This is a genomic window from uncultured Parolsenella sp., from assembly GCF_934660935.1.
GTDB lineage: Bacteria > Actinomycetota > Coriobacteriia > Coriobacteriales > Atopobiaceae > Parolsenella.
The window spans coordinates 57,672-101,773 of sequence record NZ_CAKUIH010000007.1 but is presented as its reverse complement, the minus strand read 5'-3'; the positions used below and the strand labels follow the sequence as shown (position 1 = coordinate 101,773).

The following is a 44,102-nucleotide window of genomic DNA, read 5'->3' as shown; positions in this document are numbered from 1 at the left end:
TGCACCAAAACTGGGTCATGTAGTAGGCGTGCTTGGTCATCGTTTGATTACCAGTCAGATCGACACTGCACCAAAACTGGGTCATGTAGTAGGCGTGCTTGGTCATCGTTTGATTACCAGTCAGATCGACACTGCACCAAAACAAGCGTGGATGCGAGGCCGTCGCGCTGCTAGTTTGATTACCAGTCAGATCGACACTGCACCAAAACGGGTGGTGCGCACGCTGGGCCGCGCGGAGGTTTGATTACCAGTCAGATCGACACTGCACCAAAACTTGAAAGCTCGTTGGTACCGTATAGTTCCTGTTTGATTACCAGTCAGATCGACACTGCACCAAAACTGAGAGCGCCGTCGGATGGGAGCGTATCCGGTTTGATTACCAGTCAGATCGACACTGCACCAAAACTAACGATGTCGCTGGATTCGTCCAGCTGCTGTTTGATTACCAGTCAGATCGACACTGCACCAAAACTCTCTCCCCGTCATCGTTCTCGAAGTAGCCGTTTGATTACCAGTCAGATCGACACTGCACCAAAACTCGATGGTCGGGTACTTGGTCGAGATGATGGTTTGATTACCAGTCAGATCGACACTGCACCAAAACTGTCCGTAGCCCGATAGTGCAGTCAAGCAAGTTTGATTACCAGTCAGATCGACACTGCACCAAAACGCGCCCGTCGTTATCCATGGCACCATCAGTGTTTGATTACCAGTCAGATCGACACTGCACCAAAACCTTTTCTTATGGGAGCATCGAAATCACGAGGTTTGATTACCAGTCAGATCGACACTGCACCAAAACCAGAGTACGCTTGGATTCCCCAGCGCGGGTGTTTGATTACCAGTCAGATCGACACTGCACCAAAACCATTGGCGCAAATTCCCCACTGCAAAGGACGTTCGAATCTGACTGGAACGGTTCTCTAGCTCTCGATAAAATCCAGGTCAATCGCTCTTTTTTGTTCGTACTCATACTGATTCGCGTCTTGCTTGTTCTCAAGAAGCAAAACCCTTGTTTCTAAAAACGATACCTGCTCCAGGAAGGTTTCGAAATCGTTTTTTGATAAAAACGTCTTTAGATTCACGAACGCGATAACCCTCTTGTCCCCTGAGTCAAGAGCCAGAGAGAGAAAATTCAATAGGTTATCAAGGAACGACTTACTCCCCTGATAGCTTACTCCGAACCCCATGAATTTGAGATATCTCTTAAAGTCCCACTCTAGGCTAAATCCTAAATCGGTATTCATGCCCAGCCCAAGTGACATAAGCCTTGTAGCGAGGGACCCCTGAAGCTCCTCCACGGTTCGTCGAAGGTCCTCGTCTTCGAGATATTCGCGCTCAATTCGCTTAACTATCGAACCCATATAGGCACGATCATCCCAAGGCAAACTAAGCGGATTGTCCACCATTAGCAGAGTGTCCTTCGGCCTTAGCTCGTCTTCTCCATCCCAGATGGAATAGGGTTCGGTCGCATAGCGCCCCTCTCCAGACAGCATCGATTGCGCAATCCTGGTAAAGAGGGTTTGATTTTCCACCTCGACCGTCGAGCATCTGCCAGGCATAAGCTCAATGGGATTCTCGAGACCGGAGAAGACAAGCCTCATAGGACCAGCAACTCTTCCATCGTGTCTACCTCGTCATAAGCTTCACGCTTTCCCGTTATGTCTTCCATCGTCGAGAACTGCGCCTCCGTAACCTTCAGCACCTGAACAAGACCCGCCGGCGGTCTATTCTTGCGAAGGCGGACAAGAGCATGCCCCGCCGCCCCGTCGTTGACCACGAGCTTCGCGTAGACGGACTCCTGAAGGGGCAGATAGCCATCCTTGAGCAAGAACTTCCTAAATAGGCGATAGTCTTTGCGCTGCCTTGCCGTCTCGACAGGCAGGTCAAAGAAGCAGATGAGTCTCATGAAACGCAACCTCCCGAGCTCACTCATACGACATCGAAAGGTTCAATGGCATCGACCGACAGCCGCTTCGAAAGCGCATCGAGGCAGTCTTTGACGTACAGAGAGATCACCGAAGCAACTCGATATGAACCACCCCTGTATGGAATCGCCTGGTTGAGCATGTCAACAAGCAGCAACTTGTCGTCCTTCGTAAACTCACCTTCTATGTTGTCAAACACGATTCGGTCGACAATCGGTCTGAACGGCTCCATAAAATCGCAACTCAGATTGAACTGGTTGAAGTCGTTATGGTGGCAAATCCCCTCCTGGGTGAGATACCCCCTCGAGACAATCTCTCTATTCACAGAAGACAACAGCAGCGCATACCCGTAGTTCAAGGCAGCATTAATGGGGCCATCGTCGTCACGAGAGAAATCAGGACCAAAAAGGGAGCGGAAATACACATGCGCGGCATGCGCCTCACGATGCGTACTGTCCCCCGAGCGAACCTCGGCCGCAACCTTTTCAAGCAGCACAGCATCTTCTTCGCGAGCCCTCACGCCGAGCACGCGAGATTGATGCAGAATCTTGTCCCTTACGATTCGCTGCCAGACCTGCTTCTTTGCAACGGGACCCCATTCGAGCTGTTCGTCAATTCTGCCACTCGTATTATGGGCACCATACAGAGGGAGATACTGTCCCACGGGGTCATGACGCTCGTCGGACACGACAAGCGAAATCTTCGACTTGGCAAGCTCAGACATCAGATAAGCACTGATATACGCCTGGTTAGTATGCAGCACCAAGGTATGAAATTCCGATAGGTGGACCTTGGCCGTATCGTCCTCCTTGCGAACGACCATATAGCCACCCTTATATGACAGTTTGCAGGGGCTTTCGATGACAACGCTCCTAAAGCCCGACACGAGTCTTCCTCTCAAACATGCCGGTTACGGACTGGTCGATGATGACAAAGTCGTCAGGTACGCTGCTCCTCGCCGGCCTCAACCTTCCGGCTGTCTTCGCTCCTCCAATCGAGCTCAGGTTGATAGGCAATGATTTCTTATTACCGCGACACAGTAGCAGCAACTTTTCAATGAGGTCACACTGATCATTGAATGGAAGCTCAGCAAAAGAACTCTCGCGATCATCAAGGGAGAGGTTATCCTTCAACATCCCGCAATCAGAAGCAGCAAGCCTGGCTGCTATTAATTTGTAAACGATCTCGGTAAGCTCCGACTCCTGGCTTGACCGCCCCAAAACAGCGCAAATCAATTCCATTTCATCCAGCGAAAAAGCCAGCTGCGATGCGCACTTCATTTCTTCCTCACCTGTCACCCAAAGACGGCTACCGCCAATTTCAACCATTTGGTTCTTTAACAGGCGAGATTTCTTTATCTCGACGAGCGACAATCCCCTCCCCTCGGCGTCTTTGCGGGCATATTCTTCCAACGTTATGTTTCCCTTTGCCATCGCCGCTTCAATATAAACCGGCAACTGGACGAGCTTTAAGACACTCTTTTCACGCTTATCTTTTGCTTTATAAATAAAGAAATACGCTGCCGTCTTGCTGTCGTAACCACCATAGCTCAGAGGATCAAGACCCCGCTTCAGCTCTAGCTTCGGGTTTTTACGCTTCGCGATTGGATTGGCATTCCAAAACGCACCAGAATCTGCGTAAGGCATACGCGAGATGTAGCATTGACGGTAGTTGAGAACACGACGAATGCCTTCGACTTCGGCATTGGCATCCCACGTATCCTTGAAGACCTCTCCCGTTTCCCTATCGAACCCCGAGGTCAAGAAGCTGTTGATGACAAAGCCGGCCGAACCTGGCATCTGGTGGGTGCGATTGAAGATCTTTGCCTGAGAGCTCACGTAGTTCTTGACCACGCGCGCGTAGCCAATGGGATTGTCGTAAATGCCGGGGTGCCTCATCTGGATGAAGAGGCCAATGCGGCAGGCCAGGTATGCGTCATGGGCGTGGTGATAATCGTTCGCCTCGCGGCACTTCACAAACCCAACGGCTTCCCGGAGATCGTGAGACATGCTCGCCTTCACGGGAACAATCTTTGTCCCCTCGTCGGCATAGCGCGCCTCAAGGAGCGACTGGACAAGCTTGACCATCTGCGAGGTCTCGACCAGCTGACGCGCGATGAAGCTCTTCATCAGGCTGCTGTCTTCCTTAATTTCAGAGCGCTTCAGGTTGCTGAACTTCTTACGCCCAATTAGCCGCGCATCGTATAGGCTTTGCCAGTACGAGCCCCTTTTGCGTCTAATGCCCTCGTCAAGCAGCAGCTCGTCCGTCTTCCTCTGGTTCTCCTCGCGATACACGAGCGCCTTATTCTCAAGGCTATCATCCTTGATATAGGCACGAGGAATGATGTGATCCACCTCATAAAGACCAGCGTTCGAAAGCTGCTCGATTTTGATGCGGTGACCAGAGTACAGACACCTGCCGCGCTGCATGAAGTAAAGCGTGAGGCGCTCGTCAAGATCGGCGGGAGAGATCCCCTTGAACTCCTCCCAGACCTGCGGATCATCCTTCTTAATGGCGTCCAGAGCCGCCTTTAGCTGCTCATAGCGACGCCTCGTCCTCTTGCCCTTGTTCCTCTCGTCCTCATCACGCGTTACCTCGATGAAGATGTTCGCGGGAGCGTGGCCGGCAATGTCTACGATCTCGTCCACGATACGAATCGCCTGGTACAGGCTCCTACGAATCGCAGGAGACCCCGGTAGGTCATTGACGCCGAGACTGCTCCCCTCCTCGGCATAGTAGGCCCTGTTCGCGGCGTCGACCGCCTTTTGGAACCCAAGGTCCTCGTCACGAAGGGCCTCCATCATCACCATCGTCTCACCGTTGCGACGAGTCGAGTTGGGATTGCCCTCACGAAGGACGTCCATGATGGAAACCTTGCGCCCGTTCTGCGCGTCAACCTTAAGGCCACAGAGGAACTTCTTCGAGAGTCTTCCCCATCCCATGAAGCGCTTCTTGCTGCAGATTGCCTTGATCTGGGCGGTATCAAGAAGGCCACTCCCAGCGGCACCAAACTCGGCCTCCAGCTTCTCCTTGAGAATCCCACGGTCCTCAAAGAGCGTGCCCCACAGGATGATGGTCTCAACGTCCTCGAAGAGCTTGGTGCCGGGCACGATATCGTCAACGTGCAGAATATCCTTCGTGAAGAAGAACCACGAACTAAGCTTGGATTCCAGGGCCGAGGCACCTTGTCCGCCCTTAACATGCGCGTTGGGGGCATACCCATTCCGAACAAGCCAATCGGCAATCGCATCGTACTTGACCGTCTTATGTTTGTGGAAGAGGTCACGCACGATACCTTCGCGCTGTTCCCTGGTGAGCCTGGGCCAATTGTCGCCGTCATCGCTCCAGCGCACACCGTTAAGCTCATTGAGAACGCAGAACTCCTCGTAAAGCAGCGAGCACTTGGGCAGGGTTTTCTCACCCGCAAGATAGGTACAATCACCCGTCATACGGAGAATGAAGTTCTCGGCGCTCTTGTTTTTATCGATGACCTGGTCCCAGTTCCACGGAGTAATGACCGCATCCTCCATGCCGGGCTTACGCTCGGACCACTGGAAGCGATTCTTGCCATGAGCGTCCTGACGAGCGTTCTTGCCCGTCAGAGGTCCAACGTAATACGGAATGCGGAAGGAGACCAGGCTCTCGATCTTCGCGGCATCACGCCTGAGGAACGGATAGAAACGTCCCTGATTCTCGATGATTGCCTTGAGCTCCTCGAGGTGAAGCTGGTAGTAGATTGAGCCGTTGTCGCTCGTCTTGAGCCTGCGAAGGAATTGCTGCCTCTCGAAGCGAGCAATCATGTCCGCATAGTGCTCGTCTGAAGTCGCGCTCGTCCCCTTGAATAGCTTTTCGACTTCCTTTTTGAAATCGTCATAGCCAAGCTTGTGCAGGTTGTAGGCGGTGTATCCCTGGGCCTTGTCATAGCTGTAGTCCTCAGAGGGGTCCTCAGCGTCAAGCTCGTGGTAGGTGGGGCCACGGAAAAACGCCCTGTACGCCTCCTTGGAGCAGTATTCGCGCACAAGACCCTTGAGGATCTCCAGATCAGCGTCATACTGCTCGTACTTCTTGATCATGTTGGCAGAGATGCTCTCGCCGGGAGCATAGGAGAGCAGCCCCTGGAGCACAAAGGCAGAATAGACGCCACAAAGCGCGTCAAGCAGCTCGACGCTATCGTCCGGGCATGCTTCCTTAAGAGCGTCGAGGTCCTCCTCGGCACCAAGAGAGACCTTCGTCTTCTCGCAGGCGAAGTCTCCAAAGATGTCTTTGAACTCGGCGGCAAGGCCAAGCATCGCGTTGGCGAAAGCCTTGGAAGCCCTCTTAGGGTCAAGGTTCTCTGCTCCGGAGACGACAATGAGAGGCGCGATCTCCTGGGCAAGAGAGGAGCGGTTCAGCTTCTCCTCGTTACGCAGGATGTTGTCAAGCTGCTCACTCTTATCCGTAGGCTTGTCATAGTCATGAGACAGACACCACTCCGAAAAAGCAGCGAAGAACGCCTTGGATGCCTTTTTGGGGTTTGCATCCTCTGACCTCAGGTTCTTCTCGTCTTCGCGAAGGAAGTTGCCGCGATGCTTGACGATGTTGTGCATAGCAAGGTAGACGAGGCGGAGGTCAGCCTTCTCGTCCGTCTCCATTAGCCATTTGCGAAGGTGGTAGATAGTGGGAAAACGCCTGTAGTAGTCATCGATCGTAAAGTCATCGCCATTGAAGATCGGGTCGCCCTCGACGAGGCGGGACATGTTCAGGCGCGTAAAGAACTCGGGGTCAACCCGACTCATTTCTTCACTGAAAAGATCCTGGAGGAGGTTGAGGCGCCACCGACGGCGAACGTAACGACGACGCTGTCCACGATGGGCTCGCGCCTCGGACGCAGGCTGCGCGCTGTCGAAGAGTCTGCTACCCCATGTGGGTTGCTTCTTGAAATGAAGCAACTTGCCGTTCTCATCGACCACGGACCAGCCAACGGAGCCGGTGCCCATATCAAGGCCGATGCTGTAGCTCCCGCGATAGTTTCTGAGATTCATGGCAACTCGTCCCCTCGGTCGTGATACAGTCTGGGTGTCCTCCGATTACCAGTCGGATCGACACTGCGAGTCAAAATACGGCTTTGCCAAAAATGTCCTCCTTACGAGGACGCCCCGTAGGGGGCAATTTGACTTCGCCTGGAGCCTCCCATGGGAGGCTCCTTTGTTTTTCAGGATAACCCCTTTGCCCTCCCCCTCCATTCTGGCTGCTCGTTCTTCCCGTGAGCGGTTGCTCGAATCGTTGAATACGCGCTCTGTGCGTGAAAAGCGGCTCAGCTCTCGTATATAGATTCAATACTAGCGGCGCTTTCGGACATTAAGTTACTGCACAACGCCCCACGATACTTCTTAAACATAGAAGCAGGCGAGCGCACATGCGCCTACGCAAGAGCAGCAAGTACAAGCCGTCGGAGAAGGAGCATCGACTTCCCCCTCCTCAAGAGAGGTTTTTCAAATTGCAGCCATCTCAGGCGTAGCCCATCCCGCAATGACATCGCTCACGATTCCCCCGCAGCCCGCGAGCCCACCCCGTCGCGCAGCTTCGCTAGTCCACCTGCCACGAGCAGCGCAATGCACGCACAACCAACGGCGGCCTGCTCGGGGTAGAAGTCGGCGAAGTCACGCAGGCGCATGCCGGTCGTCGTGGGCAGCCGCGCGATAAGGGCGGGCACACCCACGTGAAGCGCCAGGGCCCAGGCGACGCGCACGGCACGCTCTAAGCCGCGCGGTCGAGCCATCTTTCGTCGCCAGCAGCCGCCAAGCTCGAGCTCGGCAGACTGAGCACGTCGACGGTATCGAGGATGACAAGCGCAGCCTGACACCAACATTCGGCACGCAATCCTCATCGGTCGCGTACGAACCCCCCATCGTTGACCGCCACGGCATCTTCGTATGCCTGTCGGTCAGCTGCCGTCTCAATCACACACGCAACTCAGCGTATAAATCCCCAAGGGTCACAAGCCGCAAGCCGCTGCCCTCGCTCGCCCGCTTCCTCATCCCGTCACTGAACTCTCTCTTTGAGAAGAGCACGTAGTGCTTTCGGTCGTAGCCACGAAGAAGCTCGGCACGACTCATGAGCGTTCGAAGCGCCCCGGACTCGTCGAACGAGTTCCGCCACTTGCACTCCCCAACGAGCAGCTCGCGCTCGATCGAATTGACCGCGACCACGTCAATGTCAGCCTCCTCGCGCGCATGAGGATCGGTCCCCCACCAGCGACCAAACTCCAGTGCGGCAAAGGGAAGCCGCCCAGCGATGCTCTCACGGCGCACCCACTGCAGGCATACGTTCTCGAACTGCTTGCCAACATACGTGAGAAACGCCTCGCCAGACGTACCGTAGCTCGCCACAGCGCGGCCCGCGCCTTCCTCGATCGAGCCAACGTACCTGCTCACGAAGCGATACCAGTAGGAGAAGAACGGGTCCCCGAACGTCCAGACCGCCCGCTTGGCCGCGGCTCCGCCTCCCAGCGGTTCGAGCTTCTCGATGATGCCGAGGCTCGCCAGCGACCTGAGATACTTCCCCACGGAGTTGGGGTTCATCCCCACCTTGTCGGCAATGCGCGAGGGCGACGTTGCCCCGGAGCCAATCGCATCCAGCACGGAATTGTAGCCCGCCGGCTCATGGAGCTCCTGCCGTAGCAGCATGAGGGGCTCCTCGTAGAGCAGGCCGGCCCGATCAAAGAATAGTTCGGAGACGTTCTCGGCGTATGTCTGCCCCGTATCTATCTGTGACAGATAATACGGCGTCCCGCCGAACGTCGCATAGTAGGCGACGAGCTCCTCGTCAGAGACCCCAGGGAGCATTCGGGCCGCATCGAGATAGTCAAAGGGAAGAAGCCTCAGCTGCATGGTCCTGCGGCCATAGAGTGGGCTCTTGCTCCCAAGGACCTCGCCCTCCATGAACCCCTCGTTGCTCCCGCACAGGATGAGCATGGCATTCGCCTGCGCAAAGCCATGGTCAATCGCGGACTGGAGGACGGAGGGCAGCGACGGGTCAGACTCCGCGGCATAGGGGAACTCGTCGAACACGAACACGAGAGGCCGCGGGCCTTCCCAAGAGCGCACTTTCTCAACGATGAAGGACAGGGCATCGTTCCATGTGGCGAAGGCAGGCAGTGATGCGGGCAACGAGAACGCCTCATAGGCGGCCGCGCTGAACAGCTCAAGGTTCTGCCTTGTAGTCTTTTGCTGTGCAGTGAAGTAGAGCGTCGGCTTGTCTCTGACGAACTCGTCGATGAGGGTTGTCTTGCCCACTCGACGCCGGCCGTAGATAACCGCCATCTGGAATCCGCCCTTGGCGTACGCACGCTCAAGCGAGTGGAGCTCGCTCTCTCTTCCGACGAACATAAGTGACACCGTCCATTCAAACACGTACTCTAGAGTACCGTACTCAACAGTACCGTACTCTAGAGTACGTGTAAAGAAAGCGCTTGAACGTGATGCCAGCCAAGAATCGCCGCCTGGTTTCTGCGCATTCTCGCGCCCCTGGGGCCGAGAACTGCGTCAGGACCAGACGGCGATTGTATGCGGGACGCCCCTACCCCTGGTTCTTGAACAGGTTGCGGTTCAGATTCCCGACGGCAAACATCACCGCATAATAGACGTCCAAGCCAAACTGAGTCATCGCACCAGAAATCCTCGCACAGGAGCAGCGAGCGAGAGCCTCCCTCGCGACGAATTGCAGCGTCATTCCCACGGTCCTTAACGGAAGCCTATGGAATTAGGTTAATGCCGGATGTACCCTATTTTAATGCGCAACAAAATAGTGGTGTTACGCTCGGATTTCTTGGGCATTAGGTATTTGAAGTCGGGTTTTCAGATGTCGACGCCGTCGAGCGGGCTCGCGAATGGTCTCCCAAAACCGCGAGGCCCAACAGACGCGGTCGCCTGCCGGGCCTCGATATTGTCGGCGCGCTGCCAACAGCAGCTATCCGATGGCCGCGCTTTGTTTGAGCTCCTCGGAGAGTGCCTCGCTCGAGCGCGCGCCGGAGACGATGTCCTGGATCCAGGCGTAGTAGCGGTTCGTCGCGGGGTCGTCCGTATCGTCGAACGCCACGCAGGCGCCGGCGCTTCGCAGGATGGCGAGCGCGGCAGTCAGGGCCGTCCTCTTGTTGCCGTCCTGGAACAGGTGGTCTTTGGCCAAGTGCTGCGCGAGGTAGGTCGCCTGGTCGAAGAGGTCTGCGAACCTCCCCGCCGGAGACTGGCCAAAATACGTGCAGAACGTCGCCGCGAGCACAGATTGCAGCTTCTCGCGCGCCGCCGGCACACCCCCGTCTGTCGGGCTTGGCGAATAGAGCGCGAACTCCTCCCCCAGCCCCTGCTGAAAGGCGCAGATCGTCGCGGACAGATCCTCGATGGCCTCCTCCTCGTCAAGCACGAGGGCAGGCACAGCCGGGTACATCTCGTCCATGGTCTTCATCAGGAGGTCTCCAGCATCTTGAGGGCACGGGGCATGTTCCGGGCAACGGCATCGAGCGTCGCGGAGAAGGGCTCGGGCCTGCTCGCATCCGCGCTCGCGTCCGCCGAGGCCTCGATCGCGTCAGATGCGATCTCGGCTTCACGGCCTGGCGCATAGACCCTGGCCCACGCGCCACCCGGGCGGCGCACGAGGCTGACGAGATCGAACGCGGACAGCGGGCCATACTTCTCCGCGACGGAGTCAATCAGGCGGGCAGCGTCCGACTTGACCTCCACATGCTTGATCGGCTCGGTAATCGCCGCGTTGCCCCACTCGCCAAACGCATGGATGACGGCGGGCACCACCGGGCCGCACTGCCAGGCCTCGATGCGGTCCTCGAAAAGTGGCTCACCCGTCATGGCGACGGCCTCGGCTTGCACGAGGTAGACCAGCCTGTTGAGCTTGTGGATGGTGGCGGGATAGCACCTCCCCCATCTCTCGATCAGGTAGTTCGCGACTTCGACGCCCCTCATCCTGCCTCCTCGCTCTCAATCGAAACGTGCCGGCTTACGTGTTTGCATCATTCTAGGGTGGCCAAGGCGAACAAGAGCCCAGCTTGTCAGCTGAAATGGGCAGCGCGACCGGCCGGCATTCACCACCTCTTGCCAAACGAGGCCCGGCAAGCGCGTCGCCTGCCGGGCCTCGATCTCGCTGGTTATCACGCAACTCGCGTGAGCCACGGGCCAGACTCGCTCGCCCGCTCACCTCACGCTCGCCGTTCCCCCGCCGCTACTTCAGCGTGGCGTACATCACGGCCTTGATGGAGTGCATGCGGTTCTCGGCCTCGTCGAAGACCACGGACTTCTCGGACTCGAAGACCTCGTCCGTGACCTCCATCTCGGCGATGCCAAACTGCTCGTTGACCTCGACGGCCGTGGTGGTGTTGAGGTCGTGAAAGCTGGGCAGGCAGTGCATGAAGATGGCGTTCGGCGCGGCCTTGGCCATGGCCTCGGCGTTGACCTGGTAGGGCGAGAGAAGCTTGATGCGCTCGCCCCAGATGTCCGCCGGCTCGCCCATGGAAACCCAGATGTCCGTGTAGACGACGGTGGCGCCGGCGAGGCCCTCGTCGAGGTCCTCGGTCAGGGTGATGGTGCAGCCGTTCTCCGCAGCGATCTTGCGACACTCCTCCACGAGCTCCGCGTCCGGCATCTGGGCGGTGGGGCCGCAGGCGCAGAAGTCGAGGCCGAGCTTGGCGCAGACGACCATCAGAGAGTTGCCCACGTTGTTGCCAGCGTCGCCCATGAAGGTGAGCTTGTTGCCGGCGAGCTTGCCGGTGTGCTCGCGGACGGTGAGCATGTCGGCAATCATCTGCGTGGGGTGGAACTCCGTGGTGAGGCCGTTCCAGACGGGGACACCGGCGTTGTTGGCGAGGTCCTCGACGATGCTCTGGGCGAAGCCGCGGTACTCGATGCCGTCATACATGCGGCCGAGCACGCGGGCGGTGTCCTCGATGGACTCCTTCTTGCCCATCTGCGAACTCTTGGGATCGAGGTAGGTGACGCCCATGCCGAGGTCCATCGCGCCGACCTCGAAGCTGCAGCGCGTGCGCGTGGAGGTCTTCTCGAACAGCAGCACGACGTTCTTGCCGTGGAGCCAGTCATGGGCCTCGCCGGCCTTCTTCATGGCCTTGAGCTCGGCCGCGAGGTCGATGAGGTAGAGGATCTCGTCCGGGGTGTAGTCGAGGAGCTTGAGGAAATTGCGACCAGAAAGGTCGACGCCCTTCGCCGCGTAGGTCTCGTCCGCCTTGGTGTGGTTCATGATGATCCTCTCGTCTGGCCGCGGTATGTTATGCGTAAATGCGGCTGTTATATTCATTATCTTGCATAAATAGTGCCATTTAGAACATTTCGTGATTATAACGAGCTAGTCAGGTGCCTTCAAGCGTCGTCCTGGCCACGATACCGAAAGTTGACAAAGCAACCCGTGCAAGCGCGCTGGTTGACAAAGGGACAGTCCCCTTGTCAACCCCGCGAAAACCTGAAAAAGGGACTGTCCCTTTTTCAGGTTTAGAGGGCGTCGCGGACGAAGGGCATGCTCATGCAGCGGGGGCCGCCGCGGCCGCGGGAGAGCTCGCTCGACGGCAGGACCACGAGCTCCAGACCCGCCTTGGCGAGCGCCTCGTTCGTGGCGGTGTTGCGCTGGTAGACGCAGACGCGGCCCGGCGCGATGGCGAGGGTATTCGACCCGTCGTTCCACTGCTCGCGCGCGGCAGCGACAGAGTCTCCCCCACCACAGCGGATGAGCTGGACGGCGGGCACGTGCAGGATGCGCGCGAGCACGCGATCGAGCGAGTCCGAGACCTCCTCGACGGCAAGCTCCCCCTCGTGGGCGCCGCGCGTGATGCGGAAGACCTGCATCGTGCCGAGGATGCCGGGATAGACCGTAAAGCGGTCATAGTCCACCTGCGTGAGAACCGTGTCGAGGTGCATGAACGCGCGGTTCTCCGGGATGCGCAGGGCGTAGACCTCCTCGACGGGGCAGGCCTCGTCCCAGATCATGCGGCATGCGAGCGTATCGATCGCCGCCGCCTCCGTGCGCTGGGAGATACCCACGCAGACCGTGTGCTCGCCCAGGACGAGGATGTCGCCGCCCTCGACGTGGTAGGCGAGGTCGCGGTCATACCACAGTGGCACGTCGCGGTACGCGGGGTGACAGGCGAACAGGAAGCGCCCGTAGATGGTCTCGCGACGACGCGTCACCTTGTACATGCGATTGAGGCACACACCGGGGCCCACCACGCTGAACGGGTCCCTCGTGAAGTAGAGGTTGGGCATCGGGTCGACGATGAGCTCCGTCTCCGCCTCCGCCGCGTCGCCGAGGATGCCTGCGAGCGTGGAGCCGGTGCCGCCACGCGAGGAGGAGCCGGGAACGAGGCCCGTACCCGGGACATAGCGGACGTCGAGCGGAAGGCAGAGCTCGCGCTTCGTAATGCCCGCCATCGTCTTGAGGACGAGCTCGTACGGATCCGCGATCGAGTCGAGCAGGCCACGGATGGCGGCGAGGGCGACGTTGTCATGCACGCCGCACTCCGCCAGGAACTGGTTGGTGAACTCCTGACGCGCCCCCGGCACGGCGGCGATGGCCTCCGCGACGAGGCGCTCGAGGTAGACGACCTCGACGCCCTCGTTACGGAGGAGGTTGGCGAAGTTGTCGTGTTCCTCCTGGGCGAGCTCGAGGAACGGCGTGTCGTCGAAGAGCAGCCTGTCGAGGTCGACCGGGATGAGGTTCAGGAGCTCGTCGCCAGGGCGGTGGAGGCACACGCGACGGAGCTGGCCGATCTCGCTCAGGACGGAAAGCGGCGAGGTGGACGCGCTGACGTTAGGGCTCGTAACGGCAGCCGTGCTCGCTAGCGTGACGGCCGCGCCCGCCACAGCGCTCGCCGCCGTGGGAGTGCCCGCCGCCGCGGCACCCGCACCCGTCATGACAGCGTTGTCCGCGGCCATGCTAGACCCTCTCCTTCTCAGCGGCAATCTCGGCGTCTAGCTCGCGATACTCCTCGGGAACATGGCCGTACTTGACCATAAAGGACTTGCAGATGGCCTCCGCCTGCTGGCGACGGGCAATCACGATGCCCATGCTGCCGCGGGCCTCGTAGGCATCCGCAATGCGCAGGAGCGCGTAGGTGACGTACTCCGCCAGGGAATCCGCGATACCGGAGAGTTCCATCATCGTAACGAGGGAGTCCGGGTCGAGCGAGAGCGCCGTCGCGCCATCGAGGTCGAGCAGGTTGCCCACGGCGTCTTCGAGATCGTGGATGGCATCAGGGTCCGCATCGAGCATGGCGGCACGCAGGCGCTTCGAGAGCACCTCTCCAAAACGCCTGGTCAACTCAACAATGTAGTCGCGCTGCAGCATACGAGCTTCCTCCTCTGAACAGTCATTCTTCAGATTCTATTCGTTTGGGCGGCAAAAATATGCGCGGATGGGCAACTACCACCTAGGCAACGCAAGCGCAGGACGCGAGGCGCCCGGCGGTCGAACGGGGGTGTCCGGCGGTCGAACGAGAACGCCCGGCAGACGCACGAGGGCGCCCAAGGGCACCAATGCGGGAGCGAGCGATGAGGGCACACCGCCGCGAGCGCGGGGCCGACCGATGCGGCGCCACTGCCGCGAGCGCCCGCGCCGCAAATAAACGGCCGCGCGCCGGCCCGAAGGCAAGCGCGCGGCAGAGAGCGGTTCTATGGCATGGCCCGCACGAAGCGCCTACACCCCGGGAGGCGGGGTGAGGCCAAGATGCTCGAACGCGGCGAGCGTGGCCTGGCGGCCCTGCGGGGTACGCACGATGAGACCACGTTGGAGCAGGTAGGGCTCGTAGACGTCCTCGATCGTCGAGGGGTCCTCGCCCACGGAACTCGCGATGGTGGAAAGGCCCACCGGCCTGCCGCGGAAGGTGCCCGCGAGCGCCTGGAGGATCTTCGTGTCCATCCAGTCGAGGCCAAGCTCGTCAATCTCGAAGAAGCTCATGGCCTCCGCCGCGACCTCTGCCGTAATGGCACCGGCGGCACGCACCTGGGCGTAATCCCTCACGCGCTTGAGCAGGCGGTTCGCCAGGCGCGGCGTGCCACGACTGCGGCTCGCGACCTCGAGCGCGGAGTCGTGGTCGATACTGACGCCGAGGATGCCGGCAGAGCGCTCCACGATCTGGGCGAGCTCCTCCACCGAGTAGTAGTCGAGCCTGAAGGAGATGCCGAAGCGGTCGCGCAGAGGACCCGTGAGCAGCCCTGTGCGCGTAGTGGCACCCACGAGGGTGAAACGCGGCACGTCGAGCCTGATCGACCGCGCGGCCGGGCCCTTGCCGATCACGATGTCAAGGAAGAAGTCCTCCATCGCGGGATACAGGACCTCCTCCACGTTGTGGTTGAGGCGGTGAATCTCGTCGATGAACAGGACGTCGCCCGCCTCGAGGTTGGTGAGGATGGCCGCGAGGTCACCCGTGCGCTCGATGGCAGGGCCGCTCGTGGTGTGGATCTTAGAGCCCATCTCGTTGGCGACGACCGAGGCGAGCGTCGTCTTGCCGAGACCCGGAGGGCCGGAGAAGATCACGTGGTCGAGCGGCTCATGACGGCTCTTCGCCGCCTCGATGAGGACGCGGAGATTCTGGCGCACGCGCTGCTGGCCGCAGTACTCGTCGAGCGTCTGCGGACGGAGCGTGCGATCAATCTCTAGGTCATCCGCCGTGAGGGATGACGTGACGGGCCTGGGGGCACCAGGCGCGGGCATGGACTCCGCGAACAGGTCACGCGAGGTATCCGCCTCCCACATTAGGCCCTCCTCCCCAGACGCTTGAGCGCGTACTGAATCGCGGCCTTGGTGGACGTGGCGCCGGCCTCCTCATGACCCTCGAGGGCAAGCGTCGCCTCCTCGCCAGTGAAGCCCATGGCGAGCAGCGCCGCCGTGACGTCCGCGTCAACGCCGGAGCCCGCGGCAGGAGCCGCCGCGACGACGCCACCACGAGCAGGGAGCGATGCCGCACTCGCCAGCGAGACGAGCGTGGGATCCTTGGAGAAGACGCTCTCGAGCTCGAGCAGAAGACGGCTCGCGAGTTTCTTGCCCACGCCCGGGACCGTCGCCATCATGCCCGCGTCCTCCGCCACGACGACGCCCGCGAGCTGCGAGGGCGTGAACGTGGAGAGGACCGAGAGCGCAAGCTTGGGACCCACGCCGGAGATGGCGCAGAGGCGATCGAACAGCGAGCGCTCCTCGCGGGAGGAGAAGCCGAAGAGCGTCATCGAATCCTCGCGCACGAGCATACGCGTGAGCAAGGTCACGCCGGGCGTGCCGGTCTCGGGCAGGCTCGACGCGGTGACGGCCGAGACGCCGAGCTCATAGCCCACGCCGTGGACATCGAGCACGACGGAGCTCGCCGTAAACTCAACCAAGGTACCGGTTAGCTGGACGATCATGCGCCCACCCTTCTATCGTGTTCCGAAGACGCCGTGAGGCCGGCGCGCGTGGCGGCGAGCCTGCGCGCGGCCTCCCCGCCCTGCGCGGCAGATGCCGCGAACGTGCGGGAGAGGTTGGCGTGGCACACCGCGGCGGCCAGGGCGTCCGCGCAATGGTCTGGCTTTGGATCATGGTCGAGCGCGAGGACGTTGCGCACCATGTACGTGACCTGGCGCTTATCCGCGGCACCCGTACCCACGACGGACTGCTTGATCTGCATGGGCGTGTACGACGCGACCTCGACGCCAGCCTGCGAGCACGCCACGAGGGCCGCGCCGCGTGCGTGAGCCGTGAGGATGGCGGAGCGCGTGTTCTGCCCGAAAAAGATGTCCTCGATGGCGACGGACGAGGGCTGGTAGCGCTCGATGACTGCCGCCAGCTGCGAGCATATTGCGCCAAGGCGCTCATGTAGCGGCTCCGACGCCTCCGAGTGGATGCAGCCGTAGGCGCGGGCACGCGCGACGGAACCGCGTGTCTCGATGACGCCCCAGCCGGTGTTTGCCAGGCCCGGGTCAATGCCGAGTACGATCATGCGCGCCTCCCCTCGCCGCTATTAGCGTCTCCCGATATCGAACATGGGTTCTATAGTAGCACGACGGAGCCGCGGCGCGAGGGGCGTGAACAAGAAGCCTCCGCGGCCATCTCGTGACGCGGAGGCTTCGGCAAAGACGCGCTGCCAGGAAGACGCGCTGCCAGGGCGATAGGCGCGCGCCACACAGATTAAAGCGCGCGGCCAAGCACACGAAAGTGCGCGAACCCCTAGTTGTCAGAGAAGAAGCCGTCGGGCCAGATGCCGCCACCCTGGCCGCCTTTGTCGCCGCCCAGCCCCTCGCGCATGCGCTTGCCGTCAGAAAGCTCCTGCAGGTAGCCCAGCGCCTCGTTCACGCGCGAGCGCATGGACGCCTTGGGTACCTCCGGGTCGTCGGCCATGAAAGCGATCGCAGACGCCGAGGCCGGGGTGTTCGGAGTCGCAAGCGAAGGTGAGGCTGCGGGCGCGAGCGGAGTTGTGGGCGCGTCCATCTTGGCTGCGGCATCGTAGACGCCCAGGTCATGCGCCACCCCAACAACCGCCCGGGTGAGCTCCCCCTCGTCGGGCATGTGGAGCGGCTCGGGACGCATGTGGTCACGCCAGACGTCCATCAGCGGCACCTGAGCCTCGGATAACGAGCGAGAGGAGAGCAACGGATACAGCGGCCCGTGACGACGCGCGAGCTCGCAGGCGCGCACGCGCTCGAGCAGACGTGCCGCGCCCTCCTCGCCCAGGCGGCCCTGGGCAAGCTCGGTAAGGCCGTAGCTGTGCTCGAAGTGCGCGAGCAGGCTGGCGTCAAGCTCGGACAGGCACTGCTCGTCAGTCTCCGCGATACCCTCGAGCCCCAGGTCGGCGGGGACGCAGAGGCGCTGTGCCGCGCGGGGGCAGATCACGGGAGAGACCGTGTTGCGGTAGCGCGCGAGACGCATGACGTCAGAACGGTAGATGTCTCCCAACGGCGCGAAGGCGGCCGCGCGGGCGGCAGGGGCGGGGTCATACGAGGAGGAGCCCACGGCAAGCTCGGTCTTATCGGCGCTTGAGAGCGTGAGGAGCTCGCCCGCACGGGCCCAGGCCCCCAGGCGCGCCTCGACGAGGCCACGCGCGAGGTCCTCGGTCTCGTTGCCGCCAAGGGCCACCGCGGCGCGCTCGACGTCGCGCGCCGCGAGCTCGTCCACATCGCGAATCTTGAGCGCGCGCACGACGCCGCGCGCGTCCTCGAGCTCCTCGCCCGCGCCGCACACGAGCGCGTGGACACGCATCGGGCCCACGGCGTCGACTGCGATGGCACACGTCACGCTCGAGGAGATGCTGCCGTCGCACACAACGGCGACACCAGAAAGGCCCTGCTTGTCACAGCGGTCGCGCGTCGCGAGCACACAGGCGTCCCACAGGATCCGCTCGCGGTCGAACGCGGGCGGCGCCACCGGATTCGCCAGCGGGCCCTCGCCCTTGACGTCGATGTCACATACGAAGACGTCCTCGGCAAAGCAGCGAGAGGCGGCCGCGAGCTCGCCCCACGGCGCCATGACGAAGGAGCCTCCCACGAAGGCCAGGTCGCCAAAGGCGCCGACGGCATTCGCGGCGACAATCCAGGCATCCGCGCCCTTGGCCTCCTCGACAAAACAGCCGTCCGAGACGGACGGGGCAAAGCAGGTCGCCTGCTCGTCAACGTCGTACCCCTCGAACGGCACGAAGCAGATGACGTCCGCGGAGAGACCTCCCGAGGCGAAGAGCTCGAGCTCGTCAAAGGTATAGGCCACGCCCACGTTGACGCCCGCGATCGAGACAACTGCCGGAGAGCCCGCGAGCGTGGATGCGGCCATACCGAGCTTTGGCTGGCCCGCGTTCGAGACGGCGCCCGCGATGGAGAGGGGAAGCACCGCGCCGTTGCGGATAAGCGCGGCCTCCGGCATGGACTCGCCAAGGCCACCCGCCACGAAGGGCACGATGGCGGGCGTCCTCAGGCGTTCCGAGAGAGCGCCCATGGCGGAGGAGAAATCGAGGATATAGCCAGGGCACTGCGCCAGCGACAGCGGGTCACAACCCATCATGACGGTCGAGGGGAAGACGATGAGATCCGCCCCATAGGCGTGGGCGACCGTGTCATAGGAGCACATCTTGTCCACGATGGCGTCGAAATCGCCGGGGGTGGTGTTCATCTGGGCAATGGCGACCTTCATTTGCATTCCTTCTCTCTGGGCGAGGCGTGCCACTTATCCTACCCGCTCGCAGAGCAACTCGATGCCCCGTTCCGTATCTCGGCAATGCGTGCAGGCGCGCTCGCGCAAGATCGCGCCCGCGGCGAGGATGTCTCCGGAGCAGCCAGACAGGTGCAGAACCGCAGCCCAGAGGGTCATGAAGGGATATCCGAGCACAAGCCCCAGCCCCAAGAGGGCGGCCGTGACCAAAACCGTAGGTGCGAGGAGGACCACGACGAAACGGGGCTTGGAGAGCACGAGGCCAGGGCATCCCGCATAGAGCATGCCCGCCTGATAGCCAAAGCTCACCCGCGTGCCGGGGCCGCCGAGGACGCGCATGAACAGCGCGTGCACAAGCTCGTGCACGGGGAGCGCCACGGCGGAGAGGGCAGCCATGGCAAGAGGCCACATCGCCGCGCCCCAATCGCCCGGGAGTGCCCGCATCTCCTCGATGACGCCGGTACCCGCCACGACGGAGAGCGCCACGGCGAGCGCAGCCCCGCCGATGAGGAGCCACGCGCTTGCGCGCACGAGGCGTTGGCACAGGGCGTCGTCGCCAAAGAAGTCGATATCGCCGAGGGTACGTGTGGGTGACCCCTCGGCGGCCGCGGCGGATTCGCGGGCCGCGGCGAGTTCGCAGGTCGCGGCGGGCTCGTCAAACACACCAGACCCACAGGACGCGACGGGCTCGTCAGCCGCGACAGGCATGCCGGGCGCAGCAGGCTTGCTTCCCTCCGCGGGACCGTCAAGGCGCAGCTCATAGACGTTCGTCCAGCCGGTGATGGGAAGGCCCTCGTAGGGGAACCACTGAGGCGCATGGAGCGTGAAGCCAAGCTCGCGGTAGAGGCGGTTCGAGAGGCTCTCCGGGCTGGTGTTGATGCGCAGGGCCTTGCAGCCTCGCGCGATGGCCTCGCGCGCGTACTCCGCGAGAAGCGCCGTCGCGACACCGCGGCCGCGAACGGCGGGGTCGGTCGCCAGCAGGTGGCAGGTCAAGAACTCACCCGAACCGAGCGGCTCCCAGTCAGGCTCGGCCCCTGGAAGGCCAAAGTCCCCATCGAGCGACATGGCGCCGAGGACCGCGGGGGCAGCGCCCGAGACATCGCCCTCCCCATGAGCGCCTGCTTCGCCCTCCCCCGCGTCGATGGCCACCCACGTAACCCCCTCGTGCAGACGGCGGCTCACGTCATCCGGGAGCGGCCAGAAGCCGCGCAGCCAGCCGCAGGTCTCCTGGCCAGGGACGTCGCAGGAATCGAGGAGATGGTCATACATGGCGAGGATCGCCGGCTCATCGACGAGCGTCGCTGGCCTCACGAGAACGTCCTCAACCCGAGAGGTGACGTGCGCCACGCCATCCTCGAACACCACCAGCGGCCGATGCCTGCGCACGGGCTCCGCCTCGTCCATGGCATGAGCGACGCGGCGCACGAAGGCGGAGGCGTCCTCCCCCTCCTCGCGGCACGCAACGGAGAGCACGCGATGCGGGCTCTTCTCGGTAAGGGAACGCGCGGCACGGGCGCCGGCATCCCCCGCCAGCAGATGCGCCTGGGTCACGCCGAGTGCGCTCATGGCCTCGGCGACATCCGGCCCCTCCAGCTCGCGCGCCTCGCAGGACACGGTCGCGACGCTTCTTCCAAGAGAGGCGAGGTCGCGAGCGGCATCCTCGGCAAACCCGTCATCGGCCAGCGCGACCACGGGCGCGGGCTCGTACGTCACGCCAAAGGGCGTCCCGGGAGCGTCCGCCACGCCCTCCGGGGCCTCGACGCGCACGCGCGCCGCCGCTCCGTCCGCAAGCGTCACCTTGATGTCTGCCGTCCTCGCCATGCCCATCCCCTCGGTAGTCGTCGCCTAGAAGGATACCCGCTCGCGCGCGGCAGCGCGAAAGGCCGTGCCAGCCGTAACGGAGCGGTTGCGAACGACGCGGCGCGACGGGCAAGGCAGGCAAACGCCCCCAAACGAAAGAGGCGGCCCCGAAGGACCGCCCCAGACGTCACGCTATGTCGCGAGCAAGTATTCGCGCAGGCGAGCCAGCGCATTCCGCGAGCCTCGCCCCGGCGGGCGCCCCACCCCCGCGGGGCACCCGCGTCCGCGCGCCCCTACTTCTCCAGACCGGACTCGCTGGCGTCCAGCGGCTTCTTCCAGAGGGAGAGGATGAGGCAGCCCACCACGGAGCCCACGAGGCAGGCGACGAGCCACATCGCGGGGTTGCCGATGACGGCGGCGACCCAGGCGCCACCGTGCGGGGCGGGGCTGGTGCAGCCAAAGGCCGCGGAGAGGCCGCCAGCGATGGCGGAGCCGATGATGCAGCTGGGCAGGACGTGGCCAGGGTCGGCGGCGGCGAACGGAATGGCGCCCTCGGAGATGAAGGAGAGGCCCATGATGTAGTTCACGAGGCCGGCGTTGCGGTCCTGCTTGGTCCAGCGGTTCTTGAAGAACGTGGTGGAGAGGGCGATGGCCAGCGGCGGAACCATGCCGCCCACCATGACGGAAGCCATGATGACCTGGCCGGTGGTGCCAAGGCCGGAGCTGGGATCAAGGGCGGCGGTGCCAAACACGTAGGCGGCCTTGTTGAAGGGGCCGCCCATGTCGACGGACATCATGCCGCCGAGGACGAGGCCGAGGACCACGATGTTGCTCGTGCCGAGGCCCGCAAGGAAGCCGTTGAGCGCGGTGTTGATCGCGGCGAAGACCGGGTTGAGCGCAAGCATCACGACGCCAATGGCGAGCGTGCCAAGGACGGGGTAGATCAGCATCGGCTTGATACCCTCAAGCGAGCTCGGGAGCTTGTCGCAGGCGCGCTCGATGCCCAGGGTGAGGTAACCGGCAGCGAAGCCCGCGAAGAGCGCCGCAATGAAGCCGCCGGAGACGAGTGTGGTCGCGTCGAGCGTTCCCAGGTAGGCGAAGTCATAGCCGGCCTTGGCGAAGAGGCCGCCGACGAAGCCGGGAGCAAGGCCCGGGCGATCCGCGATGGAGCTCGCGATGTAGCCCGCAAGGATCGGGAGCATGAGGCCGAACGCCTCGCCGCCGATGGTCTTGAACAGGGCCGCGGCCGGGATCGAGGAGCCGTAGGCCGAGGTGCCGAGGCCAGGCTGGTCAACGAGGAACGCGATAGCGGTGAGGATGCCGCCGCCGATCACAAACGGCAGCATGTGGGAGACGCCGTTCATGAGGTGCTTGTAGATCTTGTGCCAGGTCGACTCGCCGTCAGAGGTCGCGGCGGGAGCGGAGGCGCCACCGGCGTTGTGGTGGATGGGCGCGCGGCCCTCCATGACCTCGTTGATGAGAGCCTCGGGCTCGTTGATGCCACGGGAGACCGGACAGCTGAAGAGCGGCTTGCCGTCGAAGCGGGAGAGCTCGATGTTCTTGTCGGCGGCGATGATGACACCCTTGGCACCGGCGATGTCCTCGGCAGTGAGGACGTTCTTGGCGCCCGCGGAGCCCTGGGTCTCGACCTTGATGCGCAGGCCCATCTCCTTGGCCTTGTTCTCGAGGGCCTCGGCAGCCATGTAGGTGTGAGCGATGCCGGTCGGGCAGGCGGTGATGGCGACGAGGTCATAGCCTGCGGCGTCAGCGGTGGCGGTCTCGGCGGCCTTCGCGTTCTCGGCGGCAAGCTTGGCGTCCTCGGCGGCGTCGATGACGGCGAGGAGCTCCTCCGAGGTCTTGGCGGCGCGGAGGCTGTCGCAGAACTCCGGGTCCATCAGGAGCATCGAGAGGCGCGAGAGGACCTCGAGGTGGACGTCGGCCTTCGTGTCGGGCGCGGCGATGAGGAACATGAGCGTGGTGGGCAGGCCGTCCGGCGCGTCGTAGTCGACGCCCTCGGGCAGCGTCATCGCGGCGAGCCCCGGCGCGGAGACGGCAGCCGTCTTGGCGTGAGGAATCGCAATACCCTCGCCAAGCGCCGTGGAACCGAACGACTCGCGTGCATGAACGGCCTCGGTGTAGGCGTCGACGTCGACGACGTTGCCCTGGGTCTCCATCAGCTTGACGAGCTTGGCGATGGCGTCGGCCTTGTCAGACGCGACACCCCCGATCTTGACAGCCTCAGGCTTGAGCAGACTGGTGATTCTCATTACTCAACCTTTCTCTCCCGGGCGCATGCCCGGACGATATTCGCAACACCAACTCGCAGGAACGGTGCGGCATGACAGAAGGGCCGGAGCGCCGCGCGCGAGCGCGAGGGAGAGGGGCGCTCCGGCAAGGAGGAGGATTGACGGAAGGAGACTAGCGAGAGCCGGCCATGAGCGCCTCGACCTCGGGACGCGTGGCGAGGTGGTCGGAGAAGGCACTGGCGGAGCCGCTGGCGAGAGCCATGCGGAAGGCCGTCTCATAGGAGCCGGTCTCGATGAGACCGGCGAGGAAGCCGGCGACGCTCGAGTCACCCGCACCCACGGAATTCACGACGGTGCCCTTGGCGGCGGGGCTCTGGAAGACCTGGCCGTCGGCCGCGACGAGTACGCCACCCTCGCCCGCCATGGAGACGAGCACGTTCTGCGCGCCAGCCTCCTGCATGCGCTTGGCATACGGGACGACCTCGTCGCGGGTCTTGAGGGTCACGCCGTAGATGTCGCCCAGCTCGATGTTGTTGGGCTTCACGAGGAAGGGCTTATAGGGAAGGACGCGCGTGAGCAGGTCGCGTTCGGCGTCGACCACGATACGGACGCCGCGGCCGTCGAGGCGCGCCATGATGCGCTCGTACATGTCGCCGGGAAGCGCGTTGGGCACGGAACCCGAGATGACGAGGGTGTCGCCCTCGCCAAGAACGTCGAGCTTGGCGTAGAGCTCCTCGATGTTCTCCTCGGTGATGAGCGGGCCCTGGCCGTTGAGCTCGGTCTCCTCGTTGCTCTTGATCTTGGCGTTGATGCGGCTCATGCCCTCGGCGACCTCGATGAAGTCAGCCGAGACGCCAGCCTCGCTCACGCGACGGGCGATCTCGGCGCCGGTGAAGCCGGCGAGAAAGCCAAGGGCACGGGAGGCGTGGCCGAGGTTGCCCAGGACGATGGAGACGTTGATGCCCTTGCCACCGGGGAGAACCTGCTCGTAGGTGGTGCGGTTGATCACACCGAGGCGCATGTCGTCCACGCGGACGATGTAGTCGAGCGAGGGGTTGAACGTTACGGTGCAGATCATGCGGATACCTCCACGACGTTGGAGAGGGCAGAAATGGCGGGGTCAACGGCGCCGCAGGTGACGAGCGTCGCATCCTCGAAGCGGGAGAAGGTGACCGGCGTCACGACGCCGATCTTGCTGGCGTCTGCCAGGACGAAGCGCTCGCAGGTGTGCCTCATCGACTCGAGCTTGACCATGGCCTCGCTCGCGTCCGGAGTGGTGAAGCCCTGCTCAACCGTGGCGCCGTTTGCACCCCAGAAGCCCTTGGAGAAGTTGTAGCGAGAGAGCGCGTCGAGCGCGCCGGGGCCCACGATGGCCTCCGTGCCAGCCTTGACGTCGCCGCCGATGACGATCGTGCGGGCGCCGCGGTTGGCGAGCGCGAGCGCCAGGGAGACGGAGTTGGTGACGAAGGTCGCGAGGCAGGCACTCTCGGAGAGGTGCTCAACGATGGCCTGCGTGGTGGAGCCGGAGTCAAGGTAGACGAAGTCGTCCGGCTGGATCTGAGCTGCTGCCCAGGCGGCCAGCACGTGCTTCTCGGACGTGTGGAGGTCGCGCTTCTCGGCCATGGTGGGCTCGACGGCGACGAAGGGCGCGGGTGTGAGCGCGGTCTCGACGCTGGCGGCGCCGCCGTGCACCTTCACGAGAAGACCGGCGCCTTCGAGTCGATCGAGGTCGCGGCGAATCGTGGACTCTGACGTGTCGAACAGGTTGGCGAACTCCGCGACGGAAACGGTGGCGTTCTCCGCGACCATTTCGACCATGCGCTGGCGACGTTCCTCGGCGAGCATGACGCTCCTTCAGCCGGCTCTAGCCGTGGGGCCTGAGTGCCCGCGGGCCTGAGCTTTCGCATCTTACAATGCGTACTATTGCACACTTCTGCGCAGATTTGAGCAATAGTGTGCAAACTCACGCAAAAGCGAGCGTGAGTGGTCGATTTTAAGCGGCGAACGGTTGGTTGAGGCGGCACGGCGCGCTCGATTGCAACGCTTTTGACTCAAAATGAAGCCACGCGCGAACGCAGCAAAACCGCCGCCCAAAGGAAAAGTCGTCAAGTAGGGGCCTGATTGGCGACTCGCAAAGTAGACCACCAACGTGCAAACTATTCACCTGCATGTTTTAAATCTAAACTTGGAGCCCTACTTCAGGTGACTCGTTTCAGGCCCCTACTTCGCGGGTAATTTGGAAATTGGGTCCTCTGCGGACTTGGAAATTGGGTCCTCTGCGGACTTGGAAATTGGGTCCCCTGCGGACACTTGCCTACTTCATGCGCGCGTTGAGCTCCCCCGCGAGCTCGTCGAGGGTCACGCCGTAGCGCTCGAGGGTCACGAGCAGGTGATAGACGAGGTCGCCCGCCTCATAGCGGATATGGTCGTGGTCATCGTCCTTGCATGCCATGATGACCTCGCTCGCCTCCTCCGCGATCTTCTTGAGCAGCTCGTCCTCGACGTCCGTGAGCAGACGGGCCGTGTAGCTCGTCTCGGGCGAGGCGTCTCGGCGGGCATGAATGGTCGCGGCAAGGCCCTCGAGGGTCTCGCCGATGTTGCCGGGTTGGACGTTCGCGGTGCGCACTCCCATGGTTAGTCCTCCTTGGAGACGGTCTTGAAGAAGCAGCTGCGGTTGCCGGTGTGGCACGCCGGGCCCGGCGAGTCCACCTTCGCGAGCAGTGTGTCGTTGTCGCAGTCAGCCCAGAGCTCGCGAAGCTGCTGCATGTTGCCACTCGTGACGCCCTTGTTCCAGAGCTTCTGCCTGCTGCGGCTCCAGAACCACGTGGTGCCGCGCTCGAGCGTGAGACGCACGGACTCCTCGTTCATCCATGCCACCATGAGGACCTCGCCGGTATCCCACTGCTGCACCACGCAGGGGATGAGCCCCTGGGAGTCGTACTTGAGGCTTGCCGGATCCACGACTTCGACCATGCTAGAAATCCAATCTCACGGGGATGCCCTGGCTCGCCATGTACTCCTTGACCTGACGGATGGAGAACGTCCCGAAGTGGAACACACTCGCGGCGAGCACCGCGTCAGCCTCGCCCTCGATAATGCCCTCGGCGAAGTGCTCGAGCGTGCCCACGCCGCCGCTCGCGATGACGGGGATGGGCACGGCACGCGCCACGGCGCGCGTGAGCGCGAGGTCGAAGCCCTCCTTGGTGCCGTCACGATCCATGCTCGTGAGCAGGATCTCTCCGGCGCCGCGTCGGGCGGCCTCCTCGGCCCACTCGACGGCGTCGATACCGGTCGCCTTGCGGCCACCCGCGACGTAGACCTCCCACTTGTCGGCTCCGGGAGCACCCGGGGTACCCACACGCTTCGCGTCAATAGCGCAAATCACGGCCTGGCTGCCAAAGGCGCGCGCCGCGGCGGTGATGAGCTCGGGGTTCTTGATGGCGGCGGAGTTGAGCGAGACCTTGTCCGCACCGGCCGCGACCATGCGGCGCATGCCGTCGAGGTCTCTAAAGCCTCCACCCACGGTGTAGGGAATGGACAGCTCGCCGGCCGCGCGGGAGGCCATGTCGATCGTGGTGGCGCGGTTGTCGCTCGTCGCCGTGATGTCGAGGAAGACCACCTCGTCCGCGCCCTCGCGGTCATAGGCAGCAGCGAGCTCGACCGGGTCTCCGGCATCGCGCAGGTCGACGAAGTTGACGCCCTTGACCACGCGGCCGTCCTTGACGTCGAGGCAGGGGATGACGCGCTTGGTGAGCATTAGGCATCGCTCCTCTCGGGACGGGCGGATGCGGGGGCGTCGCCGGTAGCGCCCTCGGCGGGCACGACGGCGTTGCTCTCCCCCGTCTCCCCGTGAGCGGCGGCAAGCGCGTCTGCCAGGGAGAAGTTGCCCTCGTAGAGGGCACGGCCCACGATAGCGCCTTCAATCACGTCATCACCCGCGGCAGCGAGGGCGCGGATGTCGTCCAGGCTCGTGATGCCTCCGCTCGCCACCACCGGGAACCCCGCGAGGCCGGCGACGCGGCGATAGGCGTCCACGTCGATGCCCGTCTGCATGCCGTCGCGGGCGATGTCGGTGAAGACGAGGTGGCGGAACCCCTGGCCGCGCAGCTCCCCCACGACCTCGTCGAGGCTGCGGGAGATGCCGTCGCGCCAGCCGTTGACCTTGACCTCGCCGTCCCTGGCGGCGACGTCCGCCACGATCAGGCCGCCAAAGCCCCTGGCCACGACCTCGGCAAACGCCGGCTCGCGAACGAGCGCCGTGCCGAGGGCGATGCGCTTGGCGCCCATGTCGCGGAGCTCGTCGATGCGCGCGAGGGAGCGCACGCCACCGCCCACGTCGACGGACAGACCCTCGACGGCGCAGATGGCGCGGATGGCCTCGTCGTTGGCGGCGCAGGCCTGATCGTCCTCCTCGAAGGCGCTCGAGAGATCGACGACGTGGACCCACTCGGCGCCCTGCTCGAGGAAGTGACGAGCGACGGCGGCCGGGTTGTCTGAGTAGACCTTGCAGCGAGCGCGGTCGCCGCGCTCGAGGCGGACGACCTTGCCGCCTATGAGGTCGATTGCTGGGAACAGGATCATGCGGCAGGCTCCTTTGCGACGCGAACGGGCGCTGTGCTCGCGCCCTTCACGATGGAGACGAAGTTGCGGAGAATCATAAGGCCGGTGGCAGAGCTCTTCTCCGGATGGAACTGGCAGCCAAAGACGTTGTCGCGCCAGGCCACGCACGGGAAGCTCCGGACGTAGTGGGTGCGGGCCGCCACCTGGGACGCGTCCGCGTCGTCCGCCACGGCGTAGGAGTGCGTGAAGTAGACGTTCGCGCCCTCGGGCACGCCGGCAAGCAGGGGACAGTCCCTCCCCTCCTCCGTCACGTGGAGCTGGTCCCAGCCCACGTGCGGAACCTTGAGGCGCGCGGACTCGAGCCTGGCAACGGAGCCGGCGAGCACACCGAGGCCCGGCGTCCAGGGGCCGCCCGCCGCGTCAGCGGTTTCCACGGACGCGTCAGCCTCGGCCGGCACACCCTCGTCACCACGCGCGCACAGGAGCTGCAGGCCCAGGCAAATTCCGAGGAACGGCACCCCGTGGCCGATGGCCTCGAGCATCGCCTCGTCCTGACCACTCTCGCGCATGAACTCGATCGCGTCATAGAACGAGCCGACGCCGGGAAGCACGAGACCGGCGGCGGCGCGGATGGCCGCCGGGTCGTCGCTGATCACGACATCGTCCCAGCCCGCGCGCATGAGGCCGCGCCGAACGCTCGAGAGGTTGCCCTTGTGGTAGTCGATGACGACGATCGCGCTCATCAGAGGCTTCCCTTCGTGGACGGCACGCCGACGACGCGCGGGTCGAGCTCGCACGCGAAGCGAAGCGCGCGACCGAAGGCCTTGAACGCCGCCTCGATGATGTGATGCGAGTTGGAGCCCGCAAGCTCGCGAACGTGCAGCGTCAGGGCCGCGTCGCGTGCGAAGGCGATGAAGAACTCCTCGGCGAGCTCGGTGTCGAACGTACCCACCTTCTGCGTGGGCACGGGAAGATCGACGTAGGCCTGCCCGCGTCCGGAGACGTCGATCGCCGCCTGGACGAGGGACTCGTCCATCGCGATCGCGACGTCCGCGAAGCGCGTGATACCCGCCTTGTCGCCAAGGGCCTCGCACACGGCCTGGCCCAGGACGATGCCCACGTCCTCGACCGTGTGGTGGTCGTCGACTTGGGTGTCGCCGGCAGCACGGACCGTAAGGTCGAACAGGCCGTGGCGACCGAAGGCGCAGAGCATGTGGTTGAAGAAGCCCACGCCGGTCTCGACGTCGACCTTGCCGGAGCCGTCAAGGTCGATCGTGATCGTGATATCGGTCTCGCCAGTCTTGCGCGAGACGGTCGCAGACCTAGTCATCCTGGTCCTCCTTATTGGTTGCGCAAGCGGGCTCGTTGCCTGTGGCGACCGCGCGGGCGGCCTCCTCGGGCACGATTTCAGAGAGCGCTTCGATAACGGCGTCGTTCTCCTCCGGCGTGCCCACCGTGATGCGGAGGCAATCGGCGAGGCCCGGCGCATAGCTGAAGTCCCTCACGAGAATCGAGCGCTCGTCGCGCAGGCGCTCGCGGACGCGGCTCGCGCCAGCCATGCGCGCGAGAACGAAGTTGCCCTCGCTCGGCCAGACGCGCACGCCCTCGACGCGCGCAAGCGACTCGTACACGTGTGAGCGCTCCGAGACGATCTTCTCGACCGTGGCGTCGAACTCGGCGCGGGCGCGCACGGCGGCGAGCGCCGCGGCCTGCGTGAGCACGTTGACGGAGTAGATCTGGCGCACCGCGGCGAGCGCGTCGATGACGTCAGGCGCGGCGATGACGTAGCCGCAGCGCGCGCCCGCAAGCGCGAAGGCCTTCGACAGCGTGTGGAGCACGAGCAGGTTGTCATGCTCGGCGAGCAGCGCCTCGGCGGAGGTGCCAGCGGCGGCGAACTCGCCATACGCCTCGTCGACCATCACGAGGCCCGGGCATGCGTCGCATACGCGCGCAACGAGCTCGAGCGGAGCGACGTCGCCCGTGGGGTTGTTCGGGCTCGTGAGAATGACGAGGCTTGCCTCCCCCGCGGCCGCCACGAGCTCGTCCGCCTGCGGAAGGAACGTCTCGGGGTCACGCCAGACGTCGTGCACGCCGGTCTGAGTGAGCGAGGCGAAGAACGCGTACTCCGAGAAGGTCGGGGGAACGTTCACGAGCGTGCGACCCGGCCCGCCAAAGGCCAGCAGGAAGTTGTAGAGGAGCTCGTCTCCGCCGTTGCCCGCGATGACGTTCTCGCGCGCGACGCCGTGCCACGCGGCGAGCTCGTCGCGCAGGTCGTTGCTCATCGGGTCCGGATAGCGGTTCGTGGGCGTGGCGGCGAGCGCCGCGTCGATGAGCGCGCGGGCGGGCGCCGGCACGTCATAGGTGTTCTCGTTGGCGGAGAGGTTCACGTGCGTGGGCGTGAAGTTGGGATCATAGGGCTCGAGCGTGCGGAGGTGAGGCTGGACGAGCGCCTTGACGCGCTCTGAGAGCTGGGCCATGGTCACTCCTCCCCATCGTAGCCGGGCAGATACGGAACGCCGGGAGCGTCGAGGTCACGAGGCCACGCGCAGCGCATGGCACCTTCGCAGGCAGCGGCGGGATCGGCGAACTTCTCGGCACCCTCCGCCAGGAGCTTCCTGCGCATGCCCACCGAGAGGGCGTGCGCCCAGAGGCCCTCGGACTGGGCGATCGCCTGGACGGCGGGGCCGTCGGCCGCGAGGCCCGCGGGGGTGTAGGAGATGACGCTGGAGCGCTTTACGAAGTCATAGACGCCAAGCGGGTTCGAGAACTTCGCGGTGCCGCCCGTGGGCAGCGTGTGGTTGGGGCCGGCGACGTAGTCGCCCAGCGGCTCCGAGCTCCACGGGCCCACGAAGATGGCACCCGCGTTCTCGATCGAGCCCAGAAGGCCCATGGCGTCCGCGCAGTGAAGCTCGAGGTGCTCGGGCGCGACGACGTTCACCGCGGCGACCGCGTCAGCGAGCGTGTCGCAGGACACGATGACGCCGTGGTCCAGGCTCGCGCGCGTGATCTTTTCGCGCGGGCTCTGGGAGACGAGGCGCTCGATGGCGCCCTCTACGGCGGAGGGAAGCTCCGGCGCGTCCGTCACGAGGTAGCAGGTGGCCATGGGGTCGTGCTCGGCTTGGGCCATGAGGTCGGCCGCGACGACGACGGGGTCCGCCGTGGCGTCGGCCAGGACACAGACCTCGCTGGGGCCGGCGACCATGTCGATGCCCACGTCGCCCATGACGTAGCGCTTGGCGGCGGCAACGTAGGCGTTGCCCGGGCCCGTGATCTTGGCGACGCGCGGAATGGTCTCCGTGCCATAGGCGAGCGCGGCCACGGCCTGGGCGCCGCCGACGGCATAGACCTCGTCGACTCCGGCGATCTTGGCCGCGGCGAGGGTGTAGGCGGAAAGCGAGCCGTCGCGCTGGGGCGGGGTCACCATGACGATGCGGCGCACGCCGGCGACCTTGGCCGGGACGGCGTTCATGAGGACGGTCGAGGGGTACTGCGCGCGGCCGCCCGGGACATAGATGCCCACGCTCGGCAGCGGTGTCACCTTCACGCCAAGGATCGTGCCATCAGCGCGGGTCGTGAACATCGACTGGGATACCTCGCGCTCGTGGAAGTCACGGATCTGCGCGTGCGCACGCTCGAGCGAGGCGAGAAACTCCGCGTCAACCATCGAGGGGGCGGCGTCGAGGAGCTCGTCCGGCACGCGGAAGGTCGCCGGGCAGCTGCCGTCGAACCTCTCGCAATAGGCGCACACCGCGGCGTCGCCGTTCGCGCGGACGTCGTCAACGATCGCCTCCGCGGCGTCCATCACCTCGCGAGGAAGCGCGCCAGAGCGCTTGATGTCCTTCTCGGTGAGCTCTCGCCCACCGGTGAGGTCGACTCGAATCATGGGCTAGTCCTCCTTAGTTGCCGTGACCGCGGCGAGGCGGTCGGCGAGGTCGCGGATGCGGGCGTCGCAGCGATAGGCGGCGGGTCCGGCGAAGAAGCGCGCGGTGCACTCCATCACGTCATCGACGATGACGAGGTCGTTCTCGCGCAGCGTGGTGCCGGTGGCGGTGATGTCGACGATGCGGTCCGTCATGCCAACGATCGGGCCGAGCTCGATGTTTCCGTGCAGCGCGAGGATGTCGACCTGCTGGCCGATGCGGTCGTAGTAGGCCTGCGTGATGCGCGGGTACTTCGTCGCGACGCGCATCGTGCCGCGCCAGGCGTAGGCGCGCTCGGCCATACCCGCGTTGGCACGGGGCTCGGCGACGATGAAGCGGCACGCCCCGTAGCCGAGGTCGACGACCTGGAGAAGGTCGAGGTCCGCCTCGAAGAGGGAGTCTGACCCGCAGATGCCGCAGTCGGCACCGCCATGGGCGACGAAGGCCGGGGCGTCCGTCGCGCGCACGATCACGTACTCGACGTCACCAGCGGGAATGATGAGCTTGCGGCCATAGTCACGCAGATCGTCGACGGGCAGGCCCGCGCGCTCGAGCGTGGCGAGGGTGTCCGGGAAGAGCGACCCCTTGGGAACCGCAATGCGCAGCGGGCGCGACCCAACGTGGACGCCCGGCGTCGCGATGCCGGAGGCACCCGCGCGGCCGAGGACCTCTTGCAGGCGCTCGAGCGAAAGGGCGAAACCGCAGGCGGCGACGCCCGGCATGCCGAGGTTCGCGAGCACCGCGTCATAGCGGCCACCCGAGGCGAGGCTCGCGGCGACGCCGTCGACGTATGCCTTGAAGATGATGCCGGTGTAATAGTCGAAGCTGTTGATGATGCTGAAGTCGAAGGAGAGTTCGGCTGCTGCCTCGGTCTTCGCGAGGCCCGCGACGAGCCCGCGGAGCTCGCTTGTTCCGCGCTTGGCCTCCGGCACGCACGCCGCCTCGAGAAGCTCGTCGACCTTGTCGATCACGGATTCGTCGCCGTGGAGGCGCGGCAGTTCGTGGAGGGCGCGCGTGATGGGGCGCGGCAGGCCGGCGGCCTCGACGCACTCGTCAAGCGCGACGAGGTTGCTCTCGTGCACGTAGGAGAGCACCTGCTCGCGAAGGGTCTCATCCGCGACATCCGCCTCGAGGAGCGCCAGCAGCGGGCGGACGGAGCCGGCGACGATACGCACGTTCGTGACCTTGAGGGCGGCGAGCGTGTCCGCCATGAGCGAAACGACCTCGACCTCGCCCGCGACGTCCTCCCCGCCGATGAGCTCGACGCCGAGCTGCGTGAACTGGCGCGGCTGGCCGCGGAGGGCGCCCTGCTCTCGAACGACCGGCGCCTCGTAGCGCAGGCGCGCCGGAAGGCTCTCTCGCGTCAGGCGCTGGGCGGTGAGGCGCGCGATGGGAAGCGTGAGGTCCGGGCGCAGCATGAGGAGGCGATTGTCCGAGTCGAAGAGCTGGAACGGCGACCCCTTGATGCGGCCGGCAGTCTCGAGCATGGAGCGGTCCTCAAGCAGCGGGGTCTCCACGGGCACATATCCCTTGGCATCAAAGCAGGAACGCACCGTGTCACGAATGGACTCACGGGCGCGTGCCTCCTCAGGCAGAATGTCCCTAAATCCTCTGGGCGTTCCTATGACCACGTTCTACTCCCTCTCGCGTCCCGGACGAACGAGCACGTTATAGGCGGCAGACGCCACCCGCTCAGAAAACAGATCCGAATCTCGTGGCGACGAGTCTATCGCTCGCCCATTTCGCCAACGTTTCGGGCACTCACTTTAGCATAGTAAAGCGTCGATCAACGCATGACTTTAGTAAGCTAAAGTTTAACTTTGTGTTTCCTAGGCACTGGATCATCGGGGTTCTATAGCCAGATCGGCCCCGTCCATGCCGTCGCTTCAGCCAAATAGCTCGAGACCCCAAAGCGAAAAAAGTCGCTAAGTAGGGGGCTAATTCGACTTGGGCGAAGTAGCCAGCGGAATCTCGCAGCAAAACCCCAGTTGGCAAAAGCCCGAAAGAGGCCTCTACTCGGCAGGACCGATAATAGCCCCCCTACTTAACGCTAGATTTGAATTCGCACGGCCATAAAGGTCGGATTGGTGGCATTCAAACACGCACGGATTACCCGCCAAAAACAACTCACCCGAGAAGTATGGACCTAAAGTCTTTTCCCTGAGTAGACCCCGTTGTTTAGAGACGGAACGTCCAGGTAGTACGCCTGCCTATTAGGGGACTACTTGGTGATTCCCCAATCAGGTCCATACTTCTCGGGTGAGTTGACATACAGGTCCAAGGCGCCGGTGTTTTCGCCATCGATCGGACGAAATACAAGGGGCCGACTCCCGTAGGGAGCCGGCCCCTTGCTCGTAGCTCACATTTGCCGCAATGGCGACAGCGGCGCATCAGCCGCCGAGATAGGCCTGCTTCACGCGATCGTCGTTCGCGAGATCGGCTGCGTCGCCGCTCATCGACACGCGACCGGTCTCGAGCACGTACGCGCGATCCGCGACGGAAAGCGCCATACGCGCGTTCTGCTCGACCAGCAGAACCGTAGTGCCCGTATCATGCAGGCTCTTGATGATGTTGAAGATCTCCTGCACGAGAATGGGAGCGAGGCCCATCGAGGGCTCATCGAGCATGAGAAGGCGTGGCTTGCTCATGAGCGCGCGACCCATGGCGAGCATCTGCTGCTCGCCGCCGGAAAGCGTACCGGCGCTCTGGCCCTCGCGTTCCTTCAAACGAGGGAAACGGTCGAAAACCATCTCGAGCGAATCGGCAATCTCCGCCGAGTCGCGGCGCGTGAAGGCACCCATCTCGAGGTTCTCGCGAACGCTCATCTGCAGGAACACACGCCTACCCTCGGGACAGAGGGCCATGCCCTTACCCACGATGGTGTGAGGCGGCACACCCAGAAGGCTCTCGCCCTCGAACTCAACCTTGCCCTCGCGCGGCTTCAGGAGACCTGCGACGGTGTTGAGCGTCGTGGACTTTCCGGCGCCGTTCGCACCGATCAGGGTTACGATCTCGCCCTCCTCCACGTCGAAGGAGATACCCTTCACCGCGTGGATGGAGCCGTAGTAGACGTTAAGGTCCTCAACGTGAAGAATGCTCATGCCTTAGGCCTCCTCGTCAGTCGTGGTCGCGGGCGCGGTAGCAGAGGCGTCATCCTGCTTGCCGAGATATGCCTCGATGACCAGCGGATTGCTCTGGATCTCCTCGGGCGTACCCTTTGCAATGATCTTGCCGAAGTTCAGGACGGCGATGCCCTCGCAAATGCCCATGACAAGGTCCATGTCGTGTTCGATGAGCATGATGGCAATCTGGAACTCGTCGCGAATCTTGCGGATGTTATCCATAAGCTCGGCCGTCTCGGACGGGTTCATGCCAGCGGCAGGCTCGTCGAGCAGCAAGAGCTTCGGGTTGGTGGCCAGCGCTCGGACGATCTCGAGCCTGCGCTGGGCGCCATAGGGCAGCGAGCCCGCGATGTGGTTCGCATAGACGCCCATGTCGAAGAAGTCGAGCAGCTCGAGGGCACGCTCATGCATCTTCTTCTCCGCGGACCAATACGAGGGGAGGCGCAGCACGGCGCTCACGGCGCTCTCCTTGATCTGGTTGTGCAGGCCAATCTTGACGTTGTCCTCGACGGTCAGCGACGAGAAGAGACGGATGTTCTGGAACGTACGCGCGACGCCAAGGCGGCTCGCAGCGGCGGCATCCATACCGGCGGTATCGGTACCGTCAAGCATAACCATGCCACGCGTGGGGTTATAGACCTTGGTCAGCAGGTTGAAGACCGTGGTCTTGCCGGCACCGTTCGGGCCGATGAGGCCGGCGATCTCGGTCTTGCCAACGGTGAAATTGAAGTCATCGACCGCACGGAGACCGCCGAAATCAATGCCAAGGTGACGGCACTCGAGGACGGGACGATCGTAGAGATCGCGCTCGGGGATGATCGCGTCGCTCGGCAGCGGCACCATCTTGGTGCGTTCGCGGCGCTCCGCGGCATGGCGCGAGGATGCGTTGCTAGGCATCGGCCTCGCCTCCCTTCTCGGTCGCGTCGTCCTGCGACTTCACGGGCCTCTTGAACTTGGACTTCAGACCACCTGCAAGCTGACGCAGCGTCGGGTTGTTGGAAATAATCATCACGAGGATGAGCACGACAGCGTAGATGAGCATGCGCCAGTCGGAGATGGCGCGCAGCATCTCAGGCAGAACGGTAAGGAGTGCGGCGGAGATGATCGAACCGCGGACGTTGCCCATGCCGCCGAGAACCACGAACACCAGCACCAGGATCGAGGTGTTGAAATCGAACTTCTTCGGCACGATGGAGCTGTAGCCCATCGCATAGAAGCAACCAGCGGCACCTGCGAGCGCGGCGGCGACCACGAAGGCGATCATGCGGTACTTGGTAACGTTGATGCCCACGGACTCGGCGGCGATGCGGTTGTCGCGCACGCTCATGATGGCGCGACCAGTACGGCTGTTCACGAGGTTGAGCACGACGGTCACGGTAATGAGCACGAGCACGATGCCGATGGCGAACGTCGACATCTTGGTGATACCCGTAGCGCCCTGCGGGCCGTTGATGAGCAGCGTGCCGCCCTGCATGCCAAGGGCCTTGGCGTCGGCGAGCGAGAAGTGCAGGCCTCTGCCATCGAGACCAACATAGAGGTTGTTCAGGATGTTCTTGATGATCTCGCCAAACGCAAGGGTCACGATGGCGAGGTAGTCACCACGCAGGCGCATGACCGGAATGCCGATGACAAAGCCGGCCACGCCCGCGATGACAGCGGCGATGACGAGCGCGATAACGTAAGCCAGAAGGGCGTTGTTGACGATACCGTTCACGAGGCTGAACGCGACGAAACCCGAGAACGCACCCACGCTCATAAAGCCCGCATGACCGAGCGACAGCTCGCCCGAAATGCCAACGACGAGGTTGAGCGACACGGCCATGCACACATAGGCGCAGATGGGAACCAGCTGGCCCGCGAGCGAGTTGGTCAGAATGCCCGTGGCCTCGAGCGCCGTCATGAGGACAAAAAAGCCGATAACGATAGCGTACGTGATGAGGTTAGACTGCAGGCGCTTGCTCATGCGGCGGGGAGCGGCTGCGGCGGCGGTGTTCTTATCTGCCATGGCGCTACACCTTCTCCCTGACGGTCTTGCCGAGAAGGCCGGACGGCTTCACGAGCAGAACGACGATAAGCACTCCGAAGACGATTGCGTCAGCGAGCTGCGTGCCGACGTATGCCTTCGCGAAAATCTCGATGACACCGAGGACGAGTCCGCCCACGAAGGCGCCCGGGATCGAGCCGATGCCACCGATGACCGCGGCAGTGAAGGCCTTGATTCCCGGAAGCGAGCCGGTGGTGGGGATCAGCGTCGGGTAAGCGGAGCACATGAGCACGCCGGCGACGGCAGCCAGGCCAGAACCGATGGCGAACGTGAGCGAAATGGTCGAGTTCACGTTGATGCCCATGAGCGTGGCGGCGCCACGGTCCTCGGAGCAGGCGCGCATGGCCTTGCCCATACGGGTCTTGCCGGTGAACATCGTCAGGCCGATCATGACGATGATGCCGGTGACGACCGTGACGATGGTGATGGCGCTCACCACGAGCTGCCCGTCGAACAGGGAAACGGACGGCAGGTTCACGACGGACGGGAACGACTTGGTGTCGGAACCCCAGATAAGCAGCGCAGAGTTCTGCAGGAAGTAGCTCACGCCAATGGCGGTGATGAGAACGTCGAGGGACGGCGCGTTGCGAAGGGGCTTGTAGGCAAGGCGCTCGATCACGATACCCAGGACGGTGCAGCCGACAATGGAGAGCAGGACACCCACTCCGGTGGGAAGGCCCAGGTAGTTCACGGCACAGAAGCAGATGTAGCCACCGACCATAATGATGTCGCCGTGAGCGAAGTTCAGCATCTTGGCGATGCCGTACACCATGGTGTAGCCCAGGGCGATGATCGCGTAGACGCTGCCGAGCGACAGGCCGTTGATGAGGTTCGTCAGAAAGCCCATGTCATGCCGCCTCCTTTCAAATCATGTCACCGAAACCGGTTCGCAACTGGCGCGGAACCTCCCGGCAACCCTTGTCTCCTACCGACGAGCGGGGACCATCAAGCCGATGGCCCCCGCTCGCTATTCACGCTATTACGGACGACGCGTCTTAGGCGGAGCGCGCGAGACGCCCGCCCGATCGCTGCAGGACTAGTCCAGCGGCTGGTACACGCCGTCCTTGATGACCATGCCCTTGGGCTCCTTGGAGACCTCGCCGGTCTCCTTCCAAGTCATGTTCTCGCCGGTCAGGCCAGAGTAGGTGTAACCATCGACGATGGCGGCCTTGAGCTTGTCGCAGATGTCGGAGGCGCTCATGTCAGGCGTGCACTCGGTCTTCTCGAGGAGGTCCTTGATGACGTAGACGCAGTCATAGGCGTCAGCGGCGAACTGAATCGGCTCGTCACCATAGGCGTCCTTGTAAGCCTTGGTGAAAGCCTGGGTCTTCTCGTCGGTCGCGGTGGCGACGAACGGGGTCAGGAGCATGAGGCCCTCGGCGAGGGAGGTGTCGAAGCCCTCCACAGTGAGGATGCCGTCCATGCCGTCGCAGCCGAAGAACTTCGGGGCGTAGCCCATGTTGGCAGCCTGGGTGAGGATAAGCGCCGCCGGGGTGTAGTAGATCGGGAGGAAGACGAGGTCAGCGCCGGCGTTCTTGGCGTCGTTCAGCTGGACGGAGAAGTCCGTGGCGTTGTCGGCCGTGAACGTGGTGGTCGAGACGATGGTGAGGTTCTGCTCGGCAGCCTCGGCCTCGAACTTCTTGAAGATGCCAGTGGAGTAGGCATCGGAGTTGTCGTAGATGACGGCGATCTTGGTGCCGAGCTGCTTCTGGGCAAGGTACTGAGCGGACGCGGTGCCCTGGTTGGGGTCCGTGAAGCACATCTGGTAGACGTTGTCCTTGCGCGGGGTGGTCACGTTGCCGTCGGCGTCAGCCTGGCCGCCGATGACATCGTTGGACGAGGCGGACGGCGTGAGCTCGAAGATGTTGTCGGCGTTGGTCTCTGCGGAGACGGCCACGCACGGAGCGGTGGTGGTGGTGCCGACGAGAACCTGCAGGCCCCAGTCCTTGAGGTTGTTGTAAGCGTTGACGGACTTCTCCGGATCGTGCTCGTCATCCTGGCAGTTGTGCGCGAGCTGGATGCCGCCAGCGGCGTTGATCTCGTCGACGGCGAGCTGGGCGCCGTTCTTGGTGGCGGTGCCGTAGATGGCGGCGGCGCCCGTCAGCGGGCCGATGTTACCGATCTTGAACGCGTCAGCGGAATCGGAACCAGAGGCCGTGCTCGCGGAAGAGCCGGAGTTGCCGCAACCGGCAAGAGCGGTCGCGCTTAGAATGCTCGCGGCACCAGACAGCTTAACGAAGTTCCTACGAGTCATGTCAAAACGCTTGGACTCCATCTTTCATCCTCCTCGATACGGCCCGATGAGATGTTTTGGCGCACCCGGTCAGGCCTCCCCCGAGCGCGTTGGTTAGCTATCCTAGCGTGCATAAAACGGATAGCAAGATGGAAATCCATAAGGTGAAAACGTTTTAACATCGCCGAAATATAAGCCCGGTCATGCAAGTGAATTCAATATAGGAAGTGACGCCGGCAGGGACGCCGACGCCACTTGGTCGCGCCCATATAGGAGGCGCGTTTATGCGGTTGGTGAAGCGGGACGCGCGGGGGCTGGCGGCGGGCCAGCGACGGGGCGCGGAGCCTGCGGAGCTAGCGGGCGACCTCGATGACGAGGCGGGCGACCTCGCGGGCTCGTTCGGGCGCGACATCCGTCGGAAGCGACACGGCGCCCTCGCAGGCGCGCGCGGTCTCAGGCCAAGCGCCGAGCGTGCCGTCCCAGCCGTAGGCCTCGGGCTTCGTGACGCCCGGGAAGAGCGGCTCGCGATACCACGCGACTGCATAGAGTCCCGCGGCGCGCACGGACTTGATGGCGGCGTCGGCGCGCTCGGCGCCCTCGAGGAAGACCGGGAAGCGCAGGAGTGGCTGGGCATCCCCCGCGAAGGCCGCGGCGGGAACGCGCACGCCGGCGACGTCCGCGAACTCCTCGCGATAGGCAGCGACGGCCTCGCGGCGCAGGGCCTCGTTGGCGTCAAGGTCGGCAAGCGCGGCGCGCGCAGTGACGCACACCCAGTCGTCCGGACGCTCGGGCGCGCTCGCGAGCCCGCCCGCAAGCTCGGCCTCGCTAATCGCGGGCTCGAAGGCCCCGCTGGCCGTCAGGCGGCGGCGCAGCGCGTGGCTGATGCCGGCCGGCAGGTGATTGAGGACGCGAATCTGGTTGAGGTAGTGGCGCGCGGCCTTGGCACGACGAGCGCCGAGGGCAGGCAACGCCTCCAGGCGAGCGATGACGTCCGCGCCGAGGGGCGTGGCACCGAACTCCGGGTTCACCCAGACGGCGCCGCCGAAGTGCGTCGGCAGCATCTTCTCGACGCCGAAGGAGTGGAAGGACAGGTCCGCAAGCGGCTTGTCCTCGGCGTCGGTGGCGAGACGACCCACGCAGTGCGCGCAGTCCTCGAGCACGACCGCTCCGCGGGCATGAGCGGCAGAGGCGAGCGCGGCGTCTGCCGCAGGCGCCATAAGGCCGCAGGTGTGCTGCAACATGACGGCGGAGGGCTCGCCGGCGAGCGCGGCGGAAATGGCCAGCGTGCCGGGGTCGATGTCGCAGAAGACGGGAGAAAGGCCCGCAGAGGTGATCGGGTCGACGGCGGTGCAGCAGGTGAAGAGCTGCGTAGCGACCTCGCGGCCGCCCGCCGCCGCGATGGCGTCGCAGGCGACACGCATCGCCTGGCGTGCCTTGAACGTGAGGTGCCAGTCCTCGGGCCTCGTACCGGAGCGCGCTGCCAGCATCTGGCGGACGGCGAGATCGGAGGGGATGTCCGCGGCAGGTGCCTCGGCGGCGCCCGCGCCCGTGGCTCCCACTGGCTGCTCGGCGCACTTCTCGGCGGCGCCCGCGCACTTCTCGGCTGCCATTAGGACAGGTCCCTCTTGCCGAAGTACTTGCGGAAGTCCACCACGTAGTGGACCCAGAGCTTGGCCATGTTCCACAGGCGCTTCGGGCTGTTGTCCTTCGCGCCGAAGATGGTCGTGCCGCACTTGCCCTGGCTCATGAGCTCGAGCGCGCGGCGCTTCTCCGGGCCCTCCTCCACGTACTTGCGCACGACGCACTTGGGCACGCCGTACCAGAGGACCTCGTTGGTCGCGCGAACGGGCTCAAGCACGCCGCCGTCAAGGAGATCGTCGACGGCGTAGCGGGCGAGGTTGTAGCCGGAGAGCGTCGTGAAGAAGCTGCTGCGGCCGGCACGCGGGTTCACCTCGAACAGTCGGAAGGAGCCGTCGCGCGGGTCGTACTTCATGTCGATGTTGAAGAAGCCACGGTAGCCGCTGTGGCCAAGCAGGCTCTCCACCGTGTCGTAGATGGCGTCGTCCGCGTACGACAGGATTGCGGCGTAGTTGCCGATCGCCATGGGCGAGTAATCCTCGAGCAGAGGGTGGCCGAGGCTCATGAGGGTCACGGTGCCGTCGCCGCGCACGTAGCCGTTGACCACGCGCATGTTGCGGTCGTCGCCGGGGATGAAGTCCTGGATGATGAGACGGCCCGGGTAGCCGGCCTCGTAGATGCGGCGGACGGTCTCCTCGAGCTCCTCAGGCGTGCCGAGGACGAAGGCCTTCTTCTGGCCCTTGAACGGGTGGGCGCGGTATGCCGGGGCGTCGGAGGGCTTGAGGGCCACGGGGAAGCCGAAGGGCAGCTCGGGGACGGTCGGTCCGTCGGTTACGGCCGTCTTGGGATACGGGACGTGGCGCTCCTCACAGAGCTGGTAGAAGCTCTCCTTGTCGTTCATGCGGTCGACGATGTCGCCGGAGGCGCACACGACGGCGTAACGCGCGTCGAGGTCATCCATCTGGTGCGAGAGCGCGACGGAGTAGTCATCCCCGCAGGGAACGAGCAGCGGGACCACATCGCCGAAGCCGTCGGCCGCTGCGTTCAGGACCTCAGTGAGGCGCGTGCCCTCGAGCAGGTCCGGCACGACGCGGACCTCGATGAACTTCGAGTTGGCCGTCGGCGTGAGGCCAAAGGTGCCGTACACCACGCACGTCGAGCCGAACTCCTCATAGAACGCGCGGGCCATGCCATAGCCCGCGATCTCGGTCCCGAGAAGAACCGGGACAAACGGACGCCTATCCGTGCTGCTCATGTGCACTCCCTCCCGCGCCGGCACCGCCGGCATCGGATGTCTGAACGCGCGCCGGGTCGATCTCGGCGCGCGGATCGGTCTTGCTTGCAGCCGCCGCGCGCGACGTAGCCGGCGCGGTGGCCCCACTTGCATCCGCCGCGCGCCAGCGGCGCGACGGGGTCTCACACTCACACAAAGGCGGGGCGCCCCGGAAGGCACCCCGCCAAAGTCTAGCTTTCTTTCGCCCCATTAGACGATGGGGCCGCCGCCAACGAAGCTGCCCGACGAATAGTACACGCTGGCGATTTCGACGCCACCCCAGTTGGAGTGGATCATGAGGCCGCCGCCGATGCACATGCCCACGTGGGTGGTGCTGTTGACACCGCCGCCCCAGAACATGAGGTCACCCGCCTGGAGCTGGCTCTGGTCCGTCGTCCAGCCGCCACCATCGAGGCACCAGCCGATCATCGAGTTGCCGCGACCGTTGCTCATGCGCTGACCGCGCGGGATGGAGATGCCGGCCTTCTTGTAGGCCCACCACACGAGGCCGGAGCAGTCGAACTCCTGGCCGGGGATGGCGTTGCCGGCCCACGAGTAGCTGACGCCGAGCTGGGACTTGGCGGCGGCGATGGCGCCGGAGACGCCGGAGCCAAAGTTCTGGTTACCGCTGGAGTGGGAGCCGGAGTTGCTGTTCGAGCCGGAGCTCGAGTTGCCGTTTGAGCCGGAGTTACCGCCCGAGTTATTGCTCGAGCCGGAGTTACCGGAGGTGGCGCCGCTCGAGCCGGAGTTGTTCGAGCCAGCGTTGCCGCCGGCGTTCGCGGCGGCCTCCGCCTCGGCCCTACGCTGGGCCTCCTCGGCGGCGAGCGCCTCCTGGACCTCGCTCGACAGCGAGCTCACATAGGACTGCTGCTGCTCGAGCGCGCTCTGGATCTCGCCGGCCTTGGCTTGCGCGTCGTCAACGAGCCTCTGCTGCTCCTCCTGCTGGGACTCGAGCTCGTTCTGCTTGGCGGCGAGTTCAGCCTGAACGCCCTGGACTTGGCTGATGACCTCGGCGTCAGACTCCGCCACGCGGTTCGCGTAGTAGACGCGGCTGACGAGGTCCTCGAAGCTCGAGGAGTCGAAGATGATCGAGACGAGTGAGACACCGCCGGTCTTGTAGTTGGAGGAGACGCGGCCGGCGAGGGTTTCTTGCGCGGCGTCGAGTTCGGTCTGCTTCTGCGAGACCTCCTCCTGCGTGGAGGCGATCTGAGCTCGGGTGTCCTCGAGCTGGGCCTGGAGCTGTTCGAGCTCGGCGAAGGCGTTGTTAGCCTGCTCCTGGTACTTGGCGGTCTGGGCCTCGGCCTGTTGGAGCTGGGCCTGGAGGTCCGACGAAGACGCCGCGAGGGCGGCAGTGGGCGACGTGGCAAACAGAAGCCCCGCGGTAACAACGGTGACGACGAGGCGCTTGCCGACGGTGGGGGCTGTGCGTTTAAGGTTCATTGTCCCTCTCCTTTCGGGTGGTATCAGTATAGGCGAGGATTCCGCCGCGCCCAACCCCCGGCAACAGATGGCGTCACTGTATGCTCACACAACCTGGTCAGGCGGCAATTTGGCCGTTGACGCCGGTGTCCCAGCGGCAGGCAACGTGTCGAGGCCCTGAGCAATCGCAACATGTCAGCGGCGGCGGCCCGGAACTGCAGACGGCGCGCCGACGGTCCAGAGCAATCGCAACATGTCAGCGGCACCGGCGTCCCGAAGCGGCAGGCGGCACGCCGGAGGCCCGAAGCGGCCGCGGCGTGTCAGCGGCATAGGACGGTCGCAGCATCTTGTCAACTTGGCCCGCCACCTTCGTCTTTGCGGAAATGGGCGGTCGTTTTTGGCTTTCCCCGAAGAGAATGACGAAATGACGTGGCATTTTTCGCTCGCGCCGAGTAGAGGCCCAATCCTCATTTGGGAAACCGCAGGTAGACTAATTGCTTTAAAAAGGTCTACTTTACGTTCGTCGTTTTTGCCACGTCATTTCGGCTCCGCTAATTGAAAGGGCCCGCGTCAGGCGTTCAGCTGAGCGCCTGACGCGGGCCCGAGCGCGGGAAAACCCGCGCACTCTCACGTGCGTCGTTCACGAGCGCGCCCGGGGAGCGCGCAGACACCGCAGCTTGGGCGACCCCTATCGGCGGAACTTGCGCAGGATACTGCTCACGAAGCTGGCCTCGGGGAGTTTGAGCGCGACGGCGATGCCGTAGGTCACGAGCACGGACGGGATGCCGCCCGCAACGATGATGATGATCGCGCGGGTGATCGTCAGCGAGC

Annotated in this window: 38 protein-coding genes and 1 CRISPR repeat array (1 of these 39 only partly in view); all 38 genes read right to left on the bottom strand. The window is 63.9% G+C overall.

Annotated elements, in window-relative coordinates:
* Nucleotides 1-41: 41 nt before the first annotated feature.
* Nucleotides 42-868: direct repeats of the CRISPR family, unit length 36 nt; unit sequence GTTTGATTACCAGTCAGATCGACACTGCACCAAAAC.
* A gap of 55 nt (nt 869-923) precedes the next feature.
* On the bottom strand, nt 924-1,604 hold the full coding sequence (gene csn2 / locus Q0H23_RS05325) for a type II-A CRISPR-associated protein Csn2 (protein ID WP_293836408.1): 681 nt from the start codon (nt 1,602-1,604) through the stop codon (nt 924-926).
* Nucleotides 1,601-1,909 carry a CRISPR-associated endonuclease Cas2 gene (cas2, locus tag Q0H23_RS05320; protein ID WP_293836406.1) on the bottom strand — a complete coding sequence of 103 codons (309 nt, stop codon included), beginning with the start codon at nt 1,907-1,909 and terminating at the stop codon, nt 1,601-1,603. The genes csn2 and cas2 overlap by 4 nt, the downstream gene beginning before the upstream one ends.
* Nucleotides 1,910-1,932: 23 nt before the next feature.
* Nucleotides 1,933-2,814: a type II CRISPR-associated endonuclease Cas1 gene (gene cas1 / locus Q0H23_RS05315; protein WP_293836403.1), complete on the bottom strand. Its 882-nt coding sequence runs from the start codon at nt 2,812-2,814 to the stop codon at nt 1,933-1,935.
* Nucleotides 2,801-6,949: a type II CRISPR RNA-guided endonuclease Cas9 gene (gene cas9, locus Q0H23_RS05310; RefSeq protein ID WP_293836401.1), complete on the bottom strand. Its 4,149-nt coding sequence runs from the start codon at nt 6,947-6,949 to the stop codon at nt 2,801-2,803. The genes cas1 and cas9 overlap by 14 nt, the downstream gene beginning before the upstream one ends.
* A 497-nt stretch (nt 6,950-7,446) precedes the next feature.
* Nucleotides 7,447-7,686 carry a hypothetical protein gene (locus tag Q0H23_RS05305; RefSeq protein ID WP_293836399.1) on the bottom strand — a complete coding sequence of 80 codons (240 nt, stop codon included), beginning with the start codon at nt 7,684-7,686 and terminating at the stop codon, nt 7,447-7,449.
* A gap of 181 nt (nt 7,687-7,867) precedes the next feature.
* The gene (locus tag Q0H23_RS05300) at nt 7,868-9,295 is read right to left on the bottom strand and encodes an ATP-binding protein (protein ID WP_293836396.1); all 1,428 of its coding nucleotides are present in this window, start codon (nt 9,293-9,295) and stop codon (nt 7,868-7,870) included.
* Nucleotides 9,296-9,485: 190 nt separating this feature from the next.
* Nucleotides 9,486-9,638, bottom strand: coding sequence for a hypothetical protein (locus Q0H23_RS05295; RefSeq protein WP_293836393.1), 153 nt, complete (start codon nt 9,636-9,638; stop codon nt 9,486-9,488).
* A 237-nt stretch (nt 9,639-9,875) separates the two neighbouring features.
* Nucleotides 9,876-10,367, bottom strand: coding sequence for a Fic family protein (locus Q0H23_RS05290; RefSeq protein ID WP_293836390.1), 492 nt, complete (start codon nt 10,365-10,367; stop codon nt 9,876-9,878).
* On the bottom strand, nt 10,367-10,879 hold the full coding sequence (locus Q0H23_RS05285; protein ID WP_293836387.1) for a type II toxin-antitoxin system antitoxin SocA domain-containing protein: 513 nt from the start codon (nt 10,877-10,879) through the stop codon (nt 10,367-10,369). Before Q0H23_RS05285 ends, Q0H23_RS05290 begins: the two co-directional genes overlap by 1 nt.
* Before the next feature lie 256 nt (nt 10,880-11,135).
* Nucleotides 11,136-12,164: an ornithine carbamoyltransferase gene (gene argF, locus Q0H23_RS05280; RefSeq protein WP_293815924.1), complete on the bottom strand. Its 1,029-nt coding sequence runs from the start codon at nt 12,162-12,164 to the stop codon at nt 11,136-11,138.
* 248 nt (nt 12,165-12,412) lie between these two features.
* A complete protein-coding gene (locus Q0H23_RS05275; protein ID WP_293836385.1) occupies nt 12,413-13,849 on the bottom strand; it encodes an arginine deiminase family protein in 1,437 nt (478 codons plus the stop codon).
* Nucleotide 13,850: 1 nt separating this feature from the next.
* Complete coding sequence (locus Q0H23_RS05270; protein WP_293836383.1) at nt 13,851-14,261, bottom strand: hypothetical protein; 411 nt, start codon at nt 14,259-14,261, stop codon at nt 13,851-13,853.
* 348 nt (nt 14,262-14,609) lie between these two features.
* Nucleotides 14,610-15,668 (bottom strand): Holliday junction branch migration DNA helicase RuvB, encoded by a 1,059-nt coding sequence (gene ruvB, locus Q0H23_RS05265; protein WP_293836381.1) that lies wholly within the window; start codon nt 15,666-15,668, stop codon nt 14,610-14,612.
* Nucleotides 15,668-16,309, bottom strand: a complete 642-nt coding sequence (gene ruvA, locus Q0H23_RS05260; RefSeq protein ID WP_293815932.1) for a Holliday junction branch migration protein RuvA — start codon at nt 16,307-16,309, stop codon at nt 15,668-15,670. The genes ruvB and ruvA overlap by 1 nt, the downstream gene beginning before the upstream one ends.
* Nucleotides 16,306-16,881, bottom strand: a complete 576-nt coding sequence (ruvC, locus tag Q0H23_RS05255; RefSeq protein ID WP_293815934.1) for a crossover junction endodeoxyribonuclease RuvC — start codon at nt 16,879-16,881, stop codon at nt 16,306-16,308. Before ruvC ends, ruvA begins: the two co-directional genes overlap by 4 nt.
* Nucleotides 16,882-17,108: 227 nt before the next feature.
* Nucleotides 17,109-19,058 (bottom strand): hypothetical protein, encoded by a 1,950-nt coding sequence (locus tag Q0H23_RS05250; RefSeq protein ID WP_293836379.1) that lies wholly within the window; start codon nt 19,056-19,058, stop codon nt 17,109-17,111.
* Nucleotides 19,059-19,091: 33 nt separating this feature from the next.
* Nucleotides 19,092-20,897 carry a GNAT family N-acetyltransferase gene (locus tag Q0H23_RS05245; protein ID WP_293836377.1) on the bottom strand — a complete coding sequence of 602 codons (1,806 nt, stop codon included), beginning with the start codon at nt 20,895-20,897 and terminating at the stop codon, nt 19,092-19,094.
* Between the two features lie 272 nt (nt 20,898-21,169).
* On the bottom strand, nt 21,170-23,143 hold the full coding sequence (locus Q0H23_RS05240) for a fructose-specific PTS transporter subunit EIIC (RefSeq protein WP_293836375.1): 1,974 nt from the start codon (nt 23,141-23,143) through the stop codon (nt 21,170-21,172).
* Nucleotides 23,144-23,294: 151 nt separating this feature from the next.
* The gene (pfkB, locus tag Q0H23_RS05235; RefSeq protein WP_293836373.1) at nt 23,295-24,200 is read right to left on the bottom strand and encodes a 1-phosphofructokinase; all 906 of its coding nucleotides are present in this window, start codon (nt 24,198-24,200) and stop codon (nt 23,295-23,297) included.
* A complete protein-coding gene (locus Q0H23_RS05230; protein WP_293836371.1) occupies nt 24,197-24,967 on the bottom strand; it encodes a DeoR/GlpR family DNA-binding transcription regulator in 771 nt (256 codons plus the stop codon). The genes pfkB and Q0H23_RS05230 overlap by 4 nt, the downstream gene beginning before the upstream one ends.
* Nucleotides 24,968-25,436: 469 nt before the next feature.
* Nucleotides 25,437-25,754: a phosphoribosyl-ATP diphosphatase gene (hisE, locus tag Q0H23_RS05225; protein WP_293814651.1), complete on the bottom strand. Its 318-nt coding sequence runs from the start codon at nt 25,752-25,754 to the stop codon at nt 25,437-25,439.
* Nucleotides 25,755-25,756: 2 nt separating this feature from the next.
* Nucleotides 25,757-26,095, bottom strand: coding sequence for a phosphoribosyl-AMP cyclohydrolase (gene hisI / locus Q0H23_RS05220; protein ID WP_293836369.1), 339 nt, complete (start codon nt 26,093-26,095; stop codon nt 25,757-25,759).
* 1 nt (nt 26,096) lies between these two features.
* The gene (gene hisF / locus Q0H23_RS05215) at nt 26,097-26,879 is read right to left on the bottom strand and encodes an imidazole glycerol phosphate synthase subunit HisF (RefSeq protein ID WP_293836367.1); all 783 of its coding nucleotides are present in this window, start codon (nt 26,877-26,879) and stop codon (nt 26,097-26,099) included.
* Nucleotides 26,879-27,703 carry a HisA/HisF-related TIM barrel protein gene (locus tag Q0H23_RS05210; RefSeq protein ID WP_293836365.1) on the bottom strand — a complete coding sequence of 275 codons (825 nt, stop codon included), beginning with the start codon at nt 27,701-27,703 and terminating at the stop codon, nt 26,879-26,881. The genes hisF and Q0H23_RS05210 overlap by 1 nt, the downstream gene beginning before the upstream one ends.
* Nucleotides 27,700-28,425 carry an imidazole glycerol phosphate synthase subunit HisH gene (gene hisH, locus Q0H23_RS05205; RefSeq protein ID WP_293836363.1) on the bottom strand — a complete coding sequence of 242 codons (726 nt, stop codon included), beginning with the start codon at nt 28,423-28,425 and terminating at the stop codon, nt 27,700-27,702. The genes Q0H23_RS05210 and hisH overlap by 4 nt, the downstream gene beginning before the upstream one ends.
* Nucleotides 28,425-29,012 (bottom strand): imidazoleglycerol-phosphate dehydratase HisB, encoded by a 588-nt coding sequence (gene hisB, locus Q0H23_RS05200; protein WP_293836361.1) that lies wholly within the window; start codon nt 29,010-29,012, stop codon nt 28,425-28,427. The genes hisH and hisB overlap by 1 nt, the downstream gene beginning before the upstream one ends.
* A complete protein-coding gene (gene hisC, locus Q0H23_RS05195) occupies nt 29,005-30,159 on the bottom strand; it encodes a histidinol-phosphate transaminase (protein WP_293836359.1) in 1,155 nt (384 codons plus the stop codon). Before hisC ends, hisB begins: the two co-directional genes overlap by 8 nt.
* 2 nt (nt 30,160-30,161) lie before the next feature.
* The gene (gene hisD, locus Q0H23_RS05190) at nt 30,162-31,565 is read right to left on the bottom strand and encodes a histidinol dehydrogenase (RefSeq protein WP_293836357.1); all 1,404 of its coding nucleotides are present in this window, start codon (nt 31,563-31,565) and stop codon (nt 30,162-30,164) included.
* 3 nt (nt 31,566-31,568) lie between these two features.
* Nucleotides 31,569-33,233 carry an ATP phosphoribosyltransferase gene (hisG, locus tag Q0H23_RS05185; RefSeq protein WP_293836355.1) on the bottom strand — a complete coding sequence of 555 codons (1,665 nt, stop codon included), beginning with the start codon at nt 33,231-33,233 and terminating at the stop codon, nt 31,569-31,571.
* Between the two features lie 759 nt (nt 33,234-33,992).
* Nucleotides 33,993-34,703 (bottom strand): ABC transporter ATP-binding protein, encoded by a 711-nt coding sequence (locus Q0H23_RS05180; protein WP_293814660.1) that lies wholly within the window; start codon nt 34,701-34,703, stop codon nt 33,993-33,995.
* A gap of 3 nt (nt 34,704-34,706) precedes the next feature.
* Entirely contained in the window at nt 34,707-35,621 is a 915-nt protein-coding gene (locus tag Q0H23_RS05175) for an ABC transporter ATP-binding protein (RefSeq protein WP_293814661.1), read from the bottom strand.
* Nucleotides 35,614-36,729, bottom strand: a complete 1,116-nt coding sequence (locus tag Q0H23_RS05170) for a branched-chain amino acid ABC transporter permease (RefSeq protein ID WP_293836353.1) — start codon at nt 36,727-36,729, stop codon at nt 35,614-35,616. Before Q0H23_RS05170 ends, Q0H23_RS05175 begins: the two co-directional genes overlap by 8 nt.
* 4 nt (nt 36,730-36,733) lie before the next feature.
* Entirely contained in the window at nt 36,734-37,615 is an 882-nt protein-coding gene (locus Q0H23_RS05165; protein ID WP_293814663.1) for a branched-chain amino acid ABC transporter permease, read from the bottom strand.
* Between the two features lie 189 nt (nt 37,616-37,804).
* On the bottom strand, nt 37,805-39,043 hold the full coding sequence (locus Q0H23_RS05160) for an ABC transporter substrate-binding protein (protein WP_293814664.1): 1,239 nt from the start codon (nt 39,041-39,043) through the stop codon (nt 37,805-37,807).
* 311 nt (nt 39,044-39,354) lie between these two features.
* Nucleotides 39,355-40,611, bottom strand: a complete 1,257-nt coding sequence (locus tag Q0H23_RS05155; protein ID WP_293836351.1) for a DegT/DnrJ/EryC1/StrS family aminotransferase — start codon at nt 40,609-40,611, stop codon at nt 39,355-39,357.
* A complete protein-coding gene (locus tag Q0H23_RS05150) occupies nt 40,611-41,834 on the bottom strand; it encodes a hypothetical protein (RefSeq protein ID WP_293836349.1) in 1,224 nt (407 codons plus the stop codon). The genes Q0H23_RS05155 and Q0H23_RS05150 overlap by 1 nt, the downstream gene beginning before the upstream one ends.
* Before the next feature lie 228 nt (nt 41,835-42,062).
* Nucleotides 42,063-43,292 (bottom strand): C40 family peptidase, encoded by a 1,230-nt coding sequence (locus Q0H23_RS05145; RefSeq protein WP_293836347.1) that lies wholly within the window; start codon nt 43,290-43,292, stop codon nt 42,063-42,065.
* Between the two features lie 667 nt (nt 43,293-43,959).
* Nucleotides 43,960-44,102, bottom strand: the final stretch of a protein-coding gene (locus Q0H23_RS05140) for a lipid II flippase MurJ (RefSeq protein ID WP_293836345.1). It continues 1,642 nt past the right edge of the window; 143 of the gene's 1,785 nt are visible here — the last part of the coding sequence; its start codon lies beyond the right edge, outside the window; the stop codon is at nt 43,960-43,962.

Coding starts and splice junctions, on each gene's coding strand:
- Q0H23_RS05305 (WP_293836399.1), bottom strand. CDS start 7,686: ATGGCTCGACCGCGCGGCTTAGAGCGTGCCGTGCGCGTCGCCTGGGCC.
- Q0H23_RS05240 (WP_293836375.1), bottom strand. CDS start 23,143: ATGAGAATCACCAGTCTGCTCAAGCCTGAGGCTGTCAAGATCGGGGGT.
- hisE (WP_293814651.1), bottom strand. CDS start 25,754: ATGGGAGTGCGCACCGCGAACGTCCAACCCGGCAACATCGGCGAGACC.
- argF (WP_293815924.1), bottom strand. CDS start 12,164: ATGAACCACACCAAGGCGGACGAGACCTACGCGGCGAAGGGCGTCGAC.
- cas2 (WP_293836406.1), bottom strand. CDS start 1,909: ATGAGACTCATCTGCTTCTTTGACCTGCCTGTCGAGACGGCAAGGCAG.
- Q0H23_RS05180 (WP_293814660.1), bottom strand. CDS start 34,703: ATGAGCATTCTTCACGTTGAGGACCTTAACGTCTACTACGGCTCCATC.
- ruvC (WP_293815934.1), bottom strand. CDS start 16,881: ATGATCGTACTCGGCATTGACCCGGGCCTGGCAAACACCGGCTGGGGC.
- hisB (WP_293836361.1), bottom strand. CDS start 29,012: ATGACTAGGTCTGCGACCGTCTCGCGCAAGACTGGCGAGACCGATATC.
- hisC (WP_293836359.1), bottom strand. CDS start 30,159: ATGGCCCAGCTCTCAGAGCGCGTCAAGGCGCTCGTCCAGCCTCACCTC.
- hisF (WP_293836367.1), bottom strand. CDS start 26,879: ATGCTCACCAAGCGCGTCATCCCCTGCCTCGACGTCAAGGACGGCCGC.
- csn2 (WP_293836408.1), bottom strand. CDS start 1,604: ATGAGGCTTGTCTTCTCCGGTCTCGAGAATCCCATTGAGCTTATGCCT.
- Q0H23_RS05145 (WP_293836347.1), bottom strand. CDS start 43,292: ATGAACCTTAAACGCACAGCCCCCACCGTCGGCAAGCGCCTCGTCGTC.
- hisI (WP_293836369.1), bottom strand. CDS start 26,095: ATGGTCGAAGTCGTGGATCCGGCAAGCCTCAAGTACGACTCCCAGGGG.
- Q0H23_RS05230 (WP_293836371.1), bottom strand. CDS start 24,967: ATGCTCGCCGAGGAACGTCGCCAGCGCATGGTCGAAATGGTCGCGGAG.
- Q0H23_RS05285 (WP_293836387.1), bottom strand. CDS start 10,879: ATGAGGGGCGTCGAAGTCGCGAACTACCTGATCGAGAGATGGGGGAGG.
- Q0H23_RS05245 (WP_293836377.1), bottom strand. CDS start 20,897: ATGGCGAGGACGGCAGACATCAAGGTGACGCTTGCGGACGGAGCGGCG.
- Q0H23_RS05155 (WP_293836351.1), bottom strand. CDS start 40,611: ATGGCAGCCGAGAAGTGCGCGGGCGCCGCCGAGAAGTGCGCCGAGCAG.
- Q0H23_RS05210 (WP_293836365.1), bottom strand. CDS start 27,703: ATGATCCTGTTCCCAGCAATCGACCTCATAGGCGGCAAGGTCGTCCGC.
- Q0H23_RS05275 (WP_293836385.1), bottom strand. CDS start 13,849: ATGGCCGCGGACAACGCTGTCATGACGGGTGCGGGTGCCGCGGCGGCG.
- Q0H23_RS05165 (WP_293814663.1), bottom strand. CDS start 37,615: ATGGGCTTTCTGACGAACCTCATCAACGGCCTGTCGCTCGGCAGCGTC.
- hisD (WP_293836357.1), bottom strand. CDS start 31,565: ATGATTCGAGTCGACCTCACCGGTGGGCGAGAGCTCACCGAGAAGGAC.
- Q0H23_RS05300 (WP_293836396.1), bottom strand. CDS start 9,295: ATGTTCGTCGGAAGAGAGAGCGAGCTCCACTCGCTTGAGCGTGCGTAC.
- Q0H23_RS05270 (WP_293836383.1), bottom strand. CDS start 14,261: ATGCTGCAGCGCGACTACATTGTTGAGTTGACCAGGCGTTTTGGAGAG.
- pfkB (WP_293836373.1), bottom strand. CDS start 24,200: ATGATCTGCACCGTAACGTTCAACCCCTCGCTCGACTACATCGTCCGC.
- Q0H23_RS05150 (WP_293836349.1), bottom strand. CDS start 41,834: ATGAGCAGCACGGATAGGCGTCCGTTTGTCCCGGTTCTTCTCGGGACC.
- hisH (WP_293836363.1), bottom strand. CDS start 28,425: ATGAGCGCGATCGTCGTCATCGACTACCACAAGGGCAACCTCTCGAGC.
- Q0H23_RS05250 (WP_293836379.1), bottom strand. CDS start 19,058: ATGAAGGTCGCCATTGCCCAGATGAACACCACCCCCGGCGATTTCGAC.
- Q0H23_RS05295 (WP_293836393.1), bottom strand. CDS start 9,638: ATGACGCTGCAATTCGTCGCGAGGGAGGCTCTCGCTCGCTGCTCCTGT.
- Q0H23_RS05160 (WP_293814664.1), bottom strand. CDS start 39,043: ATGGAGTCCAAGCGTTTTGACATGACTCGTAGGAACTTCGTTAAGCTG.
- Q0H23_RS05175 (WP_293814661.1), bottom strand. CDS start 35,621: ATGCCTAGCAACGCATCCTCGCGCCATGCCGCGGAGCGCCGCGAACGC.
- cas9 (WP_293836401.1), bottom strand. CDS start 6,949: ATGAATCTCAGAAACTATCGCGGGAGCTACAGCATCGGCCTTGATATG.
- Q0H23_RS05290 (WP_293836390.1), bottom strand. CDS start 10,367: ATGAAGACCATGGACGAGATGTACCCGGCTGTGCCTGCCCTCGTGCTT.
- ruvB (WP_293836381.1), bottom strand. CDS start 15,668: ATGTGGGAGGCGGATACCTCGCGTGACCTGTTCGCGGAGTCCATGCCC.
- ruvA (WP_293815932.1), bottom strand. CDS start 16,309: ATGATCGTCCAGCTAACCGGTACCTTGGTTGAGTTTACGGCGAGCTCC.
- Q0H23_RS05170 (WP_293836353.1), bottom strand. CDS start 36,729: ATGGCAGATAAGAACACCGCCGCCGCAGCCGCTCCCCGCCGCATGAGC.